51 protein-coding genes (2 of these 51 only partly in view) are annotated in these 56877 nt (G+C 71.1%); 22 read left to right on the plus strand and 29 right to left on the minus strand.

The genetic code is table 11. The annotated features are described in order from the left end of the window. Together AC5L3X_RS13705 and AC5L3X_RS13710 are read right to left on the minus strand one after the other, a co-directional pair. On the minus strand, positions 1-394 hold the 5' portion of the coding sequence (locus AC5L3X_RS13705; RefSeq protein WP_189127299.1) for a hypothetical protein. Its footprint begins 1106 nt before the window's first position; the window shows 394 of its 1500 coding nt (coding positions 1-394); it begins with the start codon at positions 392-394; the stop codon falls past the left edge of the window. 123 nt (positions 395-517) lie between these two features. Continuing rightward, positions 518-742: a hypothetical protein gene (locus AC5L3X_RS13710; RefSeq protein WP_189127215.1), complete on the minus strand. Its 225-nt coding sequence runs from the start codon at positions 740-742 to the stop codon at positions 518-520. Positions 743-895: 153 nt separating this feature from the next. Here AC5L3X_RS13710 and AC5L3X_RS13715 point away from each other — a divergent pair, with 153 nt between their 5' ends. The 3 genes from AC5L3X_RS13715 (at position 896) to AC5L3X_RS13725 (ending at position 5620) form a co-directional block, all read left to right on the plus strand. Beyond that, positions 896-1465 (plus strand): HhH-GPD-type base excision DNA repair protein, encoded by a 570-nt coding sequence (locus AC5L3X_RS13715; RefSeq protein WP_494857312.1) that lies wholly within the window; start codon positions 896-898, stop codon positions 1463-1465. Positions 1466-1659: 194 nt separating this feature from the next. Then, a complete protein-coding gene (locus AC5L3X_RS13720) occupies positions 1660-3753 on the plus strand; it encodes a SpoIIE family protein phosphatase (RefSeq protein WP_494857313.1) in 2094 nt (697 codons plus the stop codon). 241 nt (positions 3754-3994) lie between these two features. After that, the gene (locus tag AC5L3X_RS13725; RefSeq protein WP_494857314.1) at positions 3995-5620 is read left to right on the plus strand and encodes an RNA polymerase sigma factor; all 1626 of its coding nucleotides are present in this window, start codon (positions 3995-3997) and stop codon (positions 5618-5620) included. A gap of 57 nt (positions 5621-5677) precedes the next feature. Here the strand turns inward: AC5L3X_RS13725 and AC5L3X_RS13730 are convergent, their stop codons facing one another. Then, the gene (locus tag AC5L3X_RS13730) at positions 5678-6415 is read right to left on the minus strand and encodes a YaaA family protein (protein ID WP_494857315.1); all 738 of its coding nucleotides are present in this window, start codon (positions 6413-6415) and stop codon (positions 5678-5680) included. Positions 6416-6531: 116 nt separating this feature from the next. On the opposite strand from AC5L3X_RS13730, the gene AC5L3X_RS13735 reads away from it, so the two are divergent. Next, entirely contained in the window at positions 6532-7260 is a 729-nt protein-coding gene (locus AC5L3X_RS13735; RefSeq protein WP_494857316.1) for a GNAT family N-acetyltransferase, read from the plus strand. Between the two features lie 88 nt (positions 7261-7348). On the opposite strand, the gene AC5L3X_RS13740 is transcribed toward AC5L3X_RS13735, so the two are convergent. Beyond that, a complete protein-coding gene (locus AC5L3X_RS13740; RefSeq protein ID WP_189127209.1) occupies positions 7349-7573 on the minus strand; it encodes a DUF7455 domain-containing protein in 225 nt (74 codons plus the stop codon). A 247-nt stretch (positions 7574-7820) separates the two neighbouring features. On the opposite strand from AC5L3X_RS13740, the gene AC5L3X_RS13745 reads away from it, so the two are divergent. Then, on the plus strand, positions 7821-9887 hold the full coding sequence (locus AC5L3X_RS13745) for a DNA gyrase/topoisomerase IV subunit B (RefSeq protein WP_494857317.1): 2067 nt from the start codon (positions 7821-7823) through the stop codon (positions 9885-9887). A gap of 110 nt (positions 9888-9997) precedes the next feature. Here the strand turns inward: AC5L3X_RS13745 and AC5L3X_RS13750 are convergent, their stop codons facing one another. Next, a complete protein-coding gene (locus AC5L3X_RS13750; RefSeq protein WP_494857318.1) occupies positions 9998-10243 on the minus strand; it encodes a hypothetical protein in 246 nt (81 codons plus the stop codon). A gap of 171 nt (positions 10244-10414) precedes the next feature. Next, the gene (locus AC5L3X_RS13755) at positions 10415-10831 is read right to left on the minus strand and encodes a winged helix-turn-helix transcriptional regulator (protein WP_494857319.1); all 417 of its coding nucleotides are present in this window, start codon (positions 10829-10831) and stop codon (positions 10415-10417) included. 56 nt (positions 10832-10887) lie between these two features. Between AC5L3X_RS13755 and AC5L3X_RS13760 the strand changes: the two genes are divergently transcribed. Continuing rightward, complete coding sequence (locus tag AC5L3X_RS13760; RefSeq protein WP_494857320.1) at positions 10888-11562, plus strand: NADPH-dependent F420 reductase; 675 nt, start codon at positions 10888-10890, stop codon at positions 11560-11562. A 33-nt stretch (positions 11563-11595) separates the two neighbouring features. Here the strand turns inward: AC5L3X_RS13760 and ligA are convergent, their stop codons facing one another. Further along, positions 11596-13674, minus strand: coding sequence for an NAD-dependent DNA ligase LigA (gene ligA, locus AC5L3X_RS13765; RefSeq protein WP_494857321.1), 2079 nt, complete (start codon positions 13672-13674; stop codon positions 11596-11598). A 43-nt stretch (positions 13675-13717) separates the two neighbouring features. Continuing rightward, positions 13718-14212, minus strand: a complete 495-nt coding sequence (locus tag AC5L3X_RS13770) for a beta-class carbonic anhydrase (RefSeq protein WP_189128132.1) — start codon at positions 14210-14212, stop codon at positions 13718-13720. Positions 14213-14350: 138 nt separating this feature from the next. Between AC5L3X_RS13770 and AC5L3X_RS13775 the strand changes: the two genes are divergently transcribed. Continuing rightward, positions 14351-14665, plus strand: coding sequence for a hypothetical protein (locus tag AC5L3X_RS13775; RefSeq protein WP_189128133.1), 315 nt, complete (start codon positions 14351-14353; stop codon positions 14663-14665). Between the two features lie 3 nt (positions 14666-14668). Here the strand turns inward: AC5L3X_RS13775 and AC5L3X_RS13780 are convergent, their stop codons facing one another. Further along, positions 14669-15232 carry a thioredoxin family protein gene (locus AC5L3X_RS13780; protein ID WP_494857322.1) on the minus strand — a complete coding sequence of 188 codons (564 nt, stop codon included), beginning with the start codon at positions 15230-15232 and terminating at the stop codon, positions 14669-14671. A 51-nt stretch (positions 15233-15283) separates the two neighbouring features. Here AC5L3X_RS13780 and AC5L3X_RS13785 point away from each other — a divergent pair, with 51 nt between their 5' ends. Further along, positions 15284-15655 (plus strand): VOC family protein, encoded by a 372-nt coding sequence (locus tag AC5L3X_RS13785; protein ID WP_189128135.1) that lies wholly within the window; start codon positions 15284-15286, stop codon positions 15653-15655. A 52-nt stretch (positions 15656-15707) separates the two neighbouring features. Here the strand turns inward: AC5L3X_RS13785 and AC5L3X_RS13790 are convergent, their stop codons facing one another. Next, positions 15708-18758, minus strand: coding sequence for a glycoside hydrolase family 3 N-terminal domain-containing protein (locus AC5L3X_RS13790; RefSeq protein WP_494857323.1), 3051 nt, complete (start codon positions 18756-18758; stop codon positions 15708-15710). Positions 18759-18984: 226 nt separating this feature from the next. Next, on the minus strand, positions 18985-21483 hold the full coding sequence (locus AC5L3X_RS13795; protein WP_494857324.1) for a DNA gyrase/topoisomerase IV subunit A: 2499 nt from the start codon (positions 21481-21483) through the stop codon (positions 18985-18987). Between the two features lie 180 nt (positions 21484-21663). Between AC5L3X_RS13795 and AC5L3X_RS13800 the strand changes: the two genes are divergently transcribed. Beyond that, on the plus strand, positions 21664-23778 hold the full coding sequence (locus tag AC5L3X_RS13800; protein ID WP_494857325.1) for a RecQ family ATP-dependent DNA helicase: 2115 nt from the start codon (positions 21664-21666) through the stop codon (positions 23776-23778). Between the two features lie 39 nt (positions 23779-23817). Here the strand turns inward: AC5L3X_RS13800 and AC5L3X_RS13805 are convergent, their stop codons facing one another. Together AC5L3X_RS13805 and AC5L3X_RS13810 are read right to left on the minus strand one after the other, a co-directional pair. Next, a complete protein-coding gene (locus tag AC5L3X_RS13805) occupies positions 23818-26520 on the minus strand; it encodes an ABC transporter substrate-binding protein (RefSeq protein WP_494857326.1) in 2703 nt (900 codons plus the stop codon). A 59-nt stretch (positions 26521-26579) separates the two neighbouring features. Then, entirely contained in the window at positions 26580-27473 is an 894-nt protein-coding gene (locus AC5L3X_RS13810) for a carbohydrate kinase family protein (protein WP_494857327.1), read from the minus strand. A 170-nt stretch (positions 27474-27643) separates the two neighbouring features. Between AC5L3X_RS13810 and AC5L3X_RS13815 the strand changes: the two genes are divergently transcribed. The 4 genes from AC5L3X_RS13815 (at position 27644) to AC5L3X_RS13830 (ending at position 33095) form a co-directional block, all read left to right on the plus strand. Continuing rightward, positions 27644-30334 carry a bifunctional acetate--CoA ligase family protein/GNAT family N-acetyltransferase gene (locus tag AC5L3X_RS13815; protein ID WP_494857328.1) on the plus strand — a complete coding sequence of 897 codons (2691 nt, stop codon included), beginning with the start codon at positions 27644-27646 and terminating at the stop codon, positions 30332-30334. A gap of 161 nt (positions 30335-30495) precedes the next feature. Next, positions 30496-31086, plus strand: coding sequence for a DUF5998 family protein (locus tag AC5L3X_RS13820; protein WP_189128141.1), 591 nt, complete (start codon positions 30496-30498; stop codon positions 31084-31086). A gap of 72 nt (positions 31087-31158) precedes the next feature. Beyond that, on the plus strand, positions 31159-32286 hold the full coding sequence (locus tag AC5L3X_RS13825) for an alkaline phosphatase family protein (protein ID WP_494857329.1): 1128 nt from the start codon (positions 31159-31161) through the stop codon (positions 32284-32286). Continuing rightward, entirely contained in the window at positions 32283-33095 is an 813-nt protein-coding gene (locus tag AC5L3X_RS13830; protein ID WP_494857330.1) for a sulfurtransferase, read from the plus strand. Before AC5L3X_RS13825 ends, AC5L3X_RS13830 begins: the two co-directional genes overlap by 4 nt. Here AC5L3X_RS13830 and AC5L3X_RS13835 read toward each other — a convergent pair. From AC5L3X_RS13835 to AC5L3X_RS13850, 4 genes are all read right to left on the minus strand, one after another. Further along, positions 33035-35692 (minus strand): CHAT domain-containing protein, encoded by a 2658-nt coding sequence (locus AC5L3X_RS13835; protein ID WP_494857331.1) that lies wholly within the window; start codon positions 35690-35692, stop codon positions 33035-33037. The genes AC5L3X_RS13830 and AC5L3X_RS13835 overlap by 61 nt on opposite strands. After that, entirely contained in the window at positions 35689-36135 is a 447-nt protein-coding gene (locus AC5L3X_RS13840) for a hypothetical protein (RefSeq protein ID WP_189128145.1), read from the minus strand. Before AC5L3X_RS13840 ends, AC5L3X_RS13835 begins: the two co-directional genes overlap by 4 nt. Then, positions 36132-36668: an RNA polymerase sigma factor gene (locus AC5L3X_RS13845; RefSeq protein ID WP_189128146.1), complete on the minus strand. Its 537-nt coding sequence runs from the start codon at positions 36666-36668 to the stop codon at positions 36132-36134. Before AC5L3X_RS13845 ends, AC5L3X_RS13840 begins: the two co-directional genes overlap by 4 nt. A gap of 74 nt (positions 36669-36742) precedes the next feature. Continuing rightward, entirely contained in the window at positions 36743-37501 is a 759-nt protein-coding gene (locus AC5L3X_RS13850; RefSeq protein WP_494857332.1) for a S8 family serine peptidase, read from the minus strand. 174 nt (positions 37502-37675) lie between these two features. Between AC5L3X_RS13850 and AC5L3X_RS13855 the strand changes: the two genes are divergently transcribed. Continuing rightward, the gene (locus tag AC5L3X_RS13855) at positions 37676-38170 is read left to right on the plus strand and encodes a DUF3145 domain-containing protein (protein WP_189128148.1); all 495 of its coding nucleotides are present in this window, start codon (positions 37676-37678) and stop codon (positions 38168-38170) included. A gap of 162 nt (positions 38171-38332) precedes the next feature. Here AC5L3X_RS13855 and AC5L3X_RS13860 read toward each other — a convergent pair whose 3' ends face one another. The 9 genes from AC5L3X_RS13860 to AC5L3X_RS13900 form a co-directional block, all read right to left on the minus strand. Further along, complete coding sequence (locus AC5L3X_RS13860; protein WP_494857333.1) at positions 38333-39757, minus strand: acyl-CoA carboxylase subunit beta; 1425 nt, start codon at positions 39755-39757, stop codon at positions 38333-38335. Beyond that, positions 39758-40990 carry a beta-ketoacyl-ACP synthase II gene (gene fabF / locus AC5L3X_RS13865; protein WP_189128150.1) on the minus strand — a complete coding sequence of 411 codons (1233 nt, stop codon included), beginning with the start codon at positions 40988-40990 and terminating at the stop codon, positions 39758-39760. A 34-nt stretch (positions 40991-41024) separates the two neighbouring features. Beyond that, complete coding sequence (locus AC5L3X_RS13870; protein ID WP_189128151.1) at positions 41025-41264, minus strand: acyl carrier protein; 240 nt, start codon at positions 41262-41264, stop codon at positions 41025-41027. An 89-nt stretch (positions 41265-41353) separates the two neighbouring features. Next, a complete protein-coding gene (locus AC5L3X_RS13875) occupies positions 41354-42310 on the minus strand; it encodes a beta-ketoacyl-ACP synthase III (RefSeq protein ID WP_189128152.1) in 957 nt (318 codons plus the stop codon). Further along, positions 42307-43203, minus strand: a complete 897-nt coding sequence (locus AC5L3X_RS13880; protein ID WP_494857334.1) for an ACP S-malonyltransferase — start codon at positions 43201-43203, stop codon at positions 42307-42309. The genes AC5L3X_RS13875 and AC5L3X_RS13880 overlap by 4 nt, the downstream gene beginning before the upstream one ends. 103 nt (positions 43204-43306) lie before the next feature. Continuing rightward, entirely contained in the window at positions 43307-44431 is a 1125-nt protein-coding gene (locus AC5L3X_RS13885; RefSeq protein WP_494857477.1) for a PucR family transcriptional regulator, read from the minus strand. A 71-nt stretch (positions 44432-44502) separates the two neighbouring features. After that, positions 44503-44934, minus strand: coding sequence for a DUF350 domain-containing protein (locus AC5L3X_RS13890; protein ID WP_189128154.1), 432 nt, complete (start codon positions 44932-44934; stop codon positions 44503-44505). After that, complete coding sequence (locus AC5L3X_RS13895; protein ID WP_494857335.1) at positions 44931-46079, minus strand: glutathionylspermidine synthase family protein; 1149 nt, start codon at positions 46077-46079, stop codon at positions 44931-44933. The genes AC5L3X_RS13890 and AC5L3X_RS13895 overlap by 4 nt, the downstream gene beginning before the upstream one ends. Positions 46080-46082: 3 nt before the next feature. After that, complete coding sequence (locus AC5L3X_RS13900; RefSeq protein WP_189128156.1) at positions 46083-46430, minus strand: hypothetical protein; 348 nt, start codon at positions 46428-46430, stop codon at positions 46083-46085. A gap of 178 nt (positions 46431-46608) precedes the next feature. Here AC5L3X_RS13900 and AC5L3X_RS13905 point away from each other — a divergent pair, with 178 nt between their 5' ends. Then, positions 46609-47628, plus strand: coding sequence for a PHP domain-containing protein (locus tag AC5L3X_RS13905; RefSeq protein WP_494857336.1), 1020 nt, complete (start codon positions 46609-46611; stop codon positions 47626-47628). A 110-nt stretch (positions 47629-47738) separates the two neighbouring features. Then, positions 47739-48464: a helix-turn-helix transcriptional regulator gene (locus tag AC5L3X_RS13910; protein WP_494857337.1), complete on the plus strand. Its 726-nt coding sequence runs from the start codon at positions 47739-47741 to the stop codon at positions 48462-48464. A 343-nt stretch (positions 48465-48807) separates the two neighbouring features. On the opposite strand, the gene AC5L3X_RS13915 is transcribed toward AC5L3X_RS13910, so the two are convergent. The 3 genes from AC5L3X_RS13915 to aceE all read right to left on the minus strand — a co-directional run bounded on the left by AC5L3X_RS13915 (position 48808) and on the right by aceE (position 53945). Further along, positions 48808-49551 (minus strand): maleylpyruvate isomerase family mycothiol-dependent enzyme, encoded by a 744-nt coding sequence (locus AC5L3X_RS13915; protein WP_494857338.1) that lies wholly within the window; start codon positions 49549-49551, stop codon positions 48808-48810. A gap of 15 nt (positions 49552-49566) precedes the next feature. Continuing rightward, the gene (locus tag AC5L3X_RS13920; protein ID WP_494857339.1) at positions 49567-51066 is read right to left on the minus strand and encodes an alpha/beta hydrolase; all 1500 of its coding nucleotides are present in this window, start codon (positions 51064-51066) and stop codon (positions 49567-49569) included. A gap of 131 nt (positions 51067-51197) precedes the next feature. Further along, positions 51198-53945: a pyruvate dehydrogenase (acetyl-transferring), homodimeric type gene (gene aceE, locus AC5L3X_RS13925; RefSeq protein ID WP_189128161.1), complete on the minus strand. Its 2748-nt coding sequence runs from the start codon at positions 53943-53945 to the stop codon at positions 51198-51200. A 407-nt stretch (positions 53946-54352) separates the two neighbouring features. On the opposite strand from aceE, the gene AC5L3X_RS13930 reads away from it, so the two are divergent. The 6 genes from AC5L3X_RS13930 to AC5L3X_RS13955 form a co-directional block, all read left to right on the plus strand. After that, entirely contained in the window at positions 54353-54535 is a 183-nt protein-coding gene (locus AC5L3X_RS13930) for a DUF1918 domain-containing protein (protein ID WP_189128162.1), read from the plus strand. Positions 54536-54544: 9 nt separating this feature from the next. Continuing rightward, complete coding sequence (locus AC5L3X_RS13935; RefSeq protein WP_494857340.1) at positions 54545-54952, plus strand: secondary thiamine-phosphate synthase enzyme YjbQ; 408 nt, start codon at positions 54545-54547, stop codon at positions 54950-54952. 115 nt (positions 54953-55067) lie between these two features. Next, complete coding sequence (locus AC5L3X_RS13940) at positions 55068-55496, plus strand: DUF3052 domain-containing protein (RefSeq protein ID WP_189128164.1); 429 nt, start codon at positions 55068-55070, stop codon at positions 55494-55496. A gap of 40 nt (positions 55497-55536) precedes the next feature. Beyond that, the gene (locus AC5L3X_RS13945) at positions 55537-55986 is read left to right on the plus strand and encodes a peroxiredoxin (protein ID WP_189128165.1); all 450 of its coding nucleotides are present in this window, start codon (positions 55537-55539) and stop codon (positions 55984-55986) included. An 11-nt stretch (positions 55987-55997) separates the two neighbouring features. Beyond that, complete coding sequence (locus AC5L3X_RS13950) at positions 55998-56315, plus strand: hypothetical protein (RefSeq protein WP_189128166.1); 318 nt, start codon at positions 55998-56000, stop codon at positions 56313-56315. Between the two features lie 44 nt (positions 56316-56359). After that, positions 56360-56877, plus strand: the 5' portion of a protein-coding gene (locus AC5L3X_RS13955) for an ROK family protein (protein ID WP_494857341.1). The gene runs 433 nt beyond the window's last position; the window shows 518 of its 951 coding nt (coding positions 1-518); the start codon lies at positions 56360-56362; its stop codon lies off the right edge, out of view.

Here is a 56877-nt window from a genome sequence, read left to right on the forward strand (position 1 = left end):
GTGACTCCTCGCCCCACCGGTAGGCGAACGTGCAGATCACCGTGTCCTGGTCGCCGTAGGCGTCGCGGGAGACGTAACAGCCGGTGGGCTTGACCGCGCCGACCCGGTCGGCCCAGCCGGGCCTGGCCACGCCGGACTCCATCAGCGCGAGCGCCGCGCCCTCCGCCTTGGCGCCCTGGCGGGCCGTACCGAGATAGGCCAGGCAGATGAGCAGGGTCAGCGACGCCGGGCTGCCCGCCTTGGCCGCGTAGTCGACCAGGCCCTCACCGAGGACCTGCTCCACGTCGCCACCTCTGACCCGCCGGCCCCACCACGCACCGACCATGTCGGAGACCATCAACTCGGCGTCCAGGGGGCTGCGCACCGCGAGCAACTCGCGAGCCGCCTGCACCATCTCCTTGAACACGTCGTCTGGCGGGGTGCTCTCCCGGGGATCTCGTCGGTGTCGGCGCACGCCCTCACTCTCTCGCATTCCAGGCGTAAACGGTGCGTAGAACGCGGCCTGGTGACCCCGATGTTATCGGGGAGTTCGGGGCGGCGGTGCGGAGTTGACGATCGCGAGCAGGTGCTCTCGCGCGATGCGTTCCACGATCTCCGGTGTCGCCGTGATGCCAAGGTGCTGCGCGCACGCGCACACGTCGGCGACGCAGCGATCGATCGTGTCCACGGGCACGGTCAGGAACTCTTCAGCCAGCCTGTGACTGACCGGCTCCCTGAGAAAGCGTGTGGCCAGAGCGAGCATAGATGTGAGATTCCTCTGGAGGCCCGGGGCAAACCCCCAGGAATGGACGCAGGGCGACTTGCGCTCTCATTCCATCTTTTCTCGGGCCGGTGTCAAGGCTCCACAACGGTTGTGTTCGCTTCTCGGCAGGCCCTTTCGTGCGAAGCTGTTCCCATGCGCATCCAGCTCGCCCAGCGGGCCGAGGCCGACGACCTGCTCGGCCGCAGTCCGTTCGCCCTCCTCGTCGGCATGCTGCTCGACCAGCAGATCCCGATGGAATGGGCGTTCACGGGGCCCCACACCATCTCCGAGCGGCTCGGACACGACCTCACGGCGGAGGAGATCGCCTCCTTCGACCCCGAGGCGTTCACCGCCCTGCTGGCCGCCAAACCGGCCGTTCACCGCTATCCCAAGGCGATGGCGGCCCGGATCCAGCAGCTGGCCGCCTACCTCGTGGAGCACTACGACGGCAAGGCCGAGCGCGTCTGGACCGAGGCCGCAGACGGCAAAGACACGCTAAAGCGCCTGCTGGATCTTCCGGGCTACGGCAAGCAGAAAGCCCAGATATTTTTGGCATTGCTCGGCAAGCAATTGGGGTTCCAGCCGTCAGGATGGCGCGAGGCGGCCGGACTCTACGGCGAGGAGGGTTCTCTGCGGTCGGTGGCCGACGTGGTCGACGCCGAGACGCTGGGTCGCGTACGTGCCGCCAAGCAGGAGTCGAAGCGAGCGGCGCAGGCCAAGTAGCCTGATCTTGCTGCGCAACGTGGAGCGATTTTGACAGGATGCGTTGACCGTATGGCGGCCGGGGCTTCCGTCCGCGCCTGCCCATCGCCGATGATGTACTGCAGGATCCGGTCGCCCGGAGCTGCGCTACGCCGATACACAGTTATGGAGATGTGCCGCGTGGGAGACCCTGGCACGCGACGGAGGTGCCGACCATGAGCGCCGAGACCTCCGTTCCCCGTCCCCGGGAGTCGGATGTGGACGTCTCAGACTCCGCCCTGTTCAAGGGCATGTTGTCGGAGGCTGAGTTCGCCTTCGCCTTCTTCGACGTCGATGGCCGCGTTCAGCGGGTCAACGACGTGTTCACCGACGTGGTCGGCGTGCCGGCCGAGCGGCTCGTGGGCCGGGTGCCGATCGAGTCCCTGGCGGCCGATCTCAGCCAGCTCATCACCCACGCCGTGCAGGGCGTCATCGAGAGTGACGCGCCCGTCACCGAGGGCCGCGTCCGGGTCCGCTCCGCCGAGGGCGACACCCGGCACTGGTCGCTGTCGTTCTCCCCGGTCCACGACGAGGCGGGCGAGCTGCGGGCCATCGCGCTGGTCGGGCTCGACGTGACCGAGAGCAGGCAGACCGAGGAAGACCTGCGCCGCAGCGAGGAGCGCTACCGCTCGCTGGTGGAGGCGCAGTCGCAGCTCGTCTGGATCACCTCGCCCACCGGCGCCGTGGTCGAGGACGCGCCGCAGTGGCGCGCCATCACCGGCCAGGGGCTCGAGGAGTACCTCGCGCACGGCTGGCTGGACGTGGTCCACCCGGAGGAGCGCCAGCAGACCGAGGAGGCCTGGAAGGAGGCGCTGCGCGGCCGCACCATGTTCGAGTGGAACTACCGGGTGCGCACCCGGGCCAGCGGCTATCGCCACTTCGAGGTACGCGCCGTCCCGATCATCCGGCATGGCCGGGTCGTCGAGTGGGTGGGCGCCAACACCGACGTGACGCCGCAGCGTGAGGCCGAGGAGATGCGCGGCAGGCTGACCGACCAGCTCGGTGCCGCCGCGCTGCGCACGGCGCGGCTGCAGGGCGCCACCGCCATACTGGCCGAGGCGCTGACGGTCGAGCAGGTGGTGCAGGTCATCATCGACGTGGGCCGCACCGCCCTGGCGGCCGACCGTTCGGCTGTCGCGCTCCTCGACCCCGACCGCGCGGCACTCAAGCTGATCAACGGCGAGGGCGTGCCCGAGGCGTCGGGCACGTCGGGCGAGGAGATTCCGCTCTCCCACTCCAGCGTGATGACCATGGCCGTCAACAGCCGCCGGCCGGTGTTCGCCGAGTCGCCCGACAGCCTCCGGTCCCAGCTGCTCGACGCCGGCGGCGACGAGCAGGTGCTGGCCAACTACCTCGCCCACACCGACGAGCGGGCCTGGGTCGGCCTGCCGCTGCTCGCGGCGGGGCGGGCGCTGGGAGCGTTGCGCTTCTCGTTCACCCGGCCGCAGAAGATCTCTCAGGAGGACGGCGTCTTCCTGGAGGCGCTGGCCGGGCAGTGCGCGCTGGCGGTGGAGCGGGCCACGCTGTTCGAGCGTGAGCACCGCACCGCCGAGACGCTCCAGCGCAGCCTGCTGCCCGATCGCCTGCCGGTGGTCAAGGGCCTCGAGCTGGCCCAGCGCTTCCGCTCCGGCAGCCGTCACGTCCAGGTGGGCGGCGACTGGTACGACGCCTTCGTGCTGCAGGACGGCAGGGTCGCCGCGGTCGTGGGCGACGTCATGGGCAAGGGCGTCAAGGCCGCGGCCGGGATGGGCCGCATCCGCAACGCCATGCGCGCGCTGGCGCTGACCAACCCGCCGCCCGCCGCGGTGCTGACCGGTCTCGACCGGGTCTTCGACGCCACTGAGGAAGAAGAGCAGGTCACGACCCTGGCGTACATGGTGGTCGAGCCCGTCACGGGTGAGGGCACCCTCGCGCTCGCCGGTCATCCGCCGCCCGTCCTGGTCTCGCCACAGGGCACGGCCATGCTCTGCGAGGCGCAGCCGGGCACCCCGCTCGGCTGGCCGACCAGCCGCCGTCAGTTCCGGTTCGTGGTGCCTCCGGGACACACCGCCGTGCTCTACTCCGACGGGTTGGTGGAGAACCGGAAGCGTGGCTTGGACGCGGGACTCGCGGAAATTTGCAGTGTTGTGACCGAAGCGCCACCAGAGGTCGTCAGCAGTCCACACATGTTGCTGGACTTTCTGGTTGATCGGATGTTGTCGGGATATGAACAGGATGATGACGTTACCGCCCTGGCCATTCACGTGCCGCCCGCCACGAAGAGTGACTGAATGAAACAGTCATAAGGGTTGCTTTCGGGTATCAGTGGCGCGCTTACGTACGCACTACTGTCCGGGTCAGCCTAGGGTGGAGGACAACCGCCGGGAGGTGGCCGTATGAAGTGCATGGTCGTGCCAGAATGCAGGGCAGGTCCGTAGCGGTTCGCACGGCCTCACCGATCTCCAGAGAGGCAACAGCCCCCCAGCGGGCATCTGGGTCCATTGTCGCCACGCGTTCGTTCGAGAGGTGTTCGTGTCGCCTGCAAGTTCGACTCGCTCGAAGCCACAAGAGCTGAACGAGCCCGTCATTCAGCGACTGCTCGAGCGTGGGCGCTCGCAGGGTTTCCTCGAGTCTGAGGATGTCCGCCAGGCCTTCGAGGAGGCGGACATCCCCATGTCGCACGCCGCCGCGTTCTTGCGGAACCTCAGCAAAGAGGGCGTGACCGTGGTGGTGACCGCCGCGGATTCGGCAGCGCCGAAGAAGTCTCGTGGTCCAGCAAAGCGCCGCACCGCTGCCCCCGTCAAGACCAAGGCCGCAGCGGCCGCCAAAGAGCAGCAACCTGAGACCGTGACCGCGGTCGTCACCGCCGAAGCCGAGCCCGCGCCCAAGAAGCCGGCTCCCGCCAAGAAGGCCGCCCCGGCGGCCAAGAAGGCGGCACCGCCCGCCAAGAAGGCCAAGCCGGACAGTGCTGGGCCTGCCGAGACCAAGCCGAAGGATCCCGAGGCGGCCGACGACGAGGACATCGAGCTCGACGCCGACGTGGAGCTGGAGGACCTCGAGGACATCGTGGTCGTCGAGGAGGACGAGATCGTCGCCGAGGCCGAGACCGACGACGAGACCGACGACGAGCCCAAGGCGGCCGAGGCCGCCGCGGCCGCCGCCACCGAGAAGAGCGAGGACGAAGTCCTCATCCTGTCCGACGACGACGATGACGCCCCGGTCGCGCAGGTCGCCGCCGCCGGCGCCACCGCCGACCCGGTCAAGGACTACCTCAAGCAGATCGGCAAGGTTCCCCTGCTCAACGCCGAGCAGGAGGTCGAGCTGGCCAAGCGCATTGAGGCCGGCCTGTTCGCCGAGGAGCAGCTGGGCGGCGGCGAGACCGACAGCCTGCCGGTCGACGTCCGGGCCGAGCTCGAATGGATCGCCGAAGACGGTCGCCGGGCGAAGAACCACCTGCTGGAGGCCAACCTCCGTCTCGTGGTCTCCCTTGCCAAGCGCTACACCGGTCGCGGCATGCTGTTCCTGGACCTGATCCAGGAGGGCAACCTTGGTCTGATCCGCGCGGTCGAGAAGTTCGACTACACCAAGGGCTACAAGTTCTCCACCTACGCCACGTGGTGGATCCGGCAGGCGATCACCCGGGCTATGGCCGACCAGGCGCGCACCATCCGCATCCCGGTCCACATGGTCGAAGTGATCAACAAGCTGGCCCGGGTGCAGCGGCAGATGCTGCAGGACCTCGGCCGCGAGCCGACGCCGGAAGAGCTGGCCCGCGAGCTGGACATGACCCCCGAGAAGGTGGTCGAGGTCCAGAAATACGGTCGCGAGCCGATCTCCCTGCACACTCCGCTGGGTGAGGAGGGCGACAGCGAGTTCGGTGACCTCATCGAGGACTCCGAGGCCATCGTGCCGGCCGACGCCGTCAGCTTCACGCTGCTGCAGGAGCAGCTGCACTCCGTTCTCGACACGTTGTCGGAGCGCGAGGCGGGTGTCGTGTCGATGCGGTTCGGCCTCACCGACGGGCAGCCGAAGACCCTGGACGAGATCGGCAAGGTCTACGGGGTGACGCGTGAGCGCATCCGGCAGATCGAGTCGAAGACGATGTCCAAGCTGCGTCACCCGTCGCGGTCCCAGGTGCTCCGCGACTACCTCGACTGAGGTTCTTCGCGCCTCCCCGGGCCCCGCGCCGTTTCTCGGTGCGGGGCCCGGCGTGCGTCAGGCGGTGTCCACGTCCAGAGTCCAGGGCCGGGCGGCCCGGACCGGCTCGGTGAGACGGCAGCTGTGGCCCAGTGCGTCAACGATCTTGGCGAGCTCGGCCGGGGTCGCGGGATCGGCCCCGCTTTCAAGAAGGGCGCGGGCGATCTCGCCCCGTGTCGCCTTGGCCATGTGGCTGACGACCTTGCCGTCCCTGAAGACGCGCACGGCCACCGAGCGGTCTCCCGGCTGCCACGCGCCCGTGTAGGTCGCCGAGCGCAGGTCGACGACCAGACCGGGCACCCGGTCGAGCTGCTTGGACAGCAGAGGGCGCCAGAACGTCGCCAGGCCGCCCAGGGGCGGCAGGTTGACCCCCATCGACAGTCGGTAGGGCGGCACCTGGTCCGTGATCTTCAGCACACCCCACAGGCCCGAGAAGATGAGCACCGACTCCTCGGCCCGCCGCCGGGCGTCGTCGTCGAGCGTGCCGAGGCTCAGGTTGTCGTAGAGGACGCCGGTGTAGAGGTCGGCGGCCGGCAGGGTGGCGGCCGTCCTGAGCGCCTGGTTTCTGACCAGCTCGCCCGCCAGGCCGGGCGTCAGGCCCAGCACGTCGAGGGCGTCGCGCCGTTTCGACGCCTTGATCAAGGCGGTGAGCACCCGTCTGCGAGGCTTGTCGAGCGTGGGAAAGGACAGCTCGCCCACCGGCGGCCCGTTCCCTTCGAGCGCCTTGCCTTCGGACGGCGGCAACAGAATCAGCACGAGCCCACAGCCTATTGCCCCAGCCCAGCGCCTATGTCGCCGCCCTCTGGCCGCCGAGTGCGGGGAGGCGCGAGGGCGGGGCAGGGCGGCCCATGGCGGAGGCTAGGCTGCCCGAGATGAACGTCGACCTTCTCGTCCACCAGGCCTGGCCTGCCTGGGAGCAGCACGTGCATGACGGCTGGATCCTGCGTCACGCTGGGGGCGTGACCAAGCGGGCCAACTCGGTGCTGCCGCTGGGCGTGCCCGCCGACCTCGGTGCCGCGATCGCCGCCGCCGAGAGCTACTACGCCGAACGAGGACTGCCCTGCGTCTTCTCGATGGGGCAGGGCGCCACCGCCGGGCTCGACGCCGAGCTCGCCGCGAGGGGGTACGCGCTGGTCGACCCGACCGTGGTCATGGTGGGCACCGCAGGGCCGGCCCCTTCTCAGGCCTCTCCCGAGGTGCGGATCGAGGACGCCCCCTGGCCGGGGTGGCTGGAGACGTGGTGGGCCGTGGACGGCCGTTTCGGGGAGGGCATGGACACGGCGGAGCGCATCTGCGCAGGAGCGCCCGCCTGGTATGCGGCGATCGAGGAGGACGGCGTGCCGGTCGCCGTCGGGCGAGGCGTGCCGCAGGGCGACACGCTCGGGATCTACTGCATGGCCACGCTGCCGCGGGCGCGTCGCCGGGGGCTGGCTCGCGGCGTGCTGCGCGCTCTGATGGGGCGCGGCGGCGCGACCTCGGCCTACCTGGTCGTCACGGAGGCCAACAGGGCCGCCCAGGCTCTGTATCGGGGCGAGGGCTTCGGTGTGCGGGGTGGCTATCACTACCGGGTGCGAGGTGGCGATGACTCCCGGGTGCGCTGAAGCAGAACGGCGACCTCCGACATGTCGGAATCGCCGTCCTTCTTCACGCAATATGTGGTTATCTCATCACGACCCGCGCAGATCAGCGCTAGTCGTTAGGGGCAATTATCGAAGGTTCGCTGAGCCGAGCCGACTCGTCCAGGATGTCGGCGCCCTTGTCGCGCAGCGCCGCGATGTGCTGACGCCCGTGGTGGGCGCAGAACAGCAGCTCCCCGCCCACGGGCAGGGTCGCACGAATGTAGGCCTGGGCGCCGCAACGGTCGCATCGGTCGAGGGCCGTCAGCGGCTTAACGGGGGCGAGAGCTCCAGTCACGTATCGCCTTTCGGGTCACCCTCGCCGGAGCGAGGATCTGGCGTCAGTCACTTGAGACAACATCTAACCGGACGTGGACGTTCCCAACCGCCGCACCAATACGCCGAGAGCAGAATGTGTCCGAAAGTAATGATGATCAGTCGCTTGGTAACGGCAAACATCACGACGTGGCAAGCTTGTACGCGTGCGTAGGGGAAGAACGGTAGGCTACGCACTGGTGTTCGATGCCTAGACCAGAGGAGCCGGAGTGACGCTAGTGGAGGCGGGTTACACGGCGCGTCACCTGTCGGTGCTGGAGGGCCTCGAAGCGGTCCGCAAGCGCCCGGGCATGTACATCGGGTCCACCGACAGTCGCGGGTTGATGCACTGCCTCTGGGAGATCGTGGACAACGGCGTCGACGAGGCGCTCGCGGGCCACTGCGGCCGCATCGAGGTCGAGCTGCACGCCGACGGCTCCATCGAGGTCCGCGACGACGGCCGGGGCATTCCGGTGGACGTCGAGCCCAAGAGCGGCCTGGCCGGCGTCGAGCTCGTCTACACCAAGCTGCACGCGGGCGGCAAGTTCGGCGGCGGCTCCTATGGCGCGTCCGGCGGCCTCCACGGCGTGGGCGCCTCCGTGGTCAACGCCCTGTCCTCGCGCCTCGACGTCGAGGTCGACCGTGACGGGCGGGTCCACGAGATCAGCTTCCGGCGCGGCGTGCCGGGCGTGTTCGACGGCGAGGGGCCGACCGCCAAGTTCAAGAAGAAGTCCGGCCTGCGCGACGGCGGCAAGCTGCCGAAGAGGGTCACCGGCACCCGGGTCCGTTTCTGGGCCGACAAGCAGATCTTCCTGCCCGACGCCGAGGTGTCGCTCGACGAGATCCACGTCAGGCTCCGCCAGACCGCCTTCCTGGTGCCCGGCCTCACCCTCGTGGTGATCGACAGCAGGCACGAGGAGCGCGTCGAGGAGGAGTTCCGCTTCGACGGCGGCATCTCCGAGTTCACCGAGTTCCTGGCGCGCGACGAGGCCGTCTGCGACGTGCTCCGCCTCCAGGGCGTCGGCCACTTCCACGAGACCGTGCCGGTCCTCGACGACCAGGGCCACATGACGCCGACCGAGGTGCAGCGCGAGCTCACCGTCGACGTGGCCGTGCGCTGGGGCAAGGGCTACGAGTCGACCGTCCGCTCGTTCGTCAACGTGATCGCCACCCCCAAGGGCGGCACCCACCTCACCGGCTTCGAGCGCGGCCTCGTCCGTACGATCAACGAGCAACTGCGCGAGACCCGGCTGCTCAAGAACGGCGACGACCCGGTCACCAAGGAGGACATCCTTGAGGGCCTCACCGGGGTCGTCACCGTCCGGGTGCCGGAGCCGCAGTTCGAGGGCCAGACCAAGGAGGTGCTCGGCACCTCCGCGGCCACCCGCATCGTGTCCCACGTCGTCTCGCGCGAGCTCAAGGAGCTGTTCGCCAACCCGCCGCGCGGTTTCAAGCAGCCGCTCCGGGCCGCGCTGGAGAAGATCGTCGCCGCCGCCAAGGCGCGCATCGCGGCCCGCGAGCACCGCGACAACCAGCGCCGCAAGAGCGCGCTCGAAAACTCCGCCCTGCCCGCCAAGCTGGTCGACTGCCGCAGTGACGACGTCGACCGCAGTGAGCTGTTCATCGTCGAGGGCGACTCGGCGCTGGGCACGGCCAAGCTGGCCCGCGATTCGGAGTTCCAGGCACTGCTGCCCATCCGGGGCAAGATCCTCAATGTCCAGAAGGCGTCCGTGAGCGACATGCTCAAGAACGCCGAGTGCGCCGCGATCATCCAGGTGGTCGGCGCCGGCTCGGGCCGTTCCTTCGACCTCGACGCGGCCCGCTATGGCAAGATCATCCTGATGGCCGACGCCGATGTCGACGGCGCCCACATCCGCTGCCTGCTGCTCACGCTGTTCCACCGCTACATGCGTCCCATGGTCGAGGCGGGCCGCGTGTTCGCGGCCGTGCCGCCCCTGCACCGGATCGAGCTCACCAATCCGGGCCGGGGCAAGGAGAAATACATCTACTGCTACTCCGACGCGGAGTTGCACAAGGTGCTGCGCGACCTGGAGCGCCGCGGCAAGCGCTGGAAGGATCCCGTGCAGCGCTACAAGGGTTTGGGCGAGATGGACGCCGACCAACTGGCTGAGACGACCATGGACCCTCGCCACCGCATCCTGCGCCGCGTCCGCATCGAGGACGCCGAGGGGGCCGAGAGCATCTTCAGCCTCCTCATGGGCAGTGAGGTGGCGCCCCGCCGCGAGTTCATCGTCAAGAGCGCCGCAGAGGTCGACCGCGACCATATCGACGCCTGACCACGATCTCGGTCTGACCGGCACCTACCAAGGCGAGAATGAGTTCGCCCGCACCGGGGCCGACGTCGCCACCGCTTCCTCGAAGCATGCGGATGTAACCTGCACCGTACTCACTGGTTGAGGAGGCGATTCTGCGGCACGCCAGCCTCATCGCTTGAGGTGGCGATTCTGCGGCACGCCAGCCTCGTCGTCGAGAAGGTTCCCGTGCACAGGCTGGTCCGGGTGGAGCAGCCGTGGACGTCGCCGGCCTCGGCCACGAACGGCTCAAGCCGGAGCACTTTCGCCGGCATCCTGAAGACGTACCCGCGCTCGATTTCGTGCCGAGCATGCGCGACCGTTTCCTCGACGAGGCCCACCGCACCCGGATGGGGCCTTCGCCCATTTCAAGCAGGTTGCTTCGCTCTTCGACCGAATCGACGTCAGCCCGATCGACGGACCGGAAGGTAGTCCACATGGTCTGACGGGGGCTGCCGAGAAGGCGGTGGCGTACCTTTCCGGCGCCACTGTTGGTGAAGCTGGGCCAGGGGCTACGCCGTCGTGATCACACGCGCGTTGATGATGCTCCGCGCAGACCGCTCCTGAGCGTCGAGAAGCTCGTCACCGTGCTCATCCGCCCAGCGTCCGAGCGCGTTCATCGGGCCGTCGACCAAGCTCTGCCCCAAGCCGGTCAGGGCATATTCGACACGCGGCGGGGCTTCGGCATGTGCGCGGCGGTCGATCAGGCCGTTGGCGAGCAGGCGATGCAACGCCTCCGTCAACACCTTGTCGCTGACGCCGCCGATGGCGGCGCGCAGCTCGCGCCGCCGGCGCGGCCCAGGGGCAAGAGCCAGCAGGACCACCGGATCCCACGTGTGGGCGAACAGATCGGTGGCCGAACGCACCCGGCAATCCGCCACGAACTTGTCTCGATCCATGTCCTGATCGCTCCTCTCGCCGACCATCATCGCCTCCCTGTCGCGCACCGATCGGTGCGCGACGGCTTCTCTACCGTAGCCAGCAGATGATCATCATTGGAGAGGAGATGCGGATGCGCATCGGGATTCTGGGCACGGGAACGCTGGCGGCGGCCCTGGGCGAGGGCTGGGCGTTCGCCGGACATGAGCTGGCGGTCGCCGGGCGAACCTCGGCCAGGGCGCAGGAGCTCGCTGATCGGCTCGGCCCCAGGGCGCGCGCTGTCACGCCGCGCCAGGCTGTGGCAGATCGCGATGCCGTGCTGCTCGCGGTCTCCTGGCAGGGCGCCGAGGACATGCTGCGCAGCGCGGGCGCGGCCGACGGCTCCCTGGCGGGAACGGCGTTGATCGACCCGACGAACGCCGTCGAGCACGGCGTGGGCGTGCTGCTCACCGGCCCAGGCGAGGCGATGGCGCAGCGGATCGCCCGGCTGTGTCCGGGATCCCACGTCGTGAAGGCCTTTCACATGTTCCCCTCCGATCACTGGACGCGGTCTCGCGCCAGTGGCGAACCCCCTGTCACGGTGGCGATGTGCGGTGACGATCCGCGCGCGTTGCACGTCGCCGGCGAGCTGGTCCGTGATCTCGGCGCGGCCCCGGCCGTGCTGGGATCACTGGATCGGGTCCGCCAACTTGAGGAGGTCGCGGGTTTCACCATCGGGCTGGCCTTCGCCGGCACCGACCCCAACTCCGCCATCCCACGCCTCTCATCAGCGGCTGCTTGACTTGAGGCCTCCGCTACGGACTTGAGGCTTGTGCTACAGATATGCGGCGACTTGGGCAGCGAAGTCGTCGGAGGTGACGATGGGCACGCCGAGCGCCTCAGCCTTGGCCCGCTTGGATCCCGCCCCTCCTCCCGCCACCAGGAGACTGGTTCTGGCTGAGACGCTGGAGGACGCCCGGCCGCCGGCTCGTTCGATGAGTTCGTTCATCTCATTGCGCGACAAGGCCGCCAGCTTTCCGGTCATCGCACCGGTGACGACGATGGACATGCCGGCAAGAGGCAGTGGCGTGTCGATGGCCACGATGGTGGCTTCGCTGCTCGCGGGGCGGGGCGTGACGCCCGGCTCGGTCATGCGCACCCCCGCCCTGACCAGCTTGTCGATCAACGGCGCGACCTCGATCAGCTCGGCCACCACCATGGGAGCCTTCTCCGGGCCCATGCCCTCGACCTGCTGAATCGCCTCGGCGTCGGCCGCGCGGATGGCGTCCATGGTGGTGAAGTGGCGGGCGATGCGGCGGCTCATGGAACGGCCGGTGCCGCGCACCCCCAGCGCCGCGAACACCCGGCTGAGCGGCTGGCCCTTGGCCCGCTCCAGGGCGGCCAGCAGGTTGTCGGTGCTGGTCTCGCCCATCCGCTCCAGCCCAAGCAACTGCTCGCGGGTCAGGAAGAACAGGTCGGCGAAGTCGGCGATCAGCCCTGCGTCGAGCAGTTGCTTGATGCGGTTCTCCGCCAGGCCCTCGATGTCGAGCTGGTCGCGGCCGACCGCGTAGACGATGGAGGCGATCGCGCGGCATGCCCGGCCGCGTACGCATCGCCATCGCTCCTGGGAGGCGTCGATGGCGTCGCCGCAGGATGGGCAGACCTCCGGGATTGGAATCGGCCGCTCCTCGCCGGTGCGTAGGTGCACCACCGGTGCCTCCACCCGCGGAATCACGTCGCCGGCCTTGTAGACGACGACGCTGTCACCGAGCATCAGGCCGCGCCGGGCGATGTCGGCCGCGTTGTGCAAGGTGGCGTACGTGACGACGCTGCCGTCGAGCTCGACCGGCTCCAGCACGGCGCGGGGGGCGATGACGCCGGTGCGGCCGGTGTTCCACTCCACGGCGAGCAGCCGAGTCACCTTCTCGACCGGTGGCAGCTTGAAGGCCACGGCCCACCGCGGAGCCCGGGAGCTGAACCCCGCCTGTGCCTGGTCGGCGGCCAGGTCGCATTTGATCACGATGCCGTCGATGCCGAACGGCAGTCCGGCACGGGTCGCGGCGATCTCGCCGACGCGCTCCTGCACCCGCTCCAGCGTCTCGGCCACGATGCCGGCGACAGGCGTGGCGGCCGTGGTTTGCACGCCCTGCGTGGCGACCCAGTCCATGATCTCGCTGTGCGGCAGCTCGCGCAGCCGCACCGCCGGCTCGGAGGCGTCGTCGGGCGGCGGAAGCACGCCGTAGCCGAAGAACGTCAGCTCGCACACGTAGGGCCGGTCCTGCGCGCGCAACGTGCCCGCGGCGGCGCTGCGCGGATTGGCGAACGTCGTGCCGTCGTGCGCCTGCCGCTTGGCGCACGCCTCCTCGAATTGCGAGGCCGTCATCATCACCTCGCCCCGCAGCTCCACCGTGACCGCGTCGGCCAGCCGGTCGGGCAGGCCGACGATGGTGCCGATGGCGTGCGAGACGTCCTCGCCCGCGCTGCCATTGCCCCGCGTGACCAGCTGCGTCAAGCGGCCGTGCCGGTAGCGGGCCGAGATCGCCAACCCGTCCAGCTTGGGCTCCACGCTCCACGCCGTGACCGGGTGGCCGAGCCTGCGCTCCAGCGAGGCCGCCCAGTCGGCCAACTGCTCGGGGCCGAAGACATTGTCCAGGCTGAGCATGGGCACCGTGTGCGGCACGTCGCCCTCGACCGCGCCACCGGCGACCTTGCCGGTGGGCGAGCCGGGCAGCACCTGGTCGGGGTGGACCCGCTCGTAGGCCTCGATGCCGCGCATCAGCCGGTCGTAGGCGTCGTCGTCGAGGGGCGAGTCACCGCTGCCGTAGTAGGCGGCGTTGGCGTCGACGGCGAGCTGGACGGCCGCGGCGTAGGCGGCCTGGTCGTCGAGCGGGGTGAGCGGAGGTGCCTCGGTCATGGTCACATCGTGCCGGGCGCCACCGACAATTCCGCGGGGCCGGTCAGTCCATCAAGGGCAGCAGCCTGCCGGTGTGGACGTCGTAGATCGAGCCGCCCACCGGCAGGTCGTCCGGGAGGAACGGCGTGGTGCGGATGCGGGTGAGGTCGTGCCGCAGGGCGGCGTGCTGGTCCGGGACGGTGTGGAACTCCAGGCTCCGGGTGTCGATGCCGTGCCGCTGGGTGAGGTCGTGCACGTCGGTGTCGGTGACCTTGGACATGCCGCAGTCGGTGTGCGGCATCACCAGCACGCGCTCGACGCCCAGCAGGTAGACGGCCAGGACGAGGGTGCGCAGCACGTCGTCGGTCACGCGGGCGCCGGCGTTGCGCAGGATCTTGGCGTCGCCCGCCTTGAGCCCCAGCAGCCCGAGTGGGTCGATGCGGGAGTCCATGCAGGTCACGACCGCGAGCCCGCGCGCCGCCGTGCCGGTGAGGGCGGAGTTGGCGAACGATTCGGCGTAGTCGGCGTTGGCGGCAAACAGATCATCGAACGCGCTCATGTCGCAAATAATCCCTCATGGTCATTTGGCTGACTCTCGCGGGGGGTGCGACAGGCGGGATTGGCGGAACGTCCCACCACCACCCGTCACCATGGGTGATGATGTCATAGCTGAAAGTGTTGATCGAAGAAGGATGTCGTGAGTAGGTCCGAATCGCTCGCCGCGTACCTCCGTGCCCAGGCCCGTCGTCTCCTTGACCGCGTGGAGTCCAACGACGGCGGCCGCAACGCGAGATCGGCGCTGGCGTTGTTCGACACCGCGGCCTACGCGGCGGGCCTTCCCGACGACGACCCGCTCATCCTGCCACTGGATGAGGCGGGCTGCTTCGGGCCGCTCGGGTGCGAGGAGTTCGACCCGGGAGAGGCCGGCGTCCGGCTGATCCGCGACTGGCAGGGCGGCGAGCCCCACGAGTTGCTCCTCGCGCTTCCCGCCGCCATCAGGGCCTCCGCCTGAGCGTCATCCGGGGGCGTTGCCCGGCTTCCATTTGATGCCGCAGCCCATCGACGGGGTCTGACGTGCGTCCACCGGAGCCCCCGCCAGCACCGCGTCCACGGCGGCCCGCAACGACGCGCCTGTGACCGGGACGTCGTTGCCGGGCCGCGCGTCGTCGAACTCGCCTCGGTAGACGAGCGCGAACGATGAGTCGTACAGGAAGAAATCGGGCGTGCAGGCCGCCTTGTACGCCTTGGCCACCTCCTGCGTCTCGTCCAGCAGGTACGGGAAGGTGAATCCGGCGCGGGCGGCCTGCTCGGCCAGGTGTGCGGCGTCGTCGTCGGGATAGCTGATGCTGTCGTTGCTGCAGATGGCGACGATCGACAGGCGGGAACCGTAGTCGCCGGCCAGAGCGGCGAGACCGGTCTCGATGCGCCGCACGTACGGGCAGTGGTTGGACAGGAAGACCACGAGAGTGGCGGGAGAGCCCTTGAGATCGGCGAGCGAGACACTGCCGCCGTCGATGGCGGTCAGGTCGAAGGGTGGTGCCGGGGTGCCGAGCGGAACCATGAAAGAGTTGACGGCCATACCGTTCATTGTCCTCGATCGGCGCCGTTCCCACTGATTCGGAGGTACTTCGTGAAGGGCATCGCGGAATTCCGCACGACCGTGATCGACTGCGGCGACCCGCGCGAGCTCGCCGGGTTCTACTCGCGCTTGCTTGGGTGGCCGATCGACTACCAGGACGATGACTGGGTGGTGGTCACCCAGGGCGGCTCGCCCGCCCGGCTGGCGTTCCAGAAGGTGGAGGAGTACCGTCCGCCGATCTGGCCCGGCTCCGAGCGCCCCCAGCAGCTGCACATCGACGTCACGGTCGACGACCTCGACGCCGCCGAGAAGGCGGTGCTCGACATCGGCGCGACCAAGCACGACCACCAGCCGAGCGAGGACGACGACTTTCGCGTCTTCCTCGACCCGGCCGGCCATCCGTTCTGTCTCTGCAGAGACTGACGCGCGCGGAGGGTCCCGGGGGCCGGTCGCGGCCCCCGGACCGCTCCGATCGTCAGCGCGCCGACTGCGCCAGCAGGTCCACCGCCTCGCGGAGGTCGCCCGCGGCCAGCTTCTGGTCCGCCCTGGCCTGCAGGTCCGGGCGCTTGCCCGCGGCCTGAGCCAGATCCCTGGCCACCGACACCACGGCGTCGCCCTGCGCGAACGTGTCGGTCTTCGACCGTTCGAGCAGCGCCGTGGCGGCCCGCAGCGCACCGAGGACGGCGCGCGCGTCACGTACCGTGCCGTCGGTGTCCCAGTTGGGGCCGGTCAGCGCCACGCTCAGCGCCGCCGCCGCGGCCTTCGACGCCCCGTCGCCGGAGGCGAGCCGGTCGCGGACCGCCTTGAGGCGGTCACGGCCCCGGTCGGTGCGCAGCCCCCAGCTGTAGGGGAACAACGGATCGTACGCCGCGTCGCCCACGTTGATCGGCAGTTGCTCCACCGTACGGAACCAGGTGAACGGCAACCGCCCGGTGTACGGGACGGCGCCGAACAGCGGGTCGGTCACCCCGGCGCCCTCGGTGCCCGGCAGCCACGCGGCCACCAGCGCCGGCACCCGTGACAGGTCGCCCAGCAGCAGCGGCCGCCCGGAGACGACCAGCACGACGCACTTCATCGCCCCGCACACCCGGTCGATCGCGGCCCGGTCGGCGGCGGACAGCTCCAGCGTGCGCCCCTGGCGCCCCACGTCGCCGAACCCCTCCGCGTACGGAGTCTCGCCCACCACCACGACGCCCACGTCGTGCCCGGGCAGCGGCGCCGAGGCGTCTCGCGAGTAGGTCACGGCGGAGGCGCGGGAGCGGATGGCCGACAGGATCGTGGTGCCCGGCGTGATCGGTCCCGAGGAGCCCTGCCAGGTGATCGTCCAGCCGCCCGACTGGTTGCCGATGTCGTCGGCGTTGGACCCGGCCACGTACACCTTGGCGTCGCGGCGCAGCGGCAGCAGGCCGCCCTCGTTCTTCAGCAGCACCTGCGACCTGGCCGCGGCGGTACGGGCGACGGCGCGGTGCGCGGGCGAGCCGACGTCGGCGATCCGTGACCGGTCGGCGTAGGGGCGTTCGAACAGGCCGAGCCGGAACTTCTGGGTGAGGATCCTGGCCACCGCGTCGTCGACCCGCGCGAGCGGCACCCGCCCGGCCTCGACCTCGGCCTTCAGCGTGGAGACGAACGCCGGGTAGGCGTTCGGCACCATGATCATGTCGAGTCCGGCGTTGACCGAGACGCGCACGTCGCTCGGGTAGTCGCCGGGGATCTGGTCGATGGCCTGCCAGTCGCTGATCACCAAGCCCTTGAAGCCGAGCCGGTCCTTCAGCACGTCGGTGATCAGCTCGCGGTGCGCGTGCATCTTCGTCGGCCCCTGGCCGTGGTCGACGCTGGAGAACGACGGCATCACGCTGGCCACGCCGCGCCTGACCGCTTCCACGAACGGCGTCAGGTGGATGGCCTCCAGCTGCGCCCGGCTGCCCTCGGTGACGCCCTGGTCGATCGTGTAGTCGCCGGTCGTCGAGGAGCCGAAGGTCGTGCCGCCGTCGCCGACGTAGTGCTTGGCCGTGGCCAGCACGCCGTTGTCCTGGAGGCCGTCGATGATCGTCGCCATCCGCGTCACCAGGGCCGGGTCCTCGCTGAACGACTCGTACGCGCGCCCCCAGCGGTCGTCGCGTGAGACGCACAGGCACGGCGAGAAGTTCCACGGGATGCCCGTCGCCTTCACCTCGCGCGCGGTGATCTCGCCGGTCCGCTCGACCAGCTCGGGGTCGCGGGTGGCGCCGAGCCCGACGTTGTGCGGGAAGATCGTCGCGCCGACCACGTTGTTGTGGCCGTGCACGGCGTCGACTCCGTAGATGAGCGGGATCTGCAGCCTGGTCTGCCGGGCCCGCAGCTGGAAGCCATCGATCATGTCGGCCCAGGCCGCGGGGGTGTTGGTGGCAGGCGTGGAGCCGCCGCCCGACAGTAGGGAGCCGAGCCGGTAGGCGGCGATGTCGTTGGGGCTGGCCAGGGCGCCGCGTTCGGCCTGCGTCATCTGCCCGACCTTCTCGTCGAGCGTCATGCGCCCGAGAAGGTCGGCGACGCGCTGCTTGACCGGCCTGCGGGCGTCGAGGTACGGCAGGCCATGCGCGTTGATCACGATGGCCGGGTTCTCGGCCGGGGGCCTGGTGCCGGTGCCCGACAGCACGATCGGGATGGTCTCGGCGGCCTCTGCCGTGCTGTCCCCACGTGTCCTGACGCTGAAGGACCTGGTCGAGCCCGAGGTGGTGCCCGCCGGGAAGGTCAGGGTGCCCTCGACCGCCGTGTAGTCCTCGCCGGGAGTCGCCGTGCCCTCGCCGGTGCGGTAGCCGACGACCAGGTCGGCCGGCAGCGGCTCGCCGGTGGCCGTCGTCACCGAGACGCGCACCCGCACCGAGCCGTTCTCGTCGACCGGGTAGACCGGGCGGTCGGTGGCCAGCCGTGTCGGGCGCGGGGGAGCGGTGCCGTACACCTGCACGTCGTCCCAGAGCAGCGTGCCGGACGCGGTCGGCAGCCGCATGCTGTAGCCCCACATGGCGTCGAGGTCCAACTCGCCGTCGGTCGGCGCGCCGCCGGGCTGGTAGTCGGCGCGGCGGACGAAGTCGGCGAACGGCACCTTCACCTGCCGCCAGCCGGCGCTGTCGTCGGTGAAGGACGACTCGAACAGCTCGGAGCTGCCCGCTCCGCCGCCGCCGTCCTTGACCTCGAAGAAGATCCGCTGGCCCGATCCTGAGCCGTTGACCCAGAAGGAGAAGCCCTCGTACGGGGACCAGTCCTGGGTGGCGGTCAGGTCGTGGGACCAGCCACCCCACTGGCTCACGTCGTAGACGGACTTGAGGACCCGGTTGGCGGCGGGCGCGCCGGGCCGGTCGGCGCCCGGCTCGACGGTCAGGACAGGGGTGGACGGGCCGTCGTTGCCCCAGGCCGTGACGCCGGGTGGCAGGCCGTCGGTCTCGAAGTCGGTGATGGTGAGGTCGGCGGCCGCCGCCTGGGCGGGTGGGACGACGAGGAGCGAGCCGAGCAGGGCCAGCGCGGCCCAGATCGGAGTCCTTGATCGGAACACGGTGCCTCCTAGAGAGAGCGCTCTCTCAAATGAGATCGGAAGGCGAGGCCGTTTCATAACATCCGATGAAATATCGCTGTTAGTGCCCTGGTCAGAGACTTCCCCGGGAACAAGGGCGTCGCGAAGGACGAGTACGGCACCTGCCGTGCGTTGTCTCAACGAGGAGAGCGATCACCGCCCCGCCGGGGCAGCCCTGGCGGAGCGGTGTCCTGCCCTCTGGGGATGCCTAGCCCTCCGGCGGCGCCGCATCCTCTGGAGCCGGGTTTTCGGTGACCGGGCCGGAGCGCAGGGCGCCGCCGATCGCCCCGATGGTGTGGGTGAGCCGGACGCCGGAGCCGTCTCGGCGGCCGAGCTCCTCGGGCAGTGGCACCGGCTTGCCCACCGCGGAGACGGCCTTGGCGGGAGCGGGCCCCGCCCAGGCCAGCAGCAGCACGTCCTCGCCCTTGAGGAAGCGCTGGGCGCGGACACCGCCTGTGGCCCGGCCCTTGGCCGGGAACTCGGCGTAGTCGGCCACCTTGCCGCCGCCCACCTGGGTGCCGGGCAGGGCGGTGGACGAGCCCGCCACGGTCACCACCTGGGCGGGAAGGGCTGGGTCGACCGAGCCGAACCACACCACGCGGGCCCCGTCGTCGAGCCGGATGCCCGTCATGCCGCCCGCGGGCCGGCCCTGAGGACGGACGAGGGAGGCGGAGTAGCGCAGCAACTGGGCGTCGGAGGTGATGAAGACCAGATCGTGTTCCTCTGAGTCGAGCTCGACCGCCCCCACGACGGTGTCGCCGTCCTTGAGGGTGATCACCTCGAAGTCGTCGCGGTTGGCCGGATATTCGGGCACCACCCGCTTGACCACGCCCTGGGCCGTGCCCAGGGCGAGACCGGGACCGTCGGGATCGAGACCGCCCAAGCCCACGACCGTCTCGTCGGGCTGCAGCGAGACGAACTCGGAGACCGGATGGCCGCCCGACAGCGACGGCGGGTTGGCCGAGGGCGGCAGCGTGGGCAGGTCGACCACCTGGACCCGGATCAGCCGGCCCAGTGACGTGACCACGCCGACCTCGCCTCTGACGGAGGTGCGGACCGCGGCCACCAGCACGTCGTGCGCCGTGCGCTCGCCCTCGCCGGCCAACGGGGAGGCGTCGGTGGTGCGGGCCAGCAGGCCGGTGGAGGAGAGCAGCGCCAGGCACGGCTCGTCGGCCACCTGGAGCTCCACCGTGGGGGTGCGGGTGGCGCCGGACGCCTCCAGCAGCACGGTGCGGCGCGGGGTGCCGTACTTCTTCGCGATCTCGGCCAGCTCGCCGGACACCACCTGGCGCAGCCGGGTGTCGGAGGACAGGATGCCGGTCAGCTCGGCGATCTCGTCGGACAGCGTCTGCTTCTCGCGGTCGAGCTCCAGCTTGTCGTAGCGGGTCAACCGGCGCAGCGGCGTGTCGAGGATGTACGCGGCCTGGATGTCGGTGAGGTCGAAGACCTCCATCAGCCGGGTCCGGGCCTGGGCCGAGTCGTCGGAGGTCCGGATGACCTGGATGACCTCGTCGATGTTGAGCAGCGCGACGATGAGGCCGTCGACCAGGTGGAGGCGTTCCTCGCGCTTGCGCCGGCGGTATTCGGACCTGCGGCGCACGACCTCGATCCGGTGGTCGACGTAGACCCGCAGCAGCTCGCGCAGGCCCAGCGTGCGCGGCTCGCCGTCGACCAGCGCGACGTTGTTGATGCCGAACGTCTCCTCCATCGGCGTCAGCCGGTAGAGCTCCTCCAGCACCGCCTCGGGAATGAAGCCGTTCTTGATCTCGATGACCAGGCGCAGGCCCTTGTGCCGGTCGGTGAGGTCCTTCAGGTCGGCGATGCCCTGCAGCTTCTTGCTGGTCACCAGCTCTTTGATCTTGGTGACCACGCGCTCGGGCCCGACGTTGTAGGGCAGCTCGGTGACGATGATGCCCTTGCGGCGCGGTGTGATTTGCTCGACCACGCACCTGGCGCGCATGCGGAAGGTGCCGCGGCCCGTCTCGTAGGCGTCGCGGACGCCCTGCAGACCGATGATCGAGCCGCCGGTCGGCAGGTCGGGGCCCGGGACGAAGCGCATGAGCTCGTCGAGCGTCGCGTCGGGCTTCTTGATCAGATGGCGGGCGGCGGCCACGACCTCGGTGAGGTTGTGCGGCGCCATGTTGGTCGCCATGCCGACCGCGATGCCGGTCGTGCCGTTGACCAGCAGATTGGGGAACGCCGACGGCATGACCGTGGGCTCGGTCTCCTGGCCGTCGTAGTTGGGCTTGAAGCCGACCGTGTCCTCGTCGAGCGACTCGACCATCAGCATCGCGGCCGGGGCCAGCCTGGCCTCGGTGTAACGCATGGCGGCCGGCAGGTCGTCGGGGGAGCCGAAGTTGCCGTGCCCGTCGATCAGGGGCAGGCGCATGGAGAACGGCTGCGCGAGGCGGACGAGGGCGTCGTAGATGGCGCTGTCACCGTGGGGGTGGAGCTTGCCCATCACGTCGCCGACGACGCGGGAGGACTTGACGTGGCCGCGATCGGGACGCAGACCCATCTCGCTCATCGAGTAGAGGATGCGCCGCTGCACCGGCTTGAGACCGTCGCGCGCGTCGGGGAGTGCCCGCTGGTAGATGACCGAGTAGGCGTACTCGAGGAAGCTCGTGCGCATCTCGGAGGAGACGTCGATGTCGACGATCCGCTCCTCGAAATCCTCGGGAGGGGGTGTTGTCGTGCGTCGGGCCATGTCGAACATTGTGCCGAAGAAACCCTAGTGCCCGCGACACTTCGGTTCCGGGGGACGGCGGTGACCGGCGCCGTCATCCCAGACGCCCAAGCAATTGCTTGGGTGTTTCGTTCCGAAAGGGGGTTTCCCGGCAGCCCGGATGGGCGCCGGATGTCGGCGGGACCTGGTAACAAGGGACACATGATTGAAGCCCCCGATGTGGCGATGCTGCGCGAAGAGGCCGAAGGGCGGCTGCGGGCGCTCGCCGGAGAGCACGCCCGGCTCCGTGACGACCAGTGGACCGCCATCGAGGCCCTCGTCGTCGACCGGCGCAGAGTGCTCGTGGTGCAGCGCACCGGCTGGGGCAAGTCCGCCGTCTACTTCGTGGCCACCGCCCTGCTGCGCGAGCTCGGCGAGGGGCCCACGGTCATCATCTCGCCGCTGCTCGCGCTGATGCGCAACCAGATCGCCGCCGCCGAGCGGGCCGGCATCCGCGCCGTCACGATCAACTCCGCCAATCCCGAGGCGTGGGAGGAGGTCTACGGCAGGGTCGCCGACGGGCTGGTCGACGTGCTGCTGGTCAGCCCCGAGCGGCTCAACAACCCCGACTTCCGCGACAACGTGCTGCCCGAGCTGGCCGAGAGCGCCGGGCTGGTGGTGGTCGACGAGGCCCACTGCATCTCCGACTGGGGGCACGACTTCCGCCCCGACTACCGCAGGCTGGCCACCCTCTTCGAGGAGTTGCCGCCCGGCATCCCGGTGCTGGCGACCACCGCCACGGCCAACGCCCGCGTCACCCGCGACGTCGCCGAGCAACTGCGCCCGCCGGAGGACCTCCGGTCCGACGCTGACGAGCCGCTGGTGCTGCGCGGGCCGCTGGAGCGCGACAGCCTGCATCTCAGCGCGGTACGACTGCCGACGGCCGAGCAACGGCTGGCCTGGCTGGCCCAGACGCTGCGCGAGCTGCCCGGCTCCGGCATCGTCTACACCCTGACCGTGGCCGCGGCCCACGAGATCGCCGCCTACCTGCGCGAGCAGGGCCACGAGGTCGCCGCCTACTCCGGGCAGACCGACCCGGCCGAGCGGCTGGCGGCCGAGGAGGCGCTGCTCAACAACAAGATCAAGGCCCTGGTCGCCACCAGCGCGCTGGGCATGGGCTTCGACAAGCCCGACCTGGGGTTCGTCGTCCACATGGGCGCGCCGCAGTCGCCGGTCGCCTACTACCAGCAGGTCGGCCGCGCCGGTCGCGGCGTCGAGCGGGCCGAGGTCATCCTGCTGCCCGGCACCGAAGACCGCGACATCTGGGCCTACTTCACCTCGCTGGCCTTCCCGCCGGAGCCGGTCGTCCGGGCCACGCTCCAGGCGCTGGAGGAGCGCGGCACGATGTCCACCCAGGCGCTCGAGACGGCCGTCGACCTGAGCCGGAGCCGCCTGGAGATGATGCTCAAGGTCCTCGACGTCGACGGCGCGGTCCGCCGGGTCAAGGGCGGCTGGGAGTCGACGGGCGAGCCGTGGGCCTACGACTCCGAGCGCTACTCCCGCATCGCCGCCGAGCGCCGGGCCGAGCAGGAGGCCATGCTCGGCTACCTGACCACCACCGAGTGCCGCGAGCACTACCTGCGACGGCACCTCGACGACGACGCGGCCGAGCCCTGCGGCCGGTGCGACAACTGCACCGGCCGCCACCGCTCGCCCGAGATCGCCACCGAGGCGGTGGAGGCCGCCCGGCAGAGCCTGAGCAGGCCCGGTGTCCCGGTCGAGGCCCGCCGACAGTGGCCGACGGGCCTGTCCGACCTGTCCGGCCGGATCAAGCCGGAGCTCGGCGCCGAGCCGGGCAGGGCGCTCGGACGGCTCACCGACATCGGCTGGGGCAACCGGCTGCGCGAGCTGTTCAACGGCCCCGACGGGCCGATGGCCGACGACATGTTCAAAGCCGTGATCCAGCTGTTGTCGGCGTGGGAGTGGCGCGAGCGGCCGGTGGCCGTGGTCAGCGTCCCCTCCTCGACGCGGCCCCTGCTCGTACGCGGGTTCGCCGAACGGCTCGCCCAGGTGGGGCGGCTGGCCTACCTCGGCGAGCTGGGCTACCGCGCGGGGCCGCCCGGGCAGCAGTTCAACAGCGCCAAGCGCGTGCAGGCGATCAGGGCCACCCTGGCCATGCCCAAGGAGCTCGGCGCGGCCATCGCCCAGTGCGGGGGGCCGGTGCTGCTGATCGACGACCGCGTCGACACCGGCTGGACGATGACCCTGGGCGCCGCCCTGGTCCGGCACGCGGGCGCCCCGGCCGTGCTGCCCCTGGCGCTCGCCACGACCTCCTGACCGTCCGCGACCGGTCGATCAGGCTGCTCAGGCCCCGGGTCAGGCCACGCCCATCGTCACCAGGTCGTAGTTGCCGTACACCGGGCTGACGTGCACGTTGGTCGCGCCCCGGCCGCGCAGCAGCAGCGTGCGCCGCCAGACCAGCGGCACGAGCACCGCCTCCTCGGCGATCCGCTGCTCGGCCCGCCCCCACAGGGCGGCCCTCTCGGCGCCGTCGAGCTCACGCGTCGCCTGGTCGACCAGGGAGTCGATGGCGGGCACGCGGACACTCACGTTGATCGAGTACTCCTTGGTGATCTGCCTGCTGTCGGCCGGCAAGGACAGGAACGAGCCCGCGTCGGGCCAGTCGGGCGCCCAGGTCTTGGCGATCAGCCCGATTCGCTCCTTCTTCAGGTAGGCCGGGTTGCCGCCGTAGCTCTGGTGGAACTCCGCGACCCCGTGGCCTCGCAGGGTGAGCCGGATGCCGGCCCTGCCGAGGGCCGTCCGCACCGCCTGCGCGGCCGCGGCCTCGCCGGGCACCTCACGGTAGATGTACGTGGCCTCGAACCCGCCGGGCTTGCCACAGGCGGTGAGCGAGCGCCGGGCGGCGTCCGGGTCACCGTTCGCCGTCAGTCCGGGAATCGGCGCGTGCGTGCCCGGGATCGACGGCGGCACCAGCGACGTCGGCACCTCACCCGCGCCGAGCCCGGTGCGGAACCCCCGCTGCACCGCCGTGAGATCCAGCGCCTGGATCACCGCGCGCCGGCAGCCGGGGTCGTCGAACGGCTCCACCTGCGGGTTGATCGCCAGGTAGTTGACGCCGCCGGTGAGCGGCACGTCCGACCGGCTCCGCAGTGCCGGGGAGGCCGAGATCGCGGCCTCCTGCTCCTGCGTCACGGGCGGCCCGAAGGTGACCTCGCCGTCGGACAGCTTCCTGGCCGCCTCGGCCGCGTCCTGGCCGAAGTCCATCTCGAAGCGGTCGGGCAGGCGCGTGCGGTTGGGGTCGGTCGCGGGGTCCCACTGCTCGTTGCGCACCAGCACGAGCCGCTGCTCCGTCGCCCTCTCGAACTTGTACGGCCCCGACGACGCGACCGCGAAGCGGTACCTGCCGCGCGTGTCCCGGCCTTGGGGCACCGGGACCGTCTCGGGGAGCTGGACGACCTGGTCGAAGGCGCCGTACGGCTTCTTGAGGTGAAACACGATCGTCCGGTCGTCGGGGGTCTCGATGGCCGAGTCGGTGTTCGCGTCCGGCGACGTGTAGGGCCCCTGGTAGCCGGTCGGCAGGGCCAGCAGTTCGTCGAAGTGGGCCGATCCGTTGGCGAAGCCCTGGTCCATGCTGCGCAGCACCGCGTACTTCACGTCCGCCGAGGTGATCGGGGTGCCGTCGTCGTACGTCACGCCCTGCCGCAGCGTGTAGGTCCAGGTCCGGCCGGCGTCGCTCGGCTGTCCTGGTCGCTCGGCCAGGTCGGGGACGACCTGCGTGCCCGCCGCGCCCGGGGCGGGCTTGAACATCGTCAGCGACCGGCCGTAGAGGCGGATGAGGTTCAGCGTGTCGGGGAGGTAGGCGTCACCCGGGTCGGTGGAGTCCAGGGCGGAGCTCAGGGCCACCCGGACCGTCCCGCCGGTCGTGCCCGACGGGTTCGCGATCGCCGCCACCGCCGCGTTCTGACCGGTCGCCCGTCCGGTGGCCGTTCCCGCCTGCCCCGAGCCGGCCGGGGTGTCGCCGCGGCTGACCAGCCAGGCGGTCACGCCGATCACGAGGGCCGTCGTCACCGCCACGGCCGGCACCAGCACCTTGCGCCGCGAACCGCTGCCGCCGGGGCTCGGCGCCGTGGCGGACGGCGCCTCGGATCGCGGGCTCACCTGGGCCGGTGGCGCCTGGGGGTGTGCGCCCGGGGCAGGGAGTCCCGGCACGGGTGGCCCGGAGGGCGGCGGCGGAGTGGCCGCACCGGCCGGGCCATTGGACCGGATGAGCTCACCCAGCACCTGCTCGGCCGTCGGCCGGAACCGGGGATCCTTGCCGAGCGCGGCCTGGAGCAGCGCGGCGAGCGGCTCCGGCACCCCGGACAGGTCGGGGGCGGCGCTCAGGATGCGGTGCATCACCATCGGCAGCGTCCCGAACCCGAACGCGCTTCGCCCCGTCGCCGCGAACACCATCGTGCCCGCCCACGCGAACACGTCGCTGGCCGGCTCTGGCCGGCCGTGGAACTGTTCCGGAGCCATGTACGCGGGCGTGCCCACCACGCTCGTCGTCAGGCTCTGGCTCACGTCGAGCGCCCGGGCGATCCCGAAGTCGATCACCCGGGGCCCGTCGGGGCCGAGTAGCACGTTGCTCGGCTTGAAGTCACGGTGCATCACGCCGGCCCGGTGGATCGCGGCCAGCGCCGTGGCGGTCGCGACCGCCAGCCGTACCAGCACCTGGCCGCGCATGGGCCCCTCAGCGGTCACCTGGTGCTGGAGTGACGGCCCGTCGACGTACTCGCCGACGATGAACGGCCGGTCGTCGACCGCGCCCACCTCGAGCACCCGGGCGGTGCAGAACTCCGCGACCCGGCGCGCCGCCTCGGCCTCGCGGCGGAACCGGCGCACGGCCTGCTCGTCGTCGGCGAACCGGGCGTGCAGCAGCTTGATCGCGACGCGCTCACCGGAGGGGGACAGGCCCAGGTAGACGCTGCCCTGGCCGCCTTCGCCGAGGAACCCGGTGACCGTGTAGTCGCCGACCGACTCAGGGTCGCCCGGCCGTAACGGACGCACGCCCAGCATCCGGCTCCTTCTGGAGAGACATCGGGCCTCTCACGATAGAACGCGCCGGAAGATCCGCACTAGAGCCGGGGACGCGCTCCCAGGTGCATGATCGCCTTGGTGGCCAGCCGGCAGCCCGACGCCAGCGACTCGGCCGGAGGCTTGCCCGCCAGCCACGGCGGCAGGAACCCAGCGCAGAACGCGTCGCCCGCACCCGTGCCGTCGACGATCCGGTCGACCGGATCGGTGGCCACCCGGACCGGGTCGGGGCGGCCGTTGCCGAACCACAGGGCGCCCTCGGAGTTGAGCTTGATCACGACCTGCGGGAACCACGCGGTCAGCACCTTGGCCGCCGCCTCGGGATCGTCGCGGCCGGTCAGCACCTTGGCCTGGTCGATGTTGGCGAACAGCAGCTTGGCGCCGCTCGTCCACTCGAGGAACGGCTCGGCGCCCGTACGGTCCAGAGGGGCGGACGAGGCGCAGTCGACCGTGATCGACATACCCGAGTGGTGGGCCATGTCGAGCGCCGCCAGCCCCGCGTCGCGGGAGCCCTCATTGATCAGCGTGTAGCCCGACAGGTGCAGGTGGCCGCCGCCGTTGAACAGGTCACGCGGCAGGTCCTCCGGCGAGAGGGCGGCATTGGCGCCCGGGTCGGAGAGCATCGTGCGCTCGCCCTTGTGTGTGACGAGCACGACACAGGTGCCGGTCGGCCGCTCGGGATCCATCACGAGCCGGGCGTCGACGCCGTAGCCCATCAACTCCATGTCGCGGTTGCGGCCGGTGATGTCGGCGCCACGGCGCCCGATGAAGGCCACCTCGGTGCCTTCGACCGCCAACCAGGACGCGATGTTGGCCCCGGAACCGCCACCGTGCATGGTCACGACCGCCGGGGTGTCGCTGGCCCTGGCGAGTGCATAACGGGCGCGCGCGACCGCGTCGGTCATGAGATCGCCCACCACGACGACCCGCGTCATGATGCCACCACCTTGCTGCTGCCTACAGAACGAGCCTGGCCACGGCAAAACTAACAGCTTCCGGGCTGCTCGTGGGGCGGACCCTCGACACCGGGCATCAGTCGATGCACAAGCGTTGCCCAATGGGCGGGCGGGTCTCGGCATCCGGGACGCGCGGCTACGCTCGGGGTGTGGAGGCTCACTATCCCGCCCACTGGGAGGCCGACGTCGTCCTCGCCGACGGCGGCACCGCGCACGTTCGTCCGATCAGGCCCGCCGACGCCGACCGTCTGCGCGCCTTCTACTCCCGGTTGTCCGAGGAGACGATCTACTTCCGGTTCTTCGGGCCGAGGCCCAGGCTGTCCGACCGGGAAGTGGCCTGGTTCACCAACGTCGACTACGTCGACCGGGTCGCGTTGATCACCACCATCGGCACCGAGATGGTGGCCGTCATCCGCTACGACAGGACCGGGCCGGGCGAGGCCGAGGTGGCCTTCCTGGTCGAGGACGCCCACCAGGGCAGGGGAGTGGCCTCGGTGCTGCTCGAGCACCTGGCCGCCACCGCCCGCGAGCACGGCATCGAGCGGTTCGTCGCCGACGTGCTGCCCGCCAACATGAAGATGATGGGCGTGCTGCGGCAGGCCGGTTACACCGCCGAGAGCCGGTTCGCCGACGGCGTGGTCCGCATGACGCTCGACCTCACCCCGACCGACGTCTCCGCCGAGGTGACGACCTCGCGCGAGCACCGCGCGGAGGCCAGGTCCATCGCCCGGCTGCTCGCACCCGGCTCCGTCGCGGTGATCGGCGCCTCGCGCGAGCCGGGCGGCATCGGCCAGACCGTGCTGCGCAACCTGCTGGCCGCCGACTTCACCGGACCCGTCTATCCGGTCCACCGCGAGGTGCGGGCCGTGGCCGGGGTGCGCGCCTACCCGAGCGTCACGGCCATCGACGACGAGGTGGACCTCGCCGTGGTGGCGGTGCCCGCCGGGAGCGTCGCCGACGTGGTCAAGGAATGCGCCGAGAAGGGCGTGCACGGGCTGGTCGTGGTGTCGTCGGGGTTCGGCGAGACCGGCGCCGAGGGCCGGGCCAGGCAGGACGAGCTCGCCGGCATCGCCCGCGCCTACGGCCTGCGCATGGTGGGGCCCAACTGCCTGGGCATCGCCAACACCGACCCCGCCGTCAAGCTCAACGCCACGCTCGCCGCCACCGTCCCCGGCCGGGGACGCGTCGGTTTCTTCAGCCAGTCGGGCGCGCTCGGCACCGCGCTGCTCCAGCGGGTGGCCCAGCGTGGCATGGGCATCTCGTCGTTCGTCTCGGCCGGCAACCGGGCCGACGTGTCGGGCAACGACCTGCTGCAGTACTGGGAGGAGGACACCTCGACCGAGGTGATCCTGCTCTACCTCGAGTCGCTGGGCAATCCGCGCAAGTTCGCCCGGCTGGCCAGGCGGATCGCCCGCGCCAAGCCGATCGTGGTGGTCAAGAGCGGTGGCACCCCCACCGGTCACTCCGCCCGGGAGCTCGGGCTGCCCGACACCGCGATCAGCTCCCTGTTCGAGCAGGCCGGGCTGATCCGGGTGGACGACCTCATCCAGCTGTTCGACGTGGGCCAACTGCTCGCCTTCCAGCCGCTGCCCGCCGGTCCCCGGGTCGGGCTGGTGACCAACTCCGACGCGCTCGGACTGCTGGCCGCCGACGCCTGCGCCTCCGCCGGGCTGTCGCCGGGCACCCCGGCCAACCTCGGCCCGCGCGCCGGGGCGGCGGAGTTCGGGGCGGCCCTGGCCGAGCAGCTGGCCTCCGACGCGGTCGACTCGGCGGTCGTCATCTACATGCCGCCCCTGCCCGGCGACTCCGACGACGTGGCGGCCGAGCTGCTGCGCGTGTCGCAGGCAACGGGCAAGCCGGTGCTGGCCACCTTCGAGGGGCACAACGGCATGCACCCCTCACTCAGCGTGGGCGCCACCCCCGGCCGGGGCTCGATCCCGTCCTACCCCGCGCCGGAGGAGGCCGTCAGGGCACTGGCCCACGTGGTGCGCTACGCCTCGTGGCGCTCGCATCCCGTGCTCGCGCCGCCCCCGCTGGACGACATCGACACCGACGGCGCCCGCGACCTGGTCCGCCAGACCCTCGCCGCCGCCACGGCCGAGCCCGCTTCCGCCGGCTCGGCCTCCGGTGGGGAGACGTCGCGGGCGCTGGGCTCCTTCGCCGAGCCGGGGCCACCCGTGGAGGTCGACGCCGCCGAGCTGCTCTCCCACTACGGTCTCAGCGTGTGGCCCGCCGAGGTGGTGGGCTCGCCCGAGGAGGCGGTCGAGGCGGCGGGCCGGTTCGGCTGGCCCGTCGTGCTCAAGGCCGCCGGCCCCGAGGCCGCCGGCCGGGCGGGCACCGTGCGACTGGGCCTGGCCACGCCCGACGGCGTCCGGCACGCCTACGCCGAGCTCACCGAGCAACTCGGCGCCGGCACCGAGCTGGCCGTGCAGCGCATGGCGCCCCAGCCTGCCGTTCCCACGGTGGTCGGCGTCGTCGAGGACCCCGCGTTCGGGCCGGTCGTCTCGTTCGGGCTCGGCGAAGTGACCGCGCGCCTGCTGCTCGACCAGGGGTTCCGGCTCGCGCCGCTGACGACGGAGGACGCCGGCGCCCTCGTGCGTTCCGTCCGGGCGGCCCCGCTCCTGTTCGGCGAGTACGGCTACCCGCCCGTGGCCGTCGACGCCCTGGAGGACCTCCTCGTACGCGTCGGGCGGATGGCCTCCGACCTGCCCGAGATGGCGCGGCTGGAGCTCGACCAGGTGCTGGTGGGCGAGGCGGGCGTGATCATCCTCAGCGCCCGGGCCACCCTGCGGACACCACCCGGCCCCCGCCTGGACGGTGGCCCGCGCCGGCTGGCCTGACCGGGCGGCCCGGGACACCGGCGACCATCCCGACCATCCCCGACGCCGCCGGAAACCCCGGCAATCTTCAACTCCGGATATCGCGATGAGCAGATAAAAGACGTTATAGAGCGTTATGCGCGAGGGGTGAGGGCACTGCGCGCTCCTGGCAGGATGGACCCATGAGGGAAACCCGAGTCTCAGCCGCGGGCCTGCGTGAAGCGATCGAACGCAGCGGCTACTACCCCGACCTCGTCACCGATGCGGTCGAGTCCGCGCTGGGCAAGGAGGCAGTGACCGCATTCGTGGTGCACCACGAGGCCACGTTCGACCCGGCCATGGAGGTGCGCAGGCACGTCACGGTCCTGGTGCTGTCGGCCACGAGGCTGCTGGTCTGCCACACCGACGAGCACCCGGCGGTCGAGGGCGTCTCGACCTCCTACGCCTCCACCACCACCGAGGCCGTCCGCCTGAGCCGGGTCCAGTCGGTCGCGGTCACCCGCGTCGTCCCCGACCCGGCCGCCTACGCGCCGGGCGTCCCTCCCACGGAGGTCACGCTCACCATCGGCTGGGGCGCCATCTCCCACGTCGACCTTGAGCCGGCCACCTGCGGCGACGAAAACTGTGAGGCCGACCACGGCTACACCGGTGCCATCACCGCCGACGACCTGTCCCTGCGGGTCAGCGAGGCCGCCGACGGCCCCGAAGCGGTCACCCACGTCCTCGCCTTCGCCAAGGCGCTGTCCGAGGCCACCGCCCGCGCCGCCACCTGACCGGCGCGACCACGAGCCGGCGCCACCCCCTCATGGCTCCGGCGCGACCAGGGGCGCGGCTAAGCTCGGAGAATGGTCGAGAACACGCCCCTGATTCCGGCGTACGGCGGGTCGTCCCTGGCTGATCTGCCCCGGTCCTTACTCGCCGCGCTGGGCCTCGACGAGCACAACGTGCTCGGCATCGAGCCTGCCCGGAGCATCTGCCTGTTCCTCGTCGACGGCCTCGGAGCCGAGCTGCTGCGCGCCCACGCCGACGTGGCGCCGTTCCTCGCCGCCGCCGGCCGCACCACGCTCACCGCGGGCTTCCCGGCCACGACGGTCACCAGCCTGGGGTCGCTCGGCACCGGCCTGACACCGGGCGAGCACGGGATGATGGGGCTCATGCTGGCCGTTCCCGGCACCGGCCACCTCTTCAACTGCCTGCGCTGGACGTTGCCCGACAAGATGGTCATGGACCCTCTCGAATGGCAGCCCGCCACCACCGTCTTCCAGCGCGCCGCGGCGGCCGGGATCATGGCGAGCTACGTGGCCCCGTCCGCGTTCGAGGAAAGCGGGCTGACCAAGGCCGTCCACAGAGGCGTGCGCTTCCTGGGCGCCGACCCCATCGAGGAGCGCGTCGCCAGGGTGCGCGAGGCGCTCCACGAGGCGCCCGCGTACGTCGTCGTCTACTACGGCGATCTCGACGCCGTCGGCCACATGACCGGCTGGGGCAGCGACGCATGGCTGACGCAGCTCGCGATCGTCGACCAGATGGCCGAGCGGCTCGCGCAGACGCTGCCCGGCGGCTCCGCTCTCTACGTCACCGCCGATCACGGCATGGTCAACGCCTCCGACAAGATCGAGGTGGATGCCGAGCCCGCGCTGACGCGAGGGGTCGCCCTGCTGGGAGGCGAGGCCAGGGCCCGCCACGTCTACACCGAGGAGGGCGCCGCCGGCGAGGTGCTCGACGCCTGGCGCGAGACGCTGGCCGGCCGGGCCTGGGTGGTGTCCAGGCAGGAGGCCGTCGAGTCCGGCTGGTTCGGGCCGACGGTGCGGGCCGAATGGCTGCCGCGCATCGGCGACGTCCTGGCCGTCCCCCACACCGACCTCGCCCTCACCGCACCCACCGTCCACAAGATCGAGGCGGTGTTCACCGGCTACCACGGCTCGATGACCGCCGCCGAGCAGTACGTTCCGCTGCTGGAGGTATCCACCCGATGAGCCCGCTGATCACACCCGCCGACCTCGACGCGCTTCGCGACGCCACCGTGCTCGACGTGCGCTGGCGCCTCGGTGGCCCGCCGGGGATCGACCTCTACCGGGAGGGGCACCTGCCCGGGGCCGCCTACTGCGACCTCGACACCGACCTCGCCGCCCCGCCCGGCGAGGAGGGCCGCCACCCGTTGCCCTCGGCCTCCGGCTTCGAGGCCGCCATGCGGCGGCTCGGCGTCGACGACGACCGGCCCGTGGTGGTCTACGACGACGCGGGCTCCACCGTCGCCGCCAGAGCCTGGTGGACGCTGCGCTACTTCGGCCATCAGGACGTACGCGTGCTCGACGGCGGTCTGACCGCCTGGACCGAGGCCGGCCTGCCGACGGTCAAGCAGGCCCCCGAGATCGTCCCGGGCGGTTTCACCGCGAAGCCGGGCGCGATGCCGGTGCTGACCGCCGACCAGGCGGGAGCGCTCGCCGGTGACGGTGTGCTGCTCGACGCCCGGGCCGCGGCCCGCTACCGCGGCGAGCTCGAGCCGGTCGACCCGCTCGCCGGTCACATCCCGGGAGCCGTCTGCGCGCCGGCCACCGACAACCTCGGCGCCGGCGGCAGGTTCCTGCCGCCCGGCGAGCTGCGGGCGCGCTTCGGGGAGCTCGGCGTGCGTGCGGGCGTGGCGGCCGGGGCCTACTGCGGGTCGGGGGTGACCGCCGCCCACCACGTGCTGGCGCTGGAGGTGGCGGGCCTGTCCGGCTCCCTCTACGTGGGTTCGTGGTCCAACTGGGTCGCCGACCCGGGCAGGCCGGTCGCGACCGGCTGATCGCCCGCGCCGAAGCAGGCGAAGCCCAGCACCCCCGTCTTGGCCGCCGCCGAGGCCAGGGCCGAGGCGGGCGGGCAGCCCGTGGCGAGCAGTTCGTGGAACAACGTCATCACGGCCAGCGCGTCCTCGTCGCGCACCGGCACCATCCCGGCGACCACGCAGGTCGTGCCCCTGGCCAGGAACGTGCCGGCCAGCCCGAGCGGCGCGCCCTCGGCCGGGGTGCGGGCCATGCCCGAGTCGCACGCCGACAACACCACCAGCCTGGCCGTACGCGCGAGCCCGAGCAGGTCGTAGGCCATGAGCGGGCCGTCCTCAAGCGTGATGGCCGACAGCAGCGGGCTGCGCGCGTGGAACACGCCGTGCGCCGCGAGGTGCAGCACGTCGGCCGTGACCAGCGCGTCCAGGACGGCGCCGGTGCGCCCGGCCACCTGCCGGCCGCGAGGATGGAGGGCGAGCACCCGGCCGACCTCGGCCCCGGCGTGGGCGAGCCCCGGCCCGGCGGCCGCGGCCACCACGGGCGGCCAGGACGGGACGGGCCCGCGGTGCCGGGCCGCAAGCCACGCGGTCGCCCCGGCGGCCACGCTCACGGGGCGTTCGCGCAGACACGGCAGCGCGCCCCAGGGCAGCGTGTGCAGCACTCCGGCGGGTACGACCACCATCGGCCGGTCGCCCAGCTCGGCCTCGATCGGCCCGAACAACAGCCGTTCGAGCTCCTCCGCCGCCGGCCCGACCAGCCCGCCTCCGGTCCCGCAGTCGCCCAGGCTGCTTCTGCGCAGGGCGTAACGCAGCTGGATGAGCGCCTCCGTGATCGGCCCCAGGTCACCGAGCCGCCGCAGCGCCATCCGCTCGCCGGTGATCACCACCGCCAGCAGCGACCTGCCCTCGACGACGAACTCGACCAGCGCCCCCGAACCCAGCGCGGCCCGCACCTGGTCGGGGTCGGCCGTGCCGCCAGGGTGCGCGGGAGCCGCCACCGCCCGCCAGCGCTCGGCCCAGCCGAACACCTCGGCGGGCGACCCGTCGCGCACCGCCAGGCTCAGCCCGAACGCCGCCAGCCGCTCGCCGGCCCGCGCCGCGTGCGCCCGCAGCGCCGGGTCGTCGAACGCGTCCATCTGACTGCCCACCTCGGCCAGCCCGACACGCACCTCGCGGAGCGCGCCCGGGATGTCCTCGCGCAGCGACGCCTCCAGCGCGAGCGCGTGCCGGCGCACCGGCGCCGGGATCTGCGAGGCCCGCGCGAGGTGTCCGGCCTGCGCCTCGGAGGACAGGGTGATCAGCCGGGTCCCCTCGGGCATCTGCGGCGCGTCGGGGATCGCGTGCGCGGTCAGGTGAGCCAGCTGGTCGCGGGCCAGCGGGTGGTCGTCCAGCGCCAGGGCCGTCTCGGCGGCCACGAGCCGGAGGGCGCCCGCGCCCACCGCCAGGGCCGAGCCGGTTTCGAGCTCGTCGGCGCAGTCCACCAGGTCGCCCAGCAGCCGGGGAGTGGGACCTTCGAGCATCAGCCGGGCCCGCAGGGTCACCTCCCTGACCAGGGGCAGCCACGCCTCGCGGTCCTGCGCGGCCAGCTCCAGCTCAGCCCGCGCCGCCACGGTCAGCGCCCGGCGCGCGTCGCCGGTCAGCAGCTCGACCTGAGCGAGCTTGAGCCGCGCCTCCGCCAGCGCCACCAGGGCGCCGGACGCCTCCAGATCGGGCACGGCCATGGTGAGCAGCTCCCTGGCCTCGCCCGGGAGGTGGGCGGCCAGCAACGCACCGGCGAAGTCGGCCCGCATCGTCGCCAGGCGCTCGGGGTAGCCGAACAACGTGTCCTCGGCCGCCCGGTAGTGGCCGAACGCGCCCGCGAGGTCGCCTCGCCGTACCGCGAGGAACGGCAGGTTGGCCGACGCCAGGCGGACCAGGTGGTCGAGCCCGGCGTGCCGGGCGATCTGCAGGCAGGCGGTGATGTCGCGTGCGGCCGACTCCCAGTCGCCACGGTAGGCGTGGACCAGGCCGCGGTTGAGCAGCCCGCCGGCAAGGAACCTGCGGTCGTCGATCGTGCCGGGGGCGGCGACCAGCGCCTGCAGGGCGCGATCGCAGGAGGCGATGGCCTCCTGGTAGCGGCCCAGATGAGCGAGCGCCACGGCGCGCTGCGTGTCGAGCTTGGCCCGGTCGAGGGGCGAGAGGTAGGCCCAGGCCAGCGCGGCGATCCGGAGCGCCTGCAGGGGATGACCGCGTTCGGTGCGGACCGTCACCAGGGAGAGCCGCGCCTGCGCGAGGCGTTCGCGGGGCGCCTGGGGGGTCGCGATGGCCCGGCGCAGGTGCCGCTCGGCGGCCTGGAGGTCGCCCAGCTCTCGGGCGCCGAGGGCCATCGCCCTGAGGGCGACCACGGCCGCCTCCACGTCGCCGCAGGACTCGGCCGCGGACAGCACGGTGCGACCGGCGTGCAGCGCCTGCTCGGGATCCACGATGGAACGCAGCACCGCCGCCTCGGCGGCCAGGACCAGGACCAGCGGCTTGGCGTCGCCGGTCGCCTCGGCCGGAGGCGGCGAATGCGGGGGGCGGTCAGGAGCAGGGGGGCGCCGTCCGGAGACGGCGCCGGATCCCCTGCCGCTGTTCTTCGTCATGGGCGGATGCGCACCCACCGGGTTTGGACCGGCGCGTGGCCAGGACGATGGCACACCACGCTGAGCCAGCCCGGAGGCAGGCCGGTGGCCGCGAACTGGCCGGTGCGCGCGAGACGCCTCGTGAGCGTCAGATGGGGGGTCCGGACATCGACGTGGGTGCCCTCTCCCGGATGCGGGACGATCTGCCCCGCCACGTCGATGAGCCCGTCGCCCACCGTCACCTCCAGGTCGAAGGTGAGGCCGGCCGCGACGAAGCGGACCAGTTGGCAACCGTCGATGCCGCGTACGCCGTGGGGCGCGGCGCACTCGGCAGGCGCGGCGGTCACCGCTTGAGGAACCCGTAGCCCATAGGCATCGCGTGCGGCAGCGGAAACATGCCCGGGCATCGGGTCGTTCCCGGCGGCGAGCCGGAGCGCCGCCAGGAAGTACTCGTCGTTGATCATTGCACCGTCTCCTGTGATGAGATCAGGGTGCGCAGCTTTTCCAGGCACCGCGTTCTGGTTGGGCCCACGCTGCCAAGGGGCACGCCCAGACGCAGTGCAACCTGCTGGTATCCAAGATCCGTCGCGACCAGCTGGAGCAGTGTGCGGCATGGCTCGTGCAGGGTGGAGACCGTCCTCCAGAGGATGCGGCTGCTGTCGGCCTCCAGAACGGCCGCCGCTGGATCAGAGTCGAGTGCGACGTCGAAGAAAGGCGCTCGGGGGAGCTCCTTCCTGAGGATCAGAAGCGCTTCGCGGCGGGTGGTCGTCGCCAGCCACGCGCCAACGCCTGATGGTTCTCTGATGTCATGGAGGTGTTCGAGCAGACGCAGCCATGCTCCCTGGACCGCGTCCGCCGCATCGGCCTCGGTCAGCCCGCACACCCGGGCGACTGCCCACATGCGCGGCCCGAACCTCGACTCGAGCTCATCCCAGGCCGTCTGGTCGTCGTCGGCCGCTGCCTTGAGCAACTCCGCCGGATCGCGTGGCTCCTGCATGCGGCCTCCTCCGCCCGGGCTCACCAGGAGGCCATGCTGCCTCCCCGTGATCAGCCAAGGACTGAGCGTAAACTCTACAGACTCGACGGGACGAGAACCCCCAGATCGGCAATTTGCCGGGCCCCCTCGGGGGCGAGCACCCGCGCCGCCGCCTCGCGTACCGGCCGTTCCCTCGCCGCCTCGGCGACGGTGACCGTGTCGGGCAGCGCGCCGAGCGCGTCGGCGAGCAGGGGAGGCGGGCGGTCGTCGAAGGTGTGGCCGCCGAACGACAGGTTGAGCACCTGGGGCGGGTCCTCCCGCATCCGGTGCAGCGCCCGCACCACGCCGGCCTCGTCGCCCAGCCCCTGCCCGTCGAGCACCCCGCGGACGGTGAGCGACACGCCCGGCGCCCGCCGCGCCAGGATGCCGGCCAGGAAGGTCCCGTGGCCGGCCTGCTCACCCGGTGGCACCTCCTCGTCCACCTCGCGAAACCAGTCGCTGCCCGTCCACCACGGGTGGGGGGCGACGGGGGTGTCGAGCAGTCCCACGACCACGGGCGAGTGGTCCCGGCCCGGCCGGTGATGGACGCGCGGGACGGGGAACGGCCGGGAGGCCGGCCCGCCGAAGAAGAGCGGCTGGGCGGCGAGGACGTGGTTGGGCGAGGCGCGGAAACCCTGTTCGCGCAGGTCTCTGGCGAGCTCGCAGACGTCGGCCCCGGCCGTCAGCTGGATCACGCACACGCCGTCGGCCTCGGAGACGGCCTGGGTCCAGCGCGACGCGGCGGACAGGGCGCCACGGTCGGTCAGCAGCTGGCCCGGCCGGATGAACGCGGCGCCGGCAGGTTCGATGTCCATGAGCGGGTATCTATCCGCGCCCGGGCCGGTGTCACGCGTCACAGCCGCAACAACTTGGTATGGCCCCCCTCTGGTGTCCGATTGCGACCGACGGTAGTCTCTCCCTAGTCACTTGTGATCATCCCAGGACGAGGCCGTTGGGGAAGGCGCACCTCGTACCGATCGGGAGGTCCGGTGTCTGCTCGTGGCGTGATCTACGTCCACTCGGCTCAGCCCGCGCTGTGCCCTCATATCGAATGGGCGGTCGCGGGTGTTCTTGGCGTACCCGTGGACCTGACGTGGACGCCGCAACCCGCCGCGCCCAACGTGGTGCGAGCGCAGGCGGAGTGGGAGGGCCGGCCCGGTGTCGCGGCGGCCATCACCTCTTCCCTCATGGGTTGGCAGCGCATCCGCTTCGAGATCACCGAGGACGCCTCGTCAGGGGTCGACGGGTCCCGTCACGCCTATACGCCGACGCTCGGCGCCTTCAGCGCGGTCATCGGGGCGGCGGGCGACATCATGGTGCCCGAAGACCGGCTTCGCACGGCGATGCTGATGGCCGCCCAGGGCCGGTGCGTGCTGGAGGACGAGCTCGACAAACTGCTCGGAAAGCCCTGGGACGAGGAGCTGGAGCCGTTCCGCTACGCGGGCGACGGCGCGCCGGTCCGCTGGCTGCACGCCGCCGTCTGACCTCTCCCCGGCCTCCTGACAACCGCCGAGAGCAGACAGCCGTCGCGCGGACAGCCATCAATCGGACAGCCGTCGATCGGACGGCTGTCAATGGGACGGCTGTCAATCGGACAGCGAAAGGGTCCCGCACCTGACCTCGGTGCGGGACCCTTTCGGCCGCTCTTACAGCGGGATGTTGCCGTGGGCGCCCCTCGCGGGGGTGGCCTGGGCGAGCACCTTGGCGATCGCGCCGCGCGTCTCGCGCGGGTCGAGGACCTCGTCGATCACGCCCAGCTCCTGTGCCCGGCTGAGCCCGCCGGCCAGCTTCTCGTGCTCGCGAGCCAGCCGTTGCTCCAGCTCGGCCCGCTCCTCCTCGGGCGCCGCCGCCAGCTCGCGCCGCTTGAGGATGCGCACCGCGGCGACCGCGCCCATGACGGCGATCTCGGTCGTCGGCCAGGCGAACACCTTGGTGGCGCCCAGCGCGCGGGAGTTCATCGCGATGTACGCCCCGCCGTAGGCCTTGCGCGTGACCAGCGTGACCCGCGGCACCGACGCCTCGGCGAACGCGTGCAGCAGCTTGGCGCCGCGCCGGACCACGCCGTCGTGCTCCTGGCCGACCCCGGGCAGATAACCCGGAACGTCCACAAGGACAACCAATGGCACGCCGAACGCGTCACACATACGTACGAAGCGAGCGGCTTTCTCGGCGGACGTGGCGTCGAGGCAGCCGCCGAGCCGCATCGGGTTGTTGGCGATCACACCGACCGTCCGGCCACCGAGGCGGCCGAGCGACGTGACGATGTTCGGCGCCCACTTGGGGTGCAGCTCGATGCCCGGCTCGTCGAGCAGGCCGTTGACCAGCGGCTTGACGTCGTAGGCGCGGCGGGCCGACTCCGGCAGCAGGCTGGAGAAGTCGATCTCGCCGATGTCGGAGGCCCGCACCCGGCCCTGGTGGCCGAGCAGCGAGGCCAGCTGGCGTGCCCGCAGCAGCGCCTCGGTCTCGGTCTTGGTGACGACGTGCACGACGCCGCTGCGCTTGCTGTGCGGCTCGGGGCCGCCCAGGGCCGCGCTGGAGACGTCCTCGCCGGTCACGCTGCGGACCACGTCGGGGCCGGTGACGAAGATGCGGCCGGAGTCGGCCAGGATCACCAGGTCGGTGAGCGCCGGACCGTAGGCGGCGCCACCGGCGGCGGCGCCGACGACCACCGAGATCTGCGGCACCACGCCGGACGCCTTGGTCATCGCGGCGAAGACCCGGCCGACGGCGTGCAGCGACTCGACGCCTTCGGCGAGTCGCGCACCGCCGGAGTGCCAGATCCCGATGACCGGCACCCGTTCGCGGACGGCCACGTCGTAGGCGTGCACGATGTGCTCGCAGCCCTCGCTGCCCATCGCGCCGCCCTGGAAGCGGGCGTCACTGCAGAACGCGACGACGGGAACACCCTCGACGCGGCCCATGGCGGCGAGTGCGCCGCTCTTGTCCTCAGGAGTGATCAGCCTCAGCGAGCCCTCGTCGAGCAGCGCGGACAGACGGACGACGGGGTCTCGGGGATCCGCGGGCTCCTGATCGGAGCCGGACATCACCACCCGGTTGTCGAGCACGGTCATTCAGGCTCCCTTAAAGACGACGGTCGCGTTGTGGCCGCCGAATCCGAACGAGTTGTTCACCGCGGCGATGTCGCCTTCGGGCAGCCTGCGGTTGGCGCCGTAGACGAGATCCACCTCGATGCCGTCGTCGAGGTTGTCCAGGTTGATGGTGGCGGGCACGATCCGGTCGTGCAGCGCCTTGATCGTGAAGACCGACTCGATGCCGCCCGCGCCGCCCAGCAGGTGGCCGGTCATGGACTTGGTCGAGGTGACCAGGGGATGGGTGCCGATGGCCTTGGCGACCGCCTGGACCTCGATGACGTCCCCGGCGGGGGTCGAGGTGGCGTGCGCGTTGACGTGCTTGACGTCGAGGCCGGTGATGTCGGCGTCGTTGAGCGCCTGGGTCATCGCCATGATGATGCCCCGGCCCTCGGGCTCGGGCTGGGTGATGTGGTGCGAGTCGGCGGAGTAGCCGACGCCAGAGGCGTAGGCGTAGACGCGCGCGCCGCGCGCCCTGGCGAACTCCTCGGACTCCAGCACGATGATGCCGGCGCCCTCGCCGAGCACGAACCCGTCACGGTCGCGGTCCCACGGCCTGGACGCCCCGGCGGGGTCGTCGTTGCGGGTCGACATGGCGCGCGCGGCCGCGAAGGCGGCCACGTTGAGCCCGTGGATCGCGGCCTCGGTGCCGCCGGCGACGACGACGTCGGCGCGGCCCGACCTGATCATGTCCATCGCGTAGCCGATGGCCTCGGCGCCGGAGGCGCAGGCGGACACGGTCGCGTGCACGCCGGCCTGGGCGCCGCGGTCGAGCCCGATCCAGGCGGCCGGGCCGTTGGGCATGAGCATCGGCACCGTGAAGGGCGAGAGCCGGTTCCAGCCCCGCTCCTTGTAGGTGTCGTAGGCGGACAGGGTGGTGTTGATGCCGCCGATGCCGCTGGACACCACGACGCCGAGGCGCTCGGGCGCCACCTCAGGGGCGCCCGCGTCCTGCCACGCCTCGCGCGCCGCGACCATCGCGAACTGTTCGCTGCGGTCGAGGCGGCGGGCTTCCGGCCGGGGCAGCACCTCGGCCGGGTCGACGGCGGCCGTCCCCGCGAACTTCACGGGGACGGTGTCGACCCAGTCCTCGGTGATGGTCGTGACGCCCGACTGACCGGCGAGGAGCGCCGACCAGGTCGAGGTGACGTCTCCACCGACGGGCGTCGTCGCGCCGAGCCCGGTGACGACGACACGTACCCGGTTCGCACTCACGTTTTCGCGCTCCTTGTCGATCAGGGGTGTGACTTCAGTGCTGGATGAAGGTGAGGACGTCCTTGACCGTCTTGAGGTTCTTGAGCTGGTCGTCGGGAATCTCGACGCCGAACTCGTCCTGGGCGGCCACGGCGATCTCGACCATGGACAGAGAGTCGATGTCGAGGTCGTCCACGAAGCTCTTCTCGGGGGTCACCTCACTCGCCGGAATGCCGGTGATCTCGTTGATGATCTTGCCGAGGCCCTCGAGGATCTCCTGCTCGGTGGCAGCCATGTCGGTGGTTCTCCTTTGGATTTCTGCTGGATTCTGTACGGCTCCAGCCGTACAAGCTGTGGTGGATACGGCCGGAGCCGCAATGGATCCTATGGAATCTCGATGACTTGACCCGCATAGGTGAGGCCGGCGCCGAAGCCCAGGATCAGCGCTAGCTGCCCCGAACGAACCTCGCCACGCTCCAGCATGCGCGAGAGCGCGAGCGGGATCGACGCGGCGGAGGTGTTGCCGGCGGTGACGATGTCGCGGGCCACGACGGCGTTGTCGGCGCCGATCTTGCGCGCGATCGCCTCGATGATCCGCAGGTTGGCCTGGTGCGGGACGAACGCCGCCAACTCGGACGGGTCGACTCCGGCACGCTCACAGGCCTCCTTGGCGATCGGGTGCAGGGCGGTGGTCGCCCAGCGGAACACGGTCTGGCCTTCCTGGTGCAGGAAGGTGTCGCGCTCGTTGATGATGATCGCGTCGGACTTGTCGCCCGAACTGCCCCAGACTACCGGGCCGATGCCGGGGGCGTCGGCGGGGCCCACCACCGCGGCTCCGGCGCCGTCGGCGAAGATCACGGCGGTGGAGCGGTCGGTCCAGTCGATCCACTGCGACAGCTTCTCGGCCCCGATGACCAGCACGTGCTTGGCCGAACCCGCGCGGATCGCGGAGCTGGCGACGCCGAGCGCGAAGCAGAAGCCGGCGCAGGCGGCGTTGACGTCGAACGCGCCGGGCGCCGTGATGCCGAGCCGGTGGGCCACGATGGCCGAGGCGTTGGGGATCTGCGTCTCGAGCGTGCAGGTGGCGACGATGACCAGGTCGATGTCGGCGGCGGACAGCCCGCTCGCGGCCAGCGCCTTGCCGCCGGCCTGCACGGCCATGTCCTCGACGGACTCGGCCGCGCCGGCGATCTTGCGCTCCTTGATGCCGACCCGCGACTGGATCCACTCGTCGTTGGTCTCGATGGTCTTGGCCAGGTCGTCGTTGGTGACGACGTTGGCGGGCTGGTAGTGGCCGAGGGCCAGCACCTTCGCGCCCGGGGCTACGTCGGGGATTCTCACTTGATCAGCTCCCTGGCCGCGTCGAGGTCTTCGGGGTTCTTCAGAGCCACGGTCTGGATGCCCCGGAGCCCGCGCTTGGCCAGCCCGGTCAGAGTGCCGCCGGGCAGTAGCTCGATCATCGTGGTGACGCCCAGCTCGGCCATGGTGGCCATGCAGGAGTCCCACCTGACGGGATTGCGCACCTGCTTGACCAGGCGCTCGATGAGGTCGGCGCCGCCGGTGACGATCTGGCCGTCGGCGTTGGACAGCAGCCTGACCCGCGGATCGGCGGGAGTGACGGACTGGGCGGCCTCGCGCAGGTGGGCGACGGCCGGCTCCATGTGCGCCGTGTGGAACGCGCCCGCCACGGAGAGCGGGATGAGCCGGGCGCGGGCGGGAGGAGCCTCCTTGAACGCGGCGAGCTGCTCGAGTGTGCCGCCCGCGACGATCTGGCCGGCGCCGTTGATGTTGGCCGGGGTCAGCCCGTGTGCGTCGATCGAGGCCAGGACGTCGGCCTCGACGCCGCCGAGCACCGCGGTCATGCCGGTCTCGGTGATGGAGGCGGCCTTGGCCATGGCCTGGGCGCGCTCGCGGACCAGGCTCAGCGCCTGCTCCGGGGTCAGCGCCCCGGACAGCGCGGCCGCGGCGAACTCGCCGACGCTGTGGCCGGCGAGCAGGTCGGGAGTGGCGCCGAGCGCTTCGGCGGAGGCCAGTGCGGCGGCCACCAGCAGAGGCTGCGCGACGGCGGTGTCGCGGATCTCGTCGGCCCCCGCGGTCGTGCCGTAGGCGATCAGGTCGAGCCCCACGACCTCGGACCAGGCGCCCAGCCGGTCCGCGAAACCGGGCAGCTCGAGCCATGGACTGAGGAATCCTGGGGTCTGGGCACCTTGGCCCGGAGCGACGAGTACAAGCACGAAGTCCACCCTGCCCTGTAGAAGTTCGACACGCTGATAGGGATCCGTACGAACTTTGTCCGCACAGTTTTGTAGGAAGCCTACAATGAAGGTTTCGGGCGGGTTACGTTAGGGCGCGCCACGTTACGGCGCTCTCCGCGAGCCTGCCCAGAATGAGCCCGACCTGGAGGGTGAAGGCCGATCTGCCGTCGGTCGGCTGATAGCCGGCGAGCTCGGTGATCTTCTTGAGACGGTAGCGCACCGTGTTGGGATGCACGAACAGCAACCGCGCCGTGGCCTCCAGTGATGTGCCCTGCTCGAGGTAGGTGGCCAGCGTGTCGAGCAGCGGCGTGCCGGCCAGCGGCAGGTAGACGTTCTCGATGAGCTGCTTCCTGGCGTCCTCGTCGCCGTCGAGCGCCCGCTCGGCCAGCAGGTCGTCGGCGTGCACCGGCCGGGGCGCGTCGGGCCAGCCGGACGACGCCTTGAGCCCGGCCAGCGCGGCCCGGGCGGACCGGGCGGCGGCGTGCAGGTCGGGCACCTCGGGCCCGATGACGATCGAGCCCTGCCCGAAGCGGGCCACCACCTGCCGGGCGGCGTCGTTGACGCTGCCGGCGCCGCCCACGATCACGATCAGCCGGTCGGCCTGGACTCCGGCGAGCAGGTCCATGCCGATGCGGCGGCCCTTCTCCCGCAGCCCGTCGATCACCGTGCCCGGGTCCTCGTCGGGGGCGTGACCGGCGATCACCACCACGGGGGAGGAGGTCCAGCCGAGCGCCGCGGCCCAGGAGTGCAGCCCGTCGTCCACCTCGCCGCGCACCAGCGCGTCGACGATCAGCGCCTCCAGCCGGGAGTCCCACGACCCCCTGGCCTCGGCCTCGCGCGCGTAGACGTGCGCGGCGGCGAAGGCCACGTCGCGGGTGTAGCGCAGCATGGCCTGCTGGAGCTGGTCCTCGCCGCCCGGCGCGGCCAGTTGGTCGGTCTGCGCCTCGACGACCTCGACGACGATGCGGACGATGTCGACGGTCTGCTGCAGTGAGATGGACCGCTTGAGCTCGCGCGGCGCGGTGCCGAAGAACTCGATGCTGGGCGTCGGCCGATCCTCGCCCGCGTGCTGGAACCACTCGACGAACGCGGCGATGCCCGCCTGGGCCACCAGCCCCACCCACGAGCGGTCCTCGGCGCTGAGCGCGCGGAACCACGGGAGCCGCTCGTCCATGCGGGCCATGGCCGCGGTGCCGAGCGAGCCCATGGCCCGCTCCAGCCTTCGGGTGGTGTCGGCCCGGATCCGGTCTGTCACGCCTCCTAGAGTGCCAGGTCCGGTCAGATGACCGCGACGGCCGTGATCAGGCCGATCGCCACGTGGGTGACCGCGAGCAGCCGCGCGCCCGGCTGCAGCTCGGGCTCCTTGACCAGATCGCGGACCGAGATGCCGACCACCTTGTCGAAGGCGAGCATGGCCACGGTCTGCACCACGATGCCGACCAGGCCGAAGACCGCGGTGCCCGCGAGCCCCTCGCCCAGCCGGCCGCCGGAGGACCAGATCGAGGCCGCCACGATGAGCCCCACCGCGGCGAGCGCGGAGGTGGCGAGCAGGGTGGCGTTGGGGTTGCGCTCGCTGCGGATGATCGAGCTCAGCTTGCCGGGAATGGCGAGGTCGATCACGTAGAAGCCGACTATCAGCAGGATCACGCCGACGGCGGCGTAGGCGGCGATGGCGCCCGCGCCGCGGGCGAGGGTCTCCAGCAGGGTCATGATCGCTCGATTCGGTGAGGGACGAAGGACGAGGTGTCGTCGGTGATGAGGCCGGTGGTCTCCCTGATGCCCAGCCCGGCGGCCTCGTCGGCCACCATCCAGGCGCCGAGCACGGGCCGCTGGCCGTCGAAGTCGGGCAGGGCGTCGAAGCCCTGGAAGACGTAGCCCTCCTGGCCGTAGGAGCCGGAGGTCTCCTGGGTGCCGGCGGGCGTGACGATGCGCATCGAGGCGCCCTCCCGGCCGAGCAGCGGCTTGGCGATGTAGGAGGTCAGCTCGCGCGGGCCGTCGAGGTAGGCGGGCAGCAGGCCGGGATGGCCGGGGAACAGCTCCCACAGGATCGCGAGCAGCGCCTTGTTGGACAGCAGCGCCTTCCACAGCGGCTCGATCCAGGTCGCGTGCCGCACGGCGTGTCGCCCGAACGCGTCGGCCAGCATCCACTCCCACGGATAGAGCTTGAACGCCGAGCGGATCATCTGGCCGTCGAGGTCGACGAAACGGCGGTTGAGCTCGTCCCAGCCGATGTCCTCCATGGCGATGGCGGCGGTGGTCAGCCCGGCCTGCTCGGCGGTCTCCTGGAGGTAGGCCAGGGTCATCGCCTCCTCGCCGGTCTCGTCCATGGACGTCCAGGCGAAGTGGACGGGCCCGGCGGGCAGGGACAGCTCGCCCCAGCGGTCGATGAGCCGCTCGTGGACGGAGTTCCACTGGTCGTCGTCCGGGTGCGTGTCCTTCAGCCAGAACCACTGCGCCACCGACGACTCGACCAGCGAGGTCGGCGTGTCGGCGTTGTACTCCAGCAGCTTGGCCGGACCGGTGCCGTCGTAGCGCAGGTCGAACCGGGCGTACAGGTGGGGGTCGCGCCGCTCCCACGATCGGGCGACGTCGGCGGCGGCCCAGTCGGGGATGGCCAGGTCGGCGAAGCGGCCGGTCGAGACGATGTGCTCGGCGGCCTGCAGGCACATCGCGTGCAGCTCCTCGACCTGCGCCTCCAGGGCCTCCACCTCGTCCATGGAGAAGACGTAGTGGACCGACTCGTCCCAGTAGGGGCGGCTCAGCCCCTCGGGGTGGGCCGCGCGGTGGTAGGCGATGCCCTGGCTCTCGATGATCTTGTCCCAGCCGTCCCTGGGCACTCCGCGCTCGCGTCGCACCCGTCAGCCGCCACTGCTCGAACGGCTGCCGAAACCGCCTCGCTGGATCTCACGGCCGGCGCGCGAGGAGATGTTGACGTCGGACGGGCGCAGACTGGTGCCGCCGCGCACGCGGGTGCCGACCCGGCTGCCGCCGTAGTACCAGTGGTAGGCGCCGCGCGAGCCGACGTAGTAGTGGGAATTGCCGTCGTCGTCGTCGCAGTAGGACTCGTCGACGACCGCGTAGGAGCCGTCGGACAGCTGGTCGTTCATGTCGACGCAGTCGGCGGCGACCTCCTCGGTGTTCTGCGTGGCGGCGCAGAACCCGACCACCATGACGGAGACCACGCCGATGACGGTCAGCGTGATCACTCGCGACGACTTGGACGGTTTCGGCGGGGTCGGCCGTCCGGAAGGTCTCGGTGGTCCGGGTGGCCAGGGAGGTGGCGCCGGGGGCGAGGGGTTTCCCATCAGAATCCTGCTTTCATTGACCGGTGAGCCTATCGCCGCCATTCCCGGCCCATCAATCCGCCGGAGGGATGAGACACCCATGACGCCCGTCGAGGCTCTCCGGGAGATCGCCTTCCTGCTGGAGCGCGCGGGCGAGCCGGCCTACCGCGTACGCGCCTTCCGCCGCGCCGCCGCCGTCGTCGCGGGCCTGCCCGAGGAGGAGCTGGTACGGCTCGCGGACACGGGCGGACTGGCCGACCTGCCGGGCATCGGCAAGGTGACGGCCCTGGCGGTCACCGAGGCGCTGGCCGGGCAGGTGCCGACCTACCTGCGCCGGATGCGGGCCACCGAGGGAGCCGACCTCGACGACGAGACGATGGCCCTGAGGGCGGCGCTCAAGGGCGACCTGCACAGCCACTCCGACTGGTCGGACGGCGGCTCGCCGGTCGAGGAGATGGCCGAGGCGGCCCGTGCGCTCGGCCACGCGTACTGGGCGCTGACCGACCACTCGCCCCGCCTGACGATCGCCAATGGCCTGTCGGCCGCCCGGCTGAGGCGGCAGCTCGACGAGGTCGACCGGCTCAACGAGCGGCTGGCGCCGTTCCGGATCCTGACCGGCGTCGAGGTCGACATCAACCCCGACGGCACGCTCGACCAGGAGCCCGAGCTGCTGGCACGGCTGGACGTGGTGGTGGCCAGCACGCACTCCAAGCTGAGGATGAACCGCTACGAGATGACCCGCAGGATGGTGACGGCGATCGCCGACCCGAACGTCGACGTCCTCGGCCACTGCACCGGGCGGATCGTCCGGGGCGGCACCAGCCGCGGCGGGCGCAGGCCCGAGTCGGAGTTCGACGCCGAGCTGGTCTTCGAGGCCTGCCGCCGGTTCGGCGTGGCCGTCGAGATCAACTCCCGGCCCGACCGGCAGGACCCGCCGAAACGGCTGATGCGGCTGGCCTACGAGATGGGCTGCGACTTCGCGATCGACTCCGACGCCCACGCGCCCGGCCAGCTCGACTGGCAGCGGTTCGGCTGCGAGCGGGCCGCGCGGTGCGGCATCGAGCCCGCCCGGGTGGTCAACACCTGGGCGTTGGACGAGCTGCTGGCCTGGACCCGGTGACGCGACCCGTGGCGGTGGCGTGAGACCTCTGTGGCCCGCCGGTGAGGAGCGTCTGACGGGGGCCGCCGCCCGCCCGCCGATTGTCGGTCGCCGCGCGTAGCGTCCCGGTTGTGAACCGTACCGATCGGCTCTACGCGCTCGTCGAGGACCTGCGCGCCATCTCGCCCCGCCACCGCTCAGCGCGCGAGCTCGCCCAGCGGTTCGAGGTGAGCGTGCGCACGATCGAGCGCGACATCACCGCGCTGCAGGAGTCGGGAGTGCCGATCTACGCCGAGCCGGGGCGCAGGGGCGGATACGCCATCGACAGGAAGATGTCGCTGCCCCCGCTCAACTTCACGCCCGCCGAGGCCGTGGCCATCGCGGTGGCGCTCAGCAGGGCCGGCGACCAGCCGTTCGGCCGGCAGGCGCGCAGCGCGTTACGCAAGGTCGTGGCGGCCATGCCGGGGCCCGAGGGCGAGCTGGCCCGGGAGCTCGCCCGGCGCGTCCAGGTGGCCGAGCCGGCCGAGCCAGGCACCGGGGTCCGGCCCCTCGGCGGCGAGGGCGTCTCACGCGCCATCGAGGACGCCCTGCAGCGGCGGCGCGTGCTCAGGCTCGACTACGCCGACGCCAAGGGCGCGCTGACCTCGCGCGACGTCGAGCCCGGCGTGTTCCTGGGCGGGCGCGGCGGGTTCTGGTATCTGGTGGCGTGGTGCCGGCTCCGCGACGACGTGCGGGTCTTCCGGCTCGACCGCGTCGCCGCGGCCACGGTCACCGGCGAGCGCTGCCCCGACCGGCCGCTGGAGGGGTTCGCCACCGAGGTGCCCGACATGCTCGTGCACGGCACCCTGCTCGACTGAGTCACTCGAAAATTCGCTCGAAAACACCGACATAGGGTTGTCGCCTCCCCGGTGGATCCTGGTCCCTGTTCGACGGACAGGAGACGGCGCCGTCCTCCGCGTGGAGACGGACGGCGCCGGCGGCGATCCGCCAGGCGGGCCGGCGTCGCCTGTCCGGACGACACGCCGGGTGTCTTCTCGGGGCTACCCCGACGGCATGACCGGCGGTGGGTCCGCGCGGGCGCCTTCCCCGCCGGCCGGGCTCACACACGGGGCCGCCTCGCGAGCGGTCAGCCCTCCCTGGGCTCGCCGCCGATCGCCGAGCGGCGGCGCGTCCAGGGCTCCCGGTCCGCGCTCGGCCCCGCTAGAACGCGGCCTTCGCCAGCCAGCGGTCGAGCAGGTCGCGGTCGCCGAAGACGGCCAGCGTGTCCGCGAAGCGCCGGCCGTACATCATGAGCAGCAGGTCGCCGGCCGGGCCGCGGACGGCGACGTCACCCTTGGCGTGGCCGGGTTCCCAGCTGACGCGGCCCTCGGGGCCCTGCGTGATGGTCCACTCACCGTCGGTGTCGGTCGCGTGCAGGTGGATCGTGGCGCCGTCCGCGCCGGCCTCGGCCAGGCGGCGCGTGACCCATCGGGCGTGCGGCAGGTTGCCGAGCAACTCCTCGATCCCGTCGGCCGCCACCGGCGCGGGCACCGCCGGCTCCAGGCCGAGCGCGAGCTCCGCGTCGACGCGATGGACCACCAGCTCGTACGCCATCCGCCGCGCCCAGTAGGCGGCCGAGTGGTCGCCGCCCCACGACCACACCGGCGTGGCGGGGTCGGTCGACCGGAGCACGGCCAGCAACCGGGAGGCTCCGGCCGCCAGCCACGCGACGTCACCGCTCTCACCGGGTGCCAGGCCGCCCGGCACGTCGCGCGACCAGATCGGCTCGCTCGCCCGGGTCGTCAGGAGGTGGATCACCCAGCGGTGCGTGCCACCGACGTGGGTGACCAGCTCGGCCAGCGTCCACCCCGGACAGCTGGGCACCGGCGTGCCAGGGGCGGCGCCGGTGACCAGCTCGACGAGGCGGGCGGTTTCGCTTTCCACGAGCGCGCAGTAGTCCTTCACACGCCCGAGACTAGATCAGGCGGCCGCGCAGGAGACGTCCTGGTTCGGCACCTTGCCCTTGAGCAGGAACGAGTTCACCATGCTCTGAATGCACGTGTTGCCCGAGCTGTAGGAGCCGTGTCCCTGGCCCTCGTAGGTGAGCAGGGTGGCGTTCCCGAGCTGCCTGGTCAGGCTGGGCGCCCACTGGTAGGGAGTGGCCGGGTCGCCCTTGCCGCCGACCACGAGAATCGGCGCCGAGCCCTTAGCGTTCACCTTCCTGGCCTCGTTGCTGCCCGCGACCGGCCACGAGGTGCAGATCCCGCCCGCGCCCTCGCTGCCGAACAACGGTGAGATCTTGATCGCCTCCTTCCAGGTGCGCGTCAGCTCGCTCTCGTCGGGCCGCTCGGCGGAGTCCACGCAGGTGATCGCCGGGAAGCTGGACATCTGGGTGGTGTAGGTGCCGTCCTTGGAGCGGCCGGTGTAGGAGTCGGCCAGGTAGATCAGCGCGTCGCCCCGTCCCTTGTCCGCCTGCGCGAGCGCGGTCTCCAGGAACGGCCAGGCACCCTCGGAGTAGAGGGCGGCGGCGAGCCCGGTGGAGGCCAGACCCTGGGTGAGCCGGCGGTTGCCGACCGGCAGCGGCTTGTCGACCAGCTTGTACATCAGCCGCATGACGTTCGCGTCGGCGGCCTTCACGGTGTCGCCGAGCTCGCAGCCCTCCTTGACGCAGTCCTTCAGGAAGCTCTCGTACGCCTGCTGGAAGCCCCTGGTCTGGGCCAGGGTGCGCTGCCTGAACGTGACGGACGGGTCGAGCGGCGCGTCGAGCACCACCCGGCCGACCTTGTTCGGGTACTTGGTGGCGTAGACCGCGCCGAGCTGCGTGCCGTACGACATGCCGAGGTAGTTGAGCTTGGCATCGCCGAGCGCGGCGCGCAACCGGTCCATGTCGCGGGCGGTGTTGCCGGTGCCGATGTACGGCAGGAGGCGACTCGCGTCACGCTTGCAGAGCTCGGCGAACCTCTGGTTGGCCGCCCTGCCCGCCTCACGGGTCTTCTGGGTGGGCGGCAGCGTGTTGAGCTCGACGTACGCGTCCATGTCCGCGTTGCTGCCGCAGCGCACGCCCGAGCTGCGGTCGACGCCGCGCGGGTCGAAGCTGACCAGGTCGTAGCGGGTGCGCAGGGTGTCGAACATCTTGGCCGCCTGGGCGAGGGTGTCGACACCGGAGCCGCCCGGGCCGCCGAAGTTGAACACCAGCGAGCCCAGCCGCTTGCTCTGGTCGGTGGCCGCGATCTTGATCAATGCCAGGTCGATCGTACCGAGATCGGGATTGGCGTAGTCGAGTGGCACGGTGAGTTTCCCGCACCTGACGCCGGGCTCCTGGCGGGTGGGCGGCTCTCCGTCAGGACGGACGATGTCCGTGCACGGGCCCCAGGAGATGGGGTCGACGACGACGCCTTTGGGCTCGGTGTCGGGCGTCGCCGTGCTCACACAGGCGGTGGCGGACACTGCCAGCGTGGCGGCGGCAAGGACATGACGCATATGTGCTCTCCCCCTAGGGCTCTCAAGGGGGGAGGCAGTGCCCACAATACGTGAGGGCCGCCGGGACGGCGACGCGCCGCGAGGGGCGGACGTCCCCGCGCGCGAGTGCGCGGGGACGCCTTTCGCCGGGCTCAGACGCCCATGGACTGGGTGTCGTTGCTCTCCGCGCCGCCGGCCTCGGTCACGCCGTTCTTGAGGTGGTAGCGGGCGATCGCCTCGCGCAGCACCTCGGCGTCGAGCTCGCCGCGCTTGACCAGGCTGGTGAGCACGGCCAGCGTGATCGAGGCGGCGTCGACGTGGAAGTGGCGGCGCAGCGCCGAGCGGGTGTCGGACAGGCCGAACCCGTCGGTGCCCAGCGAGGACCAGTCACCCGGCACCCACTGCGCGATCTGGTCCTGGACGGCCTTCATGTAGTCGCTGACGCCCACGAACGGCCCCGTGGCCTGGGACAGGGCCTGGGTGACATAGGGGACACGGCGCTCGGCGTCGGGGTTGAGCAGGTTGTGCTCGTCGCACGCCAGCGCCTCACGGCGCAGCTCCGACCACGACGTCGCCGACCACACGTCGGCCGACACGCCCCAGTCCTCGGCCAGCAGCCGCTGGGCCTCCACGGCCCACGGCCCGGCCACGCCGGAGGACAGGATGTTGGCCTTCGGCCCCTGGGTCCGCGGCCCGTCGGCGAACTTGTACAGGCCCTTGAGCAGGCCCGCCACGTCGAGGTCCGCGGGCTGCGCGGGCTGCAGGTAGGGCTCGTTGTAGACGGTCAGGTAGTAGAACACGTCTTCGGGCTGATCGCCGTACATCCGGCGCAGGCCGTCCTTGACGATGTGGGCCACCTCGAACGCCCAGGACGGGTCGTAGGACACCGCCGCCGGGTTGGTGGAGGCGATGAGCGGCGACTGGCCGTCCTCGTGCTGCAGGCCCTCGCCGTTGAGCGTGGTGCGCCCGGCGGTGGCGCCGAGCAGGAAGCCGCGGCCCATCTGGTCGCCCAGCTGCCACATCGCGTCACCGGTGCGCTGCCAGCCGAACATCGAGTAGAAGATGTAGATCGGGATCATCGGCTCGCCGTGCGTGGCGTAGGACGTGCCGGCCGCGATTGTCGAGGCCATCGACCCCGACTCGCTGATGCCCTCGTGCAGGATCTGCCCCTGCACCGCCTCCTTGTAGGACAGCAGCAGCTCCCTGTCGACGGCCTCGTAGGTCTGGCCGTGCGGGGAGTAGATCTTGGCCGTCGGGAACATGGCGTCGAGACCGAAGGTGCGGGCCTCGTCGGGGATGATCGGCACGAAGCGGTGGCCGATCTCCTTGTCGCGCATGAGGTCCTTCAGCAGGCGTACGAAGGCCATCGTGGTGGCCACCTGCTGCTTGCCCGAGCCCTTGGCGAACTGCTGGTAGACCGAGTCGGCGGGCAGCTTGACCGGCTTGGCCCGGACCACCCGCTTGGGCAGCACGCCGCCCAGCGCCGCGCGGCGCTCCCGCATGTACTCGATCTCGGGGTCGTTCTCGCCCGGGTGGAAGTAGGGCGGCAGCTCGCCTTCGAGCGCGGAGTCGGGGATCGGCAGGTAGAGCCGGTCGCGGAACTCCTTGAGCTCGGCCTTGGTGAGCTTCTTCATCTGGTGGGTGGCGTTGCGCGCCTCGAAGTCCTTGCCCAGCGTCCAGCCCTTGATGGTCTGGGCCAGGATGACCGTCGGCTGGCCGACGTGCTCACGGGCAGCCTTGAAGGCCGCGTAGACCTTGTGGTAGTCGTGGCCGCCGCGCGACAGCTTGCGGATGTCGTCGTCGGTCAGGTGCTCGACCATCTTGCGCAGGCGGGGGTCGCCGCCGAAGAAGTGCTCGCGGATGTAGCCGCCCGACTCGACGGAGTAGGTCTGGAACTGCCCGTCGGGCGTGGTGTTCATCTGGTTGACCAGCACGCCGTCGACGTCGGCGGCGAGCAGTGGGTCCCAGTCGCGGCCCCAGACGACCTTGATGACGTTCCAGCCGGCGCCCCGGAAGTAGGACTCCAGCTCCTGGATGATCTTGCCGTTGCCGCGTACCGGGCCGTCGAGCCGCTGCAGGTTGCAGTTGATGACGAACGTGAGGTTGTCGAGCTCCTCGCGGGCCGCCAGGCCGATCGCGCCGAGCGACTCGGGCTCGTCCATCTCGCCGTCGCCGAGGAACGCCCAGACGTGGCTGCGGCTGGTGTCCTTGATCTGGCGGTTGAGCAGGTAGCGGTTGAACCGCGCCTGGTAGATCGCGCTGATCGGCCCCAGGCCCATGGAGACCGTCGGGAACTCCCAGAAGTCGGGCATGAGCCGCGGGTGCGGGTAGGAGGGCAGGCCGTGGAAGCCGTGCGACAGCTCCTGCCGGAACGCGTCGAGCTGCGCCTCGTTGAGGCGGCCCTCCAAGAAGGCGCGGGCGTAGATGCCGGGCGCGGCGTGCCCCTGGAAGAAGACCTGGTCGCCCGACTCGCCATGGTCCTTGCCGCGGAAGAAGTGGTTGAAGCCCACCTCGTAGAGCGATGCGGCGGAGGCGTAGGTGGCGATGTGGCCGCCCACGTTGGTGCGGGCGTTGGCGCGGGACACCATGATCGCGGCGTTCCAGCGGATGTAGGCGCGGATGCGCCGCTCGACGTGCTCGTCGCCGGGGAACCAGGGCTCGCGCTCCGGCGGAATGGTGTTGATGTAGTCGGTGCTGCGCAGGCCCGGCACGCCGACCTGGTGCTCGCGGGCGCGCTCCAGCAGGCGGAGCATCAGGTAGCGAGCCCGGCTGCGGCCCTCCGCCTTGACGACGTTGTCGAGGGACTCGAGCCACTCGTTGGTCTCACTGGGGTCGACATCAGGAAGCTGGCTGGGTAGGCCGTCGCTGATGATCGAGAAACGCTGGCGTCCGGAAGCCACTGGGTCTCGCCTTCCGAGGATGACTGGTGTCTGGTCTGGGTCGCCTTCCATCCTGGTCGCTAGTCGTAGAAAGTGCATCTCTACTCGTTGGTAACCAGGACGTCCCTGCTGGCAGGGGGTCATGGGTGGCCTAGACCACCAATGATAGGACGAATCAAGGGGCTAGAGTACAGGGCCGAGGTAATTTAACAAGTCCGGAAAACCTTCGAAAATTCGCCCGCATGCTCCGAGTATCCACCTTCAGCGGGACGGCGTCATCCGGGTGGGGGGTATCGGGCTCCGCGCCGGGGCTCGCCCGGGCCTCTTCAGCTCTCAGCGCAACGTTTCGGTCAGGATTGGGGCTGACTCTCCTGAGTGGAGTGGCGATCCCTCTTTTCGAACCGGCTTCGCCGTACGAGTGTGGAGGCATGAATGCGACGGTTGGCGACCGGCTCCTCGTGCATGGCAACTCCGTCGGCGAGAGAGACCGGACTGGCGTGATCATCGAGGTCAAGGGCGGCGACGGCGGGCCCCCGTACACCGTGAGATTCGACGACGGGCATACCGGGCTGGTCTTTCCCGGGCCTGACGCGGTGGTCGTGCCTCAGTAGGCTGCTTGTGTGAGATCCGAGATCATCTCCGTGGACACGGGCTCGCGCGAGACGGTGCACGACATCACCGCCCAGTGCGCGGAGTTCGCCGCGGCGCAGGCCGAGGACGGGCTGCTGCACGTCTTCGTCCCGCACGCGACGGCGGGCGTGGTCCTCGTGGAGCTGGGAGCGGGCAGCGACGACGATCTGCTCGCCGCGCTGCGCGACCTGCTGCCCGCCGACGACAGATGGCGCCACGCCCACGGGTCGCGCGGTCATGGCAGGTCGCACGTCATGCCCGCGCTCATCCCGCCGTACGCCACGGTGCCGGTGATCCAGGGACGGCTGGCCCTCGGCACCTGGCAGTCGATCGCGCTCGTCGACCTGAATGTCGACAACCCGCAACGCCAGGTTCGGCTGTCGTTTTTGTCCAATTGATACCTGCGAACCACTGCCGTACCCGTGGCGACCGTTGACGACTGAGGGTCACAGCGTGTGGACTGTCCCGAAGCGATAAACCGCATAAGCGGCCACTCAAGCAGGAGGGATAAACGTGAGCGCGACCGCGGGTCAGGCGCAGAGCGAGCGCGGCCTGGCCGAACGACTTGGCCTCAAGCCGGGTCAGGTGGTGCAGGAAATCGGCTGGGACGAGGACGTCGACGACGAGCTTCGCGATTCCATCGAAGACCTGACCGGCAACGAACTGCTGGACGAGGAGACCGACGACGTCGTCGACGTGGTGCTGCTGTGGTGGCGTGACGGCGACGGAGACCTCTTCGACGTCCTCAGCGACGCCATGCGAGCACTCGCCGAAGGCGGCCGGATCTGGCTGCTGACTCCCAAGGCCGGGCGCGAAGGCCACGTGGAGCCGAGCGACATCGGGGAGGATGCCGCTACCGCGGGTCTCTCGCAGACCAGCAGCATCTCCGCCGCCCCCGACTGGTCGGGGACCAGGCTCGTTTCGCCGAAAGGCCGACGCTAGGGAGCCAGTGCGCCGGCCGTACGGCAGGATGAAGTCCGTGATGGAACATCCGGTCGAGGTGGGCGTCCCGGCTCCAGACTTCGAGCTCCAGGACCAGCACGGCACTCCGGTGAAGCTGTCAGGCTTTCGGGGCAGGAAGGTCGTGCTGGTCTTCTACCCGCTTGCCTTCAGCGGGATCTGCCGCAGTGAGCTGGCGGCGCTGCGCGACCTCCCGGGCGACGCACAGGTCCTCACCGTCTCTGTGGACTCGTTGTTCACCCATCGTGCCTGGGCGGAGCAGGAGGGCTACCTGTTCCCTCTGCTCTCCGATTTCTGGCCACACGGACAGGTCGCGCGGGCGTACGGTGTGTTCGATGACGCGAAGGGCGTCGCTCGCCGCGGCACCTTCATCATCGACGGCGAGGGCGTGATCCGGTGGTCGGTGGTCAATCCGATCGGTTCGGCGCGTGACATCGCCGCCTATACCAAGGCGCTCGCCGATATTTCGTAACGGAGGACATCATGCCCTGCTATCGCTGCGGGGCCCGGCAGACCGACCCCGTCCGCGGGGCCAGCCCGTGGAAGCGCGGGGTGCGCCAGGAGGCGCAGGTGCTGATCTGCCCGGACTGTCAACGCCGGCACGATCTCGACCTCGACACGTGCGGCACCTGCCAGTCCACGGCGCTCATCTGCCGGCTCGGTGAGGTGGAATGCCGCTCCTGCGGCACTGTGCGCCTGGCGCGCGCCGACGCGTTCGCCTGCTCGGGTGCGCCGCCCGTGCCGCCGGGGCTGTCGGCCGAGGTGGAGGCCGCGCTCAACCGGGTGCTGGGCCGCGCCTGACCGCCTTGCCGGACATGTACTGAGCTGCGCTATCGTCTCCTTTCGTGTCCGCAACTAGTTCGTTCGTCGTCGGTCTCGACGTCGGAGGCACGTCCATGAAGGGCGGCCTGGTCAGCGAATCCGGCGCGGTCCTGCTGAGCGAGCGGCGTCCCACGCCCCGCGCGGACGGGCCGGACGCGGTCGTGGCCGCCATCCGCGGCTTCATCAGCCACCTGGCGGCCGCCGGTGACGGGGTCCCCGTCGGTGTCGGCCTGGCCGTCCCGGGGCTGGTCTCCGCCGACACCGCCCTCTACGCCACCAACCTCGGCTGGCGCGACGTGCCCGCCACGGCCTTCACCGCGCTGGACATCCCCGTCATGCTCGGCCACGACGTACGCACCGGCGGTCTGGCGGAGAGCGTGCTCGGCGCCGGACGTGGCATCCCCGACTTCCTCTTCCTGCCCATCGGCACCGGCATCGCCGGCGCCATGATCCTGCACGGCGAGCCGTACGGAGGCGCCTCGGGGTGGGGCGGCGAGATCGGCCACATCCCCGTCTTTCCCGAGGGCGAGCAGTGCGCGTG

The organism is Nonomuraea sp. CX421, from assembly GCF_059358955.1.

Bases quoted from the DNA above. Each gene is read 5' to 3' on its own strand.
- AC5L3X_RS13710 (WP_189127215.1), bottom strand. From the start codon at position 742: ATGCTCGCTCTGGCCACACGCTTTCTCAGGGAGCCGGTCAGTCACAGG.
- AC5L3X_RS13715 (WP_494857312.1), top strand. From the start codon at position 896: ATGCGCATCCAGCTCGCCCAGCGGGCCGAGGCCGACGACCTGCTCGGC.
- AC5L3X_RS13720 (WP_494857313.1), top strand. From the start codon at position 1,660: ATGAGCGCCGAGACCTCCGTTCCCCGTCCCCGGGAGTCGGATGTGGAC.
- AC5L3X_RS13735 (WP_494857316.1), top strand. From the start codon at position 6,532: ATGAACGTCGACCTTCTCGTCCACCAGGCCTGGCCTGCCTGGGAGCAG.
- AC5L3X_RS13755 (WP_494857319.1), bottom strand. From the start codon at position 10,831: ATGATGGTCGGCGAGAGGAGCGATCAGGACATGGATCGAGACAAGTTC.
- AC5L3X_RS13760 (WP_494857320.1), top strand. From the start codon at position 10,888: ATGATCATCATTGGAGAGGAGATGCGGATGCGCATCGGGATTCTGGGC.
- ligA (WP_494857321.1), bottom strand. From the start codon at position 13,674: ATGACCGAGGCACCTCCGCTCACCCCGCTCGACGACCAGGCCGCCTAC.
- AC5L3X_RS13770 (WP_189128132.1), bottom strand. From the start codon at position 14,212: ATGAGCGCGTTCGATGATCTGTTTGCCGCCAACGCCGACTACGCCGAA.
- AC5L3X_RS13780 (WP_494857322.1), bottom strand. From the start codon at position 15,232: ATGGCCGTCAACTCTTTCATGGTTCCGCTCGGCACCCCGGCACCACCC.
- AC5L3X_RS13795 (WP_494857324.1), bottom strand. From the start codon at position 21,483: ATGGCCCGACGCACGACAACACCCCCTCCCGAGGATTTCGAGGAGCGG.
- AC5L3X_RS13800 (WP_494857325.1), top strand. From the start codon at position 21,664: ATGATTGAAGCCCCCGATGTGGCGATGCTGCGCGAAGAGGCCGAAGGG.
- AC5L3X_RS13805 (WP_494857326.1), bottom strand. From the start codon at position 26,520: ATGCTGGGCGTGCGTCCGTTACGGCCGGGCGACCCTGAGTCGGTCGGC.
- AC5L3X_RS13810 (WP_494857327.1), bottom strand. From the start codon at position 27,473: ATGACGCGGGTCGTCGTGGTGGGCGATCTCATGACCGACGCGGTCGCG.
- AC5L3X_RS13820 (WP_189128141.1), top strand. From the start codon at position 30,496: ATGAGGGAAACCCGAGTCTCAGCCGCGGGCCTGCGTGAAGCGATCGAA.
- AC5L3X_RS13825 (WP_494857329.1), top strand. From the start codon at position 31,159: ATGGTCGAGAACACGCCCCTGATTCCGGCGTACGGCGGGTCGTCCCTG.
- AC5L3X_RS13830 (WP_494857330.1), top strand. From the start codon at position 32,283: ATGAGCCCGCTGATCACACCCGCCGACCTCGACGCGCTTCGCGACGCC.
- AC5L3X_RS13835 (WP_494857331.1), bottom strand. From the start codon at position 35,692: ATGACGAAGAACAGCGGCAGGGGATCCGGCGCCGTCTCCGGACGGCGC.
- AC5L3X_RS13840 (WP_189128145.1), bottom strand. From the start codon at position 36,135: ATGATCAACGACGAGTACTTCCTGGCGGCGCTCCGGCTCGCCGCCGGG.
- AC5L3X_RS13845 (WP_189128146.1), bottom strand. From the start codon at position 36,668: ATGCAGGAGCCACGCGATCCGGCGGAGTTGCTCAAGGCAGCGGCCGAC.
- AC5L3X_RS13850 (WP_494857332.1), bottom strand. From the start codon at position 37,501: ATGGACATCGAACCTGCCGGCGCCGCGTTCATCCGGCCGGGCCAGCTG.
- AC5L3X_RS13860 (WP_494857333.1), bottom strand. From the start codon at position 39,757: ATGACCGTGCTCGACAACCGGGTGGTGATGTCCGGCTCCGATCAGGAG.
- AC5L3X_RS13870 (WP_189128151.1), bottom strand. From the start codon at position 41,264: ATGGCTGCCACCGAGCAGGAGATCCTCGAGGGCCTCGGCAAGATCATC.
- AC5L3X_RS13885 (WP_494857477.1), bottom strand. From the start codon at position 44,431: ATGGGCTCGCTCGGCACCGCGGCCATGGCCCGCATGGACGAGCGGCTC.
- AC5L3X_RS13890 (WP_189128154.1), bottom strand. From the start codon at position 44,934: ATGACCCTGCTGGAGACCCTCGCCCGCGGCGCGGGCGCCATCGCCGCC.
- AC5L3X_RS13905 (WP_494857336.1), top strand. From the start codon at position 46,609: ATGACGCCCGTCGAGGCTCTCCGGGAGATCGCCTTCCTGCTGGAGCGC.
- AC5L3X_RS13920 (WP_494857339.1), bottom strand. From the start codon at position 51,066: ATGCGTCATGTCCTTGCCGCCGCCACGCTGGCAGTGTCCGCCACCGCC.
- AC5L3X_RS13930 (WP_189128162.1), top strand. From the start codon at position 54,353: ATGAATGCGACGGTTGGCGACCGGCTCCTCGTGCATGGCAACTCCGTC.
- AC5L3X_RS13945 (WP_189128165.1), top strand. From the start codon at position 55,537: ATGGAACATCCGGTCGAGGTGGGCGTCCCGGCTCCAGACTTCGAGCTC.
- AC5L3X_RS13950 (WP_189128166.1), top strand. From the start codon at position 55,998: ATGCCCTGCTATCGCTGCGGGGCCCGGCAGACCGACCCCGTCCGCGGG.